This window comes from Streptomyces sp. ITFR-16, assembly GCF_031844705.1.
GTDB lineage: Bacteria > Actinomycetota > Actinomycetes > Streptomycetales > Streptomycetaceae > Streptomyces.
The window spans coordinates 1,251,098-1,308,768 of the sequence record NZ_CP134609.1 but is presented as its reverse complement, the minus strand read 5'-3'; the positions used below and the strand labels follow the sequence as shown (position 1 = coordinate 1,308,768).

The window sequence follows — 57,671 nt, the reverse complement described above, 5'->3', positions numbered from 1 at the left end:
GTGAAGACCTACGCCACCAAGTCCGCCTGTGTGGACGGCGGACAGCAGTACCAGCGCGAGGGCTTCAACGAGTACAAGTGCGAGTACGTCTCCACCGCCAAGACGAAGTACTGGCTCTACATCCGCTAGAGCACGTCCGGTCCGTGTGCCCAGGCGGCCCCGGCCGCCTGCCGCTCCCTGGACCGGCCCCGACCCGCCGGAGGGGGAGAACCGCTCTCTCCCTCCGGCGCGCCCCGCCTCAGACGGGCTGCGGAGCCACCCTGCGGTTGCCCCACCGACGGGCGCGGTGGGTGTCGGCGACGCGGCAGACCACGTAGATGCCGAACGAGAGGGTGGTGACGTAGGGGCTGATGGGGACGGAACTGCCCAGCGCCAGCAGAATGCCCCCCTCGATCGAGGCCACGGCGAAGACCACGCTCAGCAGCGGAAGCAGCAGGGGCGAGGCGGTGACCCGGGACGCGGCGGCGGCCGGGGTGACGATCAGCGTCAGGACCAGCAGGGCGCCCACGACCTGCACGGAGAGGGCCACGGCGAGCCCGAGAACGAGCATGAAGGCGAACGAGAGACCGCGCACCGGCACCCCTCGCGCCGCGGCCACGTCGGGGTCGGCACTGGCGAAGGCCAGCGGACGCCACATCGTCGCGAGGGCGACGAGCACCACCGCGGAGGTTCCGAGCAGCCAGGCCGTCTGCGGGGCGTCCACGGCCACGATCTGGCCGGTCAGCAGACCGAACTTGTTCGCCGCCCGCCCCTTGTAGAGGGCGAGGAACAGGACGCCCAGGCCCAGGCCGAACGGCATCAGGATGCCGATGGCCGAGTTGCGGTCGCGTGCCCGCGTGCCCAGCACCGCGATCACCGCCGCCGCGAGCAGGGACCCCACGATGGAGCCGATGACGATGTTCGTCCCCAGCAGCAGCGCGGCCGATGCCCCGGCGAAGGAGAGTTCGCTGATGCCGTGGACCGCGAAGGGCAGGTCGTGCATGATGACGAAGACCCCGGCCAGGCCGCCGATCAGGCCCAGCGCCGCACCGGCGACGAGGGAGTTGCGGACCAGGACGAGGAGTTCGCCGTAGTTGTCGAAGCTGAAGATCTGCTGCCAGATCCCGTCGGCGAGTGTCATGGACGCACTCCTTTCCTCGCGTCGGCGTGATGGGGCGGGGCGGCCGGACCGTCGGGTGTGCCGACGACCACGACGCGCCCGCGTATCCGGACGACGTCGACCTGGGTCCGGTACAGCCGTGACAGGGACGCGGAGGTCAGCACCTCGTCGGGTGTGCCGACGCGGTGGCCGCCCGGGGCGAGATAGAGGACGCGGTCGACGAGGTCGAGCACGGGGTTGATCTCGTGGGTGACGAGGACGACCGCCGTGTCGTGGGAGCGGCGGCGGGCGTCGATCAGTTCGGTGATCGCCCGCTGGTGGTGCAGGTCGAGCGAGGCCAGCGGTTCGTCGCAGAGCAGAATGCCGGGGTCGGTGGCCAACGCCTGCCCTATGCGTACGCGTTGCCGCTCGCCACCGGACAGCATGCCGAGGGGGACATCGGCGTAGGCCGAGGCGCCCACCGCCTCCAGCATCTCGTCCACCCGGCGGCGGACGGCGGCCCGGCGCAGCCCGGGCCCGAACCGGTGCCCGTCGATGCCGAAGCGGATCAGGTCACGGGCGCGCAGGAGCGCCTGGGCGGACAGTTCGGCCTGCTGGGGGATGTAGCCGATGCGCCGGGCGGCCTCGCGCGGGGGCCGGCCGAGAAGCGTCAGCGTTCCGGCGGACAGGGGCTGCCGGTTCAGCAGGGCCCGTACGAGGCTGCTCTTGCCGGAGCCGTTCGGCCCGAGTACGGCCAGGAACTCGCCCGGCCGTACGTCGAGGTCGAGGTCCTGCCACACGGTGCGCTCACCGTAGGAGAGGGCGCCACCCCGCAGGCTGATCACCGGGGCGCCGCCGGCCGCCGGATGACCGGTGCCGCCCCGGCGGGCCCGGGGGAGTGAGGCGGACGCCCTGTCGTGCGGTGTCATTTGCCCAGCGCGGCCGCGAGCGCGTCCACATTGGCCGTCATCCAGCCGAGGTAGTCCTTGCCCTTGGGCAGGGTCTCGGTGACAGGGACGACGGGGACGTCCGCCGCCGCGGCTGCGGCCTTGACCTTCTCGGTCTGCGCCCCGGAGGTCTGGGCGTTGTAGACGAGCGCCTTGACCCGCTTGTCGCTGTACAGCTTCAGGGTTTCCCGCAGGATCTTGGGGGAGACGTCGTCGCCCTCCTCGATGGCCTCGCTGAACGCGTCGGGCATCTTGTTGACCAGTCCGCTCGCCTCGGTCAGGTACAGCGGTACGGGCTCGGTGATGCCGATCCCCTCGCCGCTGTGCGCCTTCCTGATGTCCGCTTCCTTCGCCTCCAGGCCGGCGAGCCCGTCCTTGAAGGTCTCGGCGTTCTTGGTGAAGGTGGCGGCGTCCGCGGGGGCGGCCTTGCCGAGAGCGGCGGCGATCCGGTCGGCGACCTTGGAAACGGTGGGGAAGTCGTACCAGACGTGCTCGTTGAGCTCACCGCCCTTCGGGGCGGCCTTGCCGGACACCTCCACCGCGTTGATCAGCTCTGCGGAGGAGTTGCCGCTGCTCTTCAGCATGCGGTCGATGAAGTCGTCGTAACCGCCGCCGTTCTCGATGACGAGCTTCGCCTTGGAAAGGGCCAACTGATTCTGGCTGCTGGCCTCGAAGGAGTGCGGGTCCTGGTCGGGGTCGCTGATGATCGACGTGACATCGACTCTGTCGCCGCCTATCCGCTCGGCGATGTCGCCGTAGACGTTGGTGGAGGCCACCACGTCGACCTTCGGCGTGGGAGTGGCCCCCTGCGATGCGCCGTTGCCGGAGTCGGACGACGAGGTACCGCAGCCCGCCAGGAGAGCCAGAGAAGCGCCGGTGATCAGCGCGAGGCGCCGGGACGGGGATATGGGCATGGGAGTCCTCCAGGACGGAAAGGGGCGTGGGGTATCTGCCCCACACGCTAATTGAAAATGAATGTCACCACCATGGCGTCTTGGTGGTCATGGAAATCGTTGCCAAGTCTTGACGTCCGTCCACGCCGGGACGTCGGTGGGGTGAGGGCGGCGCGAGCGCGTGGGGCCGCAACGGGCAGGCCGTGGCGCGTCGCGCGGCATGCCGGGTCAGTCCTTCGGCCGGAGCAGGCCGCGCTCGTACGCCTTCCTCAGGTGCTGAGGCACCAGGTAGGTCTGTCCGTCGACGGTGAAGGGGACGAGCGTCGGGGTGCTCGCCCTCCAATGGGCGCGGCGGTGGCGGGTGTTGCTCCGGGACATCTTGCGTTTGGGGACGGCCATGGCGGAGTTTCCCTTTCGTGGGAGGGGCGGAGAGGGTGGGAGCGCCGGTCTCAGCGGCTGGAACAGGGGAGCAGGGCCATCTCGCGGGCGTTCTTGATGGCTGTGGCGATACGGCGCTGCTGCTGCGGGCTGATCCGGGTGACGCGAGGGCTGCGGATCTTGCCGCGGTCGGAGAGGAACTTCCGCAGCAGATCGGTGTCCTTGTAGTCGATGTACGTGATGCCGGCCGCGTCGAGCGGGTTCGGCCGGTCCTTGCGCGCGGACTTGGCGGGGCGGGGCATGGAAGCTTCCTCGGTGGGGTGAAGGGGAGGTTCAGGCGACGGGGTCGAGCAGTTCGTCGAATCCGGTGGGCCGCGACCAGGCGCCGGGTCCGCAGGCCCACTCGTCGTCGGTGAGCAGGCATGAGTCGAGCAGCGCGAGCAGCCCGGCCCGGTCGAGGCCGGGGGAGGTGAAGACGAGGTGCTGGCAGCGGTCGCCGTGCTCGGGGTGCCAGTCGACAGTGGCTGCGGTGCGTCGCTCGGGCGGCATCATCTCCCAGGCCGCGTCCGGCAGTGCGGCCATCCAGGGGCCGGCGCTCTCCACGCACAGCGCACCGCCGGCGGCGTCCCAGGCGAGCAGATGGTCCGGCCGGTCCGCCAGCCAGAACCTGCCCCGGCTGCGGGCCGCCGCGCAGCACAGGTCCTCGAGCGCGTCGTAGAGGCGGCCGGCGTGGAAGGGGCGGCGGCGCCGCCAGACGAGCGTGCTGATGCCGTGTTCGTCGCAGTCGTGGGGCAGGCGTGCGCAGGCCGGGTGCTGTGCGGCCGCCGCGGCGTCCACGTCGAAGCCGGCGACCGCGGCGGCCCCCAACCGGCCGGAAGCGATCTCCACGTGTTGTGCGGTGGGGTGCAACTGCCGCAGGAGGGCCAGGTCGTCGGGTCCGGCGGTGGCGCTGTCGGCGACGGCGAGCACGGGCGCGTACTCCAACTGCCGTGCGAAGGCGTCGCCCACGGTGCGCCGGTCCGTGGCGGCCGCGGCGAGTCCCGCCTCTGCGAGGTCGTCGCCGTTGGAGAGGCACGCCAGGGCGAGGGCGGGGTCGACGGCGGTCAGTACGTTGGTCAGCCGGAAGGTCCCGCCGCCGTGGGCGGCTGTCACCTCGGCCATGCCGCGGGGTTCCACCGAGTCCCACAGCTCCACCACGGCCAGCCGGGTGAGGCCGCTGTCCGCCAGCCGTTCCAGTTCGGGAACGAGGTCCACGCGCAGGGCGCAGCACGCGCAGTCGTTGACCAGCGGTATCTCGCCCCGGCCCGACTCGCCCGTGGAGTCGCGGACACTCCGGCGCACGGCACCCGCCGGGCTGGCGGACAGATCGTGGTGCAGTGCGACGCTGCCGGGCACCTCGCGCAGCAACTGCTCGACCGCGGCACGGCGGGCTTCGGCGTGGAGTCCCGCGACGATCACCACGGGCATCGGCTCGTCGAGCGTCATCGGCGGCCTTCCTCCCGTCCGTAGCGGCGCTCGAAGCGCTCGACGCGGCCGGCGGTGTCCAGTACGCGGGCGGTGCCGGTGTAGAAGGGGTGGCTGGCCGACGAGATCTCGACGTCGACGACGGGGTAGGTCCGGCCGTCCTCCCATTCGACGGTCTTGTCGCTGGTCATCGTGGACCGGGTGAGGATGGCGAAGTCACCGGCCTTGTCGCGGAAGACGACCGGGCGGTAGGCGGGGTGGATTCCGGGCTTCATGGCTGTTCTCTCGATCGGGTGCCGACGGGCGGGCAGAAGTGGGTGGAGCCGGAGCGGGTCAGCGTTCCTCGCGGAACTCGACGTGGCGCCGGGCGACGGGGTCGAACTTGCGCAGGACCAGCCGGTCCGGGTCGTTCCGGCGGTTCTTGCGGGTCACGTACGTGTAGCCGGTACCGGCGGTGGAGCGGAGCTTGATGATCGGGCGTACCTCGTTGCGGGCCATGACGGGTAGCATACGACAATGATTGTCATTACCGATAACTCGGTGAAGAGAGAGGCAGGAACCTTCATGTCCGCCCGCTGCCAGCTGACCGGCGCCCAGCCGGTCTTCGGCAAGAAGATCTCCCACTCGCACCGGCGAACCTCGCGCCGGTTCGACCCCAACATCCAGAGCAAGCGCTACTGGCTGCCCGGCGAGGGCCGGAACATCCGGCTGAGGCTGAGCGCGCGTGCCATCAAGACCGTGGACGCCATCGGCATCGAAGCCGCCGTCGCCCGGATCCGGGCCCGAGGGGAGCGCGTCTGATGGCAAAGAGGAGCAAGATCGCGAAGAACGACAAGAGGAAGCGGATCGTGGCTCGCTACGCGCAACGGCGCGCCGAACTCAAGGCCGTTCTGTCGTCCCCGCACTTCACGGCGGACGAGAAGGCCGCCGCCCAGGCGGAACTCCGGCGCCAGCCCCGGGATGCGAGTGCGACCCGGGTGCGCAACCGCGACAGCGTCGACGGCCGTCCGCGCGGCCACCTGCGCAAGTTCGGGCTCTCCCGCGTCAATCTGCGTACCCAGGCCCACGCCGGACATCTGCCAGGGGTGACGAAGTCCTCCTGGTAGTCCTCCGCTATCTGAAACACCCCTGACCGGGGAGGCTTTGGCTGCCTTCGTGCCCAGCCAGACGGAGGCCCTCGCGGGGCGGTCAGGTGTACGTCGAGGTGCGTACATCTGACCGCATCCGCTCGGCGGGCGGCCGTCCCGGCCGGCCCCGCGGCTGGGTCAGGCAGGCTTGACCGCCCGCGTCGCGAAGTAGTGCGACATGTACTGAGCGGACGCGTTGGACTGGTGCGGCCCCTCCGTGAACGCGGTGAGGACGAACCCTGCGGCGAGTTGCCCGCCGATCTGGGCGGAGAGGGTGTGGCTGTACTCAAGAGGGGCGTCCGCGCCGAACTTCGTGGCGCGTTCCTCGGCGGAGTACTGCGCGACATCGCTGTAGGGCAGCTTGTGCACGACGATCATCTCGCCGCGCTCGTCGAGCGCCTCGTGGTCGAACAAGTACGCGTCAGGGTTGAGGAATCCCGCGAGCAGGGCGCCGCCCGGTCGCAGCACGCGGAAGCACTCGCGCCACACCGGCGCCAGGTCCGGTACGAAGAGGTTGGAGACCGGATGGAACACGACGTCGAACGCCGCGTCGCCGAAGGCGCCGAGGTCGCGCATGTCGCCAAGCACGGTGCGCAGGCCGAGTCCGTCGCGCGACGCCACCATCTGGTCCTGGCCGAGCTGGCGGGGTGAGTTGTCGAAGACGGTGACCCGCGCCCCGGCGGCGGCGAGGATCGGACCCTGCTGGCCCCCGCCGGAGGCCAGACACAGCACGTCCTTGCCGGTCAGGTCCGCCGGCAGCCAGGAACGGTCGACCGGCTCATGCCCGATGAGGACGATCGACCAGTCGCCGCTGCGGGCGCGCCCGACATCCTCGGGGGTCACCGGCCTCGACCACTCGTTGCCCTCCTGGACATATTTGTCCCAGGCCGCCCGATTGTGGGCGGCGGGGTCGACAATCATGTCCTTCACGTCCAGCTCCCTGCTGCGGCCACGCGGACACCTGCGGCACTGACAGGTCCGTGCCGCCAGCCAACACGATGGCGGGGTGCGGACTCAATGAGATTAACGGGCACCGAGGTGTCCGGGGCGCACGACGCCGAGGGCCCCGGCGGCCGGCTACGCGCCGGCGTTCTCGTCCCGCAGGGAGTGGATCATGCTCTGCAGGACCCGGAACGCGGCCGACTGCTCGGTCCCGGTCAGACCGGCCAGCATCCTGACCTCGACGGACCGGACCGCTGCGGACGCCTTCTCGAGCCTCTGGCGCCCGCGTGGTGTGAGGCGCGCGGGAAGAACCTTCCCGACGGCCGCCTCCGCCGGCCTGGTCACGTAGCCCTCTTGTTCCATGCTCTTGAGCAGCACGTTCATCGACTGCCGTGTCACGAACGCGCCGCGTGCGAGCTCGGAGTTCGACAGGCCCGGCCGTTGGGCCAGCAGTTCGAGGCAGGAGTAGTGCGTGATGCTCATCCCGAGGGGTCGCAGCACCTCCTCCATGGCTGTGCGCAGGGCGCTCGAAGCCTCTTTCAGCAGGTAGCCCAGTGATTTGTCCAGGTCCACCCCGGCGCCGTTTTGGCTCATGTCAGCATTCTGACATAAGATGGTTCGTGTCAGTAATCTGACACGATGGGAACGCGAAAAGAAGGAGCATCACCATGCCCGCCACCGGCCCCGACTTCATCTCGCTCCAGGTGCGCGACCTCGACACGTCGCAGGCGTTCTACGAGCAGTACCTCGGCCTCGTCCGCTCGCAGGCCGGACCTCCGCACGCCGTCGTCTTCGAGACGAAGCCGATCGCGTTCGCCCTGCGCGACATCGTTCCCGGCACGGATCTCGCATCCGTCGCCCAGCCCGGCATCGGTACCGCGATCTGGCTCCACGCCACCGACGTCCAGGCCATCCACGACGCACTCGTCGCCGACGGCCGCACCATCGTCTCCGCACCGATCGACGGCCCCTTCGGCCGGACATTCACCTTCGCCGACCCCGACGGCTACCGGATCACGCTCCACGACCGCGCCTGATCCGAGCGCGGTGCGCTGCCGGGGGGCATCGCCGGAAGGGCGGACACTGCCGACGGCCGGCTTCTCGCCCCGCCGGAGCCGCGAGGGCGATGATGCTGTCCGGCCGGTGGCCGCCTCTCGGCTCCCCGCCGCAGGTGATCGGGTGCGGCTCGGGCCTCTCGGTGTCGCCCTGTACCTCGTCGGTCGGAAACTCGCTCTCGCCCGGGGTGGCGCCCCTGGTGTGCCGGCCGATCCGGTCCGCCCGCACGGCGGACGGGACCTCCGGCTGCGGCGTGGTGGTGAGGCCGTGCCTGCCGGCACCCTTTACTTACATTGCCAAGTTGCGTATATATAACGCCGATGCCGCTCCCAACCGGCTCCGGGCCGCGCGCCGAGCCCTGTGGCGAATCGTCACAACGCTCCAACTGCCTTGGTGAAAAGCGTGTTTGGGCAGTCTGGTGGACCGAGGCGGGGGAGTGGCGCACAGCTTCACGGTTCCGCATCACGCCCGACAGCCGGGCCTGAGCGATGGCGCGGCGGGGGTCGAAGGCACCCTTCGCCGCACGCCCGACCACCCGCACCCGGCTCCTAGTCCGCGGAGGTATCTGTGAGAGTTCGTCGCCGGTCGGCGGTGCTGCTGTTCCTGGCAGCGCTGCTGACCATCAGCCCACTGTCGGCGGCTGCCGCCCCGTCCGGCCCGCCACCGCGACCACCCGCGTCGGACCCGGTGGACTCCAGCCTCACCAAGCACGCCTACACCTACTCCGACGCGCCCCTGGGGCAGCCGATGAAGGGGATCGCGCCCTACCTCTTCCCCGGCGACAACTACGCCGACAAGTACCCCGGCGGTCTGCTGTGGAGCTACTTCGCCCTCAACGAGGTGATGAAGGACCCCTCCGACTGCGACAGCTTCGACTGGACCATCTTCGAGATGGCGCTGGACGAGGCTGCGGTCTGGGGCCGGCAACTGGCCTTCCGCTTCTACGTCGAGTATCCCGGCGGCACCGGCACGCACCCGGGCAACGGCATACCGCCCTGCCTGAACGGCAAGGTCGCCATGCGCAGCAATCCCGCGTGGGGGACGGTCAGTCCGGACTACGACGACCCGGACACCGTCGAGGCGTTCACCAACTTCTTCGACGCCTTCGCCGCCCGGTACGACCACAGCGGCCCCGGCGGTACTGCCGACCCGCGCATCGGATTCATGACGGCCGGGCTGGTCGGTCTCTGGGGAGAGTGGCACACCTGGCCCTACGACGCGGACCAGGCCGACGGCTACCCCAACCTGATGCCGAGCGACGCGACGGTCTCGACCCTGGTCCACCACATGTCCGACGCCTTCGACAACATCCAGCCGGAGATCCGCTACGGCGACCTGGCCGGCGTCGAAGCCGCTTCGAACGTCGGCCTGCACGACGACTCCTGGGCGTACAAGGAGGACCGTGCCGGCACGCTGAAGGGCATGACGCTGCCGAAGTCCCTCGGCGGCGCGGACGACGCCTTCCTTCAGCGCGCGCTCGACGGCGGCGTCGAGAACCGCTGGACGACCGCCTCGATCGGCGGTGAGTCCCGCCCCGAGATCCAGGGGCAGCTGTACGCGAACTGGCCCGGCGGCACCGGGCAGGTGGACGACGTCCTGGCGTCCACCGAGCTCTCCCACGTCAGCTGGATGATCAACCAGACCGGCGCCACCGGCTACAGCACCACCGACCCCAAGGTCTCGGCGGGCATGCGGAAGATGGGCTACAACCTGCATGTCCCACAGGCCAACTTCAACGCCTCGGCCAACGGGTCCTTCAAGGTGGGCGTCACCCTGCAGAACGACGGCGTGGCCCCCTTCTACCAGCCCTGGACCGTTCAGCTGGGTCTGCGCAACGCGGCCGGCGACCTGGTCAAGACCTGGGACACGCCCTGGGACATACGCAAGGTGAAGCCGCTGAAGGTCCGGGCCTTCCCGGACTGGAACGTGGGCGCCGACCCGGCCTACCTCGATTACGGCCGACCGGAGAACTTCTCCGCCACCGTCGACGCCTCGGGGGTGGCCTCGGGCGACTACAAGCTCGTCATGCGGGTGCACAACCCGCTGGACGCCGTCACTCCCGAGGTGCTCAAGGCGCGCCCGGCCGCCACGCGACTGAGCGACGACGTCATCGGCCACTACCGCGCTCCCTACCCGCTGTCGTTCGCCAACAGCACTCAGGGCGCCGACGGCTGGCTGGACCTGGGCGGCCTCGCCGTCGCCGGCGGTGGCGTCGGGGGTGACACGACGGCGCCGACCGCTCCGACGGTCACCTCCACCGGCCGCACCGACTCGAGTGTGGCCCTGTCGTGGTCCGGGGCGACGGACGATGTCGGCGTCACGGGATACGACGTCTACCGGGATGCCACGAAGATCGCTTCGGTGACGGGGACGACGTACGACGACACCGGGCTGACAGCGGGCACCGCCTACACGTACACGGTGCGCGCCAAGGACGCGGCCGGGAACACCTCACCGGCCGGCGCCCCGCTCACGGTCACCACCAGCGGGGGCGGCGGTGGAACCGGGCTGCTGGTGGACGACTTCGACAACAACCCCGCCTGGCCCGGCGCCGCCTCCAACGACCTGGGCAGGTGGACCGGCGCCAACGGGTTCACCAACGGGGGTGGTTCGGGTGCGGTCTCCGGCGGAGCGCTGACGCTGGCGTACGACAACAACGGCTGGTTCGGCACCGATGTGTACACGAGCGTGTCCACGCTGAACCATCTCGTCGTCCGCGCCAAGGGGCTCCGGGGCGGTGAGGAGAACGACTTCGAGCTCTCCGCCGGCGGGGTCACCAAGAGGTTCAAGGACCTTGTCCTCGACGGCGGTGCCCATCCGGTCCTCACCACCGGCTACCAGGACTTCAGGATCCCGCTGACCGCCAACGGGATCAGCCGCACCGAGCCGGCCCAGCTCAGTCTGAGCTTCTGGCACGGCGGTTCCAGCAGCCTGAGCATCGACAGCATCTCCTTCGAGTAACCGGCCACCGCGCGGCGCCTCACCTCTGCGCGAGGGAGGTGAGGCGTCAGCGCGCCATGATCGCCGCGCCGGCTTCGGGGAAGGCTTCGCCCTGCTCGACGGTGCGCTGCAACTGGGCGTCGATGTGGCGCCAGGTGATCTGGATGCCGCCGAGCGCCACCGCGTCGCCGCCGAGCGTCGAGACCGCCACACGGGGCACCAGCGGGCACAGCCGCGTCAGGTTCTCACGTACGAGATCCACGTAGAGGTCGGCGGAGTGCGAGCTGCCGCCGCCGAGCACGACCAGTTCCGGATCGACGGCCAGGGTCATCGCCGCGATGCCCAGGGACAGGGCTTCGGCGAAGGCGGCCACCGAGGACAGCGCGGCCGGGTCGCCGTTCCGGGCCGCGTTGAACATTTCCAGTCTCGCGAGGTGCCCGGTCGCTGCCGCCCGGCCGGGGTAGTCCGTCTCCAGCTCACGCCAGCGCAGCTGGGGCAGTTCGCCGATCAGGCCGGTGCCGCCGCGGTGGCCGCGGAAGAGCTCGCCGCCCGCGATGATGCCCGCTCCGGTCCGGTTGCCGCACAGGATGTAGACCATGTCCTGCACGCCCTGAGCCGCTCCGAGACGGTGCTCGGCGATCGTGCCCAGCGCGCAGTCACCCTCGACGAGAACCGAGCAGGCGAAGTCGTCCGCGAACGCGGCCGCCAGGTCGAGCCCGATCCAGCCCGGCATGCCGCTGCCGCCGAAGTGCCGCACGATGCCCTCCGACACGACGCCGGGCGAGCCGACCGCGACCGCCCACAGGTCCTCGGCGGCCACCCCGGCGGCCCCCAGCACCGCAGCCATCACCTTCCGTGCCAGGCGCAGCCGCTCGACGGCCGGAGCGTTCTCGTCGACGGACAGATCCTGGCTGGCCAGCGGCGTTCCCAGGAGGTCGGCGACGATGGCGTGGATGTGGTGCGCCCCGATGTCCACCGACAGCATGCGGCCCGCGCCGCCGTCGAACCGGTAGCTGCTGGCCGGGCGTCCCATGACAGGGCGGTCGCCGCGGTCGTCCGGGGCCAGCGTGGCCACCCATCCGAGCTGCTGGAGGTCGCTGAGGACCGCCTCGGTCGCCGTGCGCGAGAGCCCGGTGGTGTTGACCAGACGGGTGATCGTGGCAGGGCCCCGGCGCAGTTCGCGGAGCAGGGCGAGTGAGTTGATCCGCCTCAGCAGCGAGCGGCTCCCCGCGACACCCGACGCGACTGACATTGTCTGCTCCCTTGACACCGGATGTGGCCTGCCTTTCACTTACATCGCCAAGTTGAGAATGTATCTGGGAAGCCTATTGCATGCCGGCTCAACCGGGCGCACCCCATCCCAGTTCACCACGGGCCGGACGCGCGGCGCCCGAGGTTCGGGATCTGCTCCGCCACGCGATCGAGGAAGGCACGCCGCATGACAACGCTTCGCGCAGCCACGGAGGACAGGAGCGTCGCGCCGGCCGTTCGCCGCCACGCGTGGCGGCCCGTCCCGCCCCGCAGGCGCTCCAGCATGACCCGCCAGGGGCGCACCGCCGCACTGTTCCTCGCACCGGCCCTGCTCGGCTTCGCGCTCTTCTACGTCTATCCCGCCGTCCGCGGCGCCTACCTCTCCCTGACCGACTACAACCCGATCTCTCCCCGCCCGGCCGATTTCGTGGGTCTGGACAACTACCGGCACCTGTGGAACGACGCGCTCTTCTGGAAGTCCCTGCGGGTCACGGGCGAGTACGTGTTCCTCAACATCGTGTCGCAGACGATTCTGGCCCTGCTGCTCGCGGCGATGATGGCCCGGCTCACCCGGTCGGTCGTCCTGCGCGCCACTCTCCTGATCCCGTGGCTGATCCCCAATGTCACGGTCGGCCTCACCTGGTTCTGGCTGCTCGACGCCAATCTCGGCTTCGCCAACCACCTGCTGGGCTTCGTCGGCATCTCCCCCCAGGGCTTCCTCTCCGACCCCGATCAGGCGATGCCGGCCATCGCCGGGATCAACACATGGGCGTACACGGGGTACACGGCGCTCCTGCTCTACGCCGGGATGCTGCAGATCTCCAGGCAGGTGTACGAAGCCGCCGCCATCGACGGGCTCGGTGAGATCCGGCTGTTCTTCCACATCACCTTGCCGTTGCTGCGTCCGGTCCTGGCGCTGGTCCTCGTGGTCTCGCTGATCGGATCGTTCCAGATCTTCGACACCATCGCCGTCACCACCAAGGGCGGACCGGTCAACGCCACGCAGGCCATCTACTACTACATCTACCAACAGGCTTTCAGCTACCTGCACATGGGCTACGCCAGTGCCATGGCCATGACGCTCGTGCTGATCCTGGGCGCCCTGACCTTCCTCCAGCTGCGCCTGCTGCGGGCCTCCAGCTCCGACCTGGCCTGAGACGAGGCGAACGTACATGCACAAGACCTGGCGCAATCCCGGCAGAATGGCAGCCTGGGCCTTCCTGGGGGCCGTCGTCGCGGCCACCCTGTTCCCCTTCTACTGGATGATCCGCACGGCCCTCACCCCGGCCAAGGAACTCTTCGGTGACAGCACCTCGCTGATCCCCGGCTCGCTGACCACCGTGAACTTCGAGCGGATCCTCGGGCTCACCACTGACGCGGAGACGATCACCGCCGGCGGCACGGCCGCGCATCTCGACTTCCTTCTCTACCTCCGCAACTCGCTGATCTACAGCGTCACCATCGCGGTGGCCCAGACACTCTTCTGCGCGGCGGCGGGCTACGCCCTGTCCCGGCTCAGGTTCCGGGGCCGGCAGACCGTCTTCGCCCTGGTCATCTCCGCCCTCATGGTGCCGCCCATCTTCACCCTGCTCCCCAACTTCGTCCTGGTGAAGTCCCTGGACTGGCTCAACACCTGGCAGGGGATCCTCGCCCCGATGCTCCTGATGACGCCCTTCGCCGTCTTCTTCCTGCGCCAGTTCTTCCTCTCCATACCCCGTGAGATCGAGGAAGCGGCCTACCTGGACGGCGCCGGCGTATGGCGCCAGTTCACCCGGATCATCCTGCCCATGAACAAGGGGCCTCTGCTGACCATCGGGCTGATCACCGCGGTCAACGCCTGGAAGGACTACCTCTGGCCGGTGCTGGTCGGCAAGGAGGAGAACATCCGGCTGATGACAGCCGCGATCGGCATCCTCCAGCAGTCGGGCCCCAACACCTCGCCCGACTGGACCGGCCTGATGGCCGCCTCGGTCCTCACCGTCATCCCGGTCCTGCTCCTTCTTCTCCTCTTCGGCCGGCGCCTCGTCGAGTCGATCAGCTTCACCGGCGTGAAGTAATCCGTCCTTCCTCTCCACGTAGCCGTATCTCTCGCAGAGAAGAGCCTCCCCATGCACCTTCGCATCCGTACCATGCTGGCCTGCGCGGTCCTGGCAGGCGGCCTCACCGCCTGCGCGGACAGTTCCGCCGGTGACGACAGCGGCCCGGTCACCCTCAACTACGCGCTGTGGGACGACCGTCAGCTGCCCGCCTACAAGGAGTGCGCCGACGCCTTCACCAAGGCCAACCCGGACATCAGGATCAAAATCTCGCAGACGGCCTGGGCCGAGTACTGGACCAACCTCACCACCGGCCTCGCCTCCGGGACCGCACCGGACGTGTTCACCGACCACGTCGGCTACTACCCGAAGTTCGTCAAGAGCGAGCAGCTCCTGGACCTGCAACCGTACGTGGACAAGGACGGGATCGACCTCGGCCAGTACCAGAAGGGCCTGCCGGAGCTGTGGGTCAAGGACGGCAAGAGATTCGGCCTGCCCAAGGACTACGACACCATCGCCCTGGTCTACAACGCCGACATGCTCAAGAAGGCCGGGGTCGACCCGGCCTCGCTCGACAAGCTGGACTGGAACCCCCAGGACGGCGGCTCCTTCGAGAAGCTCATCGCCAGGCTCTCCGTCGACAGGAACGGCCGCAACGGCCTCGACCCCGACTTCGACAGGAACAACGTCGAGGTCTACGGCTACCAGCCGGACTACGACTCGGGCGGCGCCCCCGGACAGAGCAGCTTCGGCAACTTCGCCGCGTCCACAGGATTCACCTTCACCGACAGGAACCCCTTCGGAACGAAGTTCCACTACGACGACCCGAGGTTCGCCGCCACCATCGATTGGATGGCCTCGCTCGCCGGCAAGGGCTACGCCCCCGAGCTGAACAAGTCCTCGACCATCGGCACCGACGCCGTGCTGAACGGCGGCAAGGCGGCTCTCGGCATCACCGGCTCGTGGAACATCAACACCTACCTCGGCCCCACCGCCAAGCAGAAGTTCGCCTTCGCCCAGCTGCCGACCGGACCCGCAGGCCGCAAGAGCATGATCAACGGCCTGTCCGACGCGATCTACACCGGCACCGACCACCCCGACCAGGCGTGGCAGTGGGTGAAGTACCTAGGCTCCACCGACTGCCAGGACCTGGTCGCGAAGAAGGCCGTGGTCTTCCCCGCCATCTCGAGCTCCGCCAAGAAGGCCCTGGCCGCCCACCAGGAGGCGGGACGGGACGTCACGGCCTTCACCCAGCAGGCCGCCGACTCCCGCAGCCTCTTCAACTGGCCCGTCACCGACCACGGTGACGAGATAGCCACCGCCGTGAAGGACGCCGTCTACAGCGTCTACCTCGGAAAGAACTCGGCCTCCGCGGCCATGTCCGGTCTCCAGAAGCAGGTGGACGGCCTCCTCGCCCAGGACTGACACCCACTCCGGCGCCTCGCCATGCGACGCACCGGGTGATCCCCGTGCTCCGCGCGTACCCCGACCACCCCTGAACCAAGGAGCTCCATGCCGGACATCATCGAACTGGGCCCCCACCGCCTGGCCGTCCACCACGCCCAGGGGACACCGGAGGCAGTCAACGGCGGAGTCGTTCTGCCCCCGGGCCGGGTAGCCCTGCTGCACGGACTGGGCGCATGCGACTTCTACCGGCACGGCTGGAATTCATGGTCGCCGACCGGCTGGCGCAACCTGGCCGAACCACCCCTGCGCATCACCGACCCGATCCGCCGGCTCACCGCGGACGACACGGCCTGGCACGAGGAGCACCGCCACCACTCCTCCGCGGTCGCGGCTCTCGACGCGGGCGGGGGCGAGGTCCTGCTCCTCGGTTCGCTGGGCCTGGGCAACCCGCGCCTGGCCGCCGACCGCGACACCCTGTCCGGCTGGTACGAGCACGGCGCGGCACCCTGGTTCGCCGCCATCGGCCCCGAGGCCGAAGTCTTCCGCCGCTACAGCGAACTGCTCGCCAAACGGCTCGGCGGCCGGCGGACCCCGCCCCGCCGCCACAACATCTGGTCCAGCTGGTACTCGTACTACGAGGACATCGACGAGCGCACCCTGCTCGCCGAACTGCCGGCCATCGCGGAGCTGCCTTTCGAGGTCGTCCAGTTCGACGACGGCTGGGAGGAGATGGTCGGCGACTGGCAGCCCAACAGCAAGTTCCCGTCGGGCATGCGCCACCTCGCCGAGGCGGTCGAGGACGCCGGCATGACACCGGGCCTGTGGATCTCCCCCTTCATCGCGCTGCCGCAGTCGAAGATCGTCCAGGACCGGCCCGAGCTGTTCCTGCGTGACGCCGACGGAGGTCTCGCCGTCACCGGCTACAACTGGAACACCGGCTACCACGCACTCGACCTCACTCTGCCCGCCGCGCGGGACCACCTGCGCGAGACCATCACCACGGTCACCCAGGACTGGGGCTACCGGTATCTCAAGCTCGACTTCGTCTACGCCGCCGCGGCTCCCGCCGAACGTGCCGAGGGCATCGGACGGGAGGAGGTCTACCGCAACGGCCTCGCCGTCGTCCGCGAAGCCGCCGGGGACGATGCCTACCTGCTGGGCAGCGGAGCGCTCCCGCTGCCCTCGCTCGGGCTGCTCGACGCCATTCGCGTGGGCCCCGATGTCGGCCCGGCCTGGACCTACCACGGTCTCAGCGACCCCTCCGACGCCGCCGCGCGCAACGCGGTCGCCGTGTCCGCCAGCCGCTTCTGGCTCGACGAGCTCTACGACATCGATCCCGACGTCGCCTTCTTCCGTACCCGGCAATGTCTCCTGACGGACGAGCAGCGGAGCGTCATCGCGGACCTCGCCGCCACCTGCCGGTTCCGTGCCGTCTCCGATCCGCCGTCCTGGCTCAGCGACAGCGAACGCACCGCACTCGACACCTTTCTGCACAGCGCGCCCGACGTGCAGTGGCTGTCCCGCAACCGGGCCCGCATCGGCGACCGCACGGTCGAATTCCCGACGGAGCTCCCGGCGCTGCGCTGAGCCGGCCCCGGCGGTGTGACATCCGGTGACAGATGAGAGGGTCGGGCGGGTGAGTGAGACGACGACCGAAACCCTGCAGTACCGCTTCGACGGCCCCGAAGACGCCCCCGTCCTGGTGATCGGCCCCTCCCTCGGGACCACCTGGCACAGGTTGTAGAAAGCGTCCAGGGGCGGCTTCGCCAGTCGAGGGCAGGCGCGAAATAGCAGGTCAGAGGGTTTTTGGTCTGCGGGGGTCTGACCCGTTGGTGAATGCTGCGTGATATGCGAGTGATACGACCGGGCGCCATCGAGGTCTGCCCTGGCGAATACCCTGGACGGATCTGTGGGACGGCGAAGCCGCACGGGAGTACTCCGGTGCGGCTTAGCTGTGAGGTCGAACTTGTGGGCGCGGAGGATGCGCCCCCCCTCACGCAGTCTGTTCCTGCGTCGCTCGTAGGAACGAGAGATTTGCGAGGGCAGTCGCTTGGCGCTCGTGCTGGGGTGAGTGCGAGGAGGAGGCCCCGCTGAGGGAAGCTGAGGCGCCGGCTACAGACGGTGGCAGGGAACGCCATCGCGTACAGCGGAGCGGGCATCCCCGGGGGGCTTCCTGTATCTCCGGCCCCAGAGGGAGGTGCAACGGGGGGCAGGTATGGGACTCATGGAGAAATGAATCCAACGGGGCGAAGAGTGGTCCGAACGCTGTTCCTGAACCACTCCTCCGGGCGCGGCAGCACCGACGTGACACGTGCCGGCCACGCCACCAGGAAGGGGCGGATTCCAGGTGTCTCTGCCCCCGCCCCGGGTGTGCGGCCGCAACACCGGTCAGCGCTGCGGGTCCTCGCTGCGGGGTGGGCTTTCGTGGATGAGGTCACTGGTGGTGATGTAGCGGCCGCTCAGGCTGTCGTGTCGGCCTGTGGCTATGGCAGCGGCGCCGCGGGTCGCGTCGGTGAGGGGGACGGTGCGGCCCTGGCTCACCTGCTGGGCGAACCAGGCGGCGTGGAGGCGGCGCCAGCGGTCCGGGGAGTTCCTTTCCTGGAGGGCGGCCGCGGTGAGGCCCGTGGTGATGATGCCGGGGTGGAAGGCGAAGACTCTGATGGGGTCGAGGGCAAGTTCGCGGTCGAGCGTTCCGCAGAGGTTGATCCCGGCGGCTTTCGCCGCGGCGTAGGCGCCGGCGTAGGGCCAGCCGTGGACGCCGGCGGCGCTGCTGATGTGGAGGAGGCGTCCGCCGCCTGATGTCCGGAGGATCGGCAGGGCGGCAGCCAGGGTGGTCAGTGTGGTGCGTGTATTCGTGCTGAAGCCTTCCCACCACTCCTCGACGGAGGTCGCCGACAGGGGGCCGGTGGGGCCGGCGACGCCGGCGTTGTCGACGACGCAGTCCAGTCCGTTCCATGCGTCGGCGGCGGTGTGCAGCGCGGTGCCGAGTGCGGCTTCGTCGGTGGCGTCGCCGGGCAGTTCGAGGACTTCTCCACCGATACGCCGCAGGTGCTTCGCGGCTTCCGACAAGCGCTGAGGGTTACGGCCGTTGAGCGCGACTTTGATGCCGGAGCGGACGAACTCCTCGGCCAGGGCGCGCCCGAAGCCGCCGGCGGCGCCGGTGATCAGCACTCGGGACGTCGGAGGAGGTGTCCGGGATTCAGTGTCCATGGCGGCTCCGGTGGGTGTGCAGGTAGTGGGTGTGCAGGTAGTCCTGTACGAAGCTGGGTGAGGCGGCGGGCACGTCCAGCAGGGGGTGGGGGATGCCGAACGCATCGACCAGTATCGGGAGGTGGGTGTGCAGCTGATCGCGGCAGCGGTCGGTCCGGTGGTCGAGGAGGACCAGGTGTTCTGGGGCGATGAGACCGTCCCGGAGGGTGGCGGCGGCGTCGCGGCGCAGGTCGCGCAGGGCGTGGACCTCGCCGAGGCAGGCGATCAGCTTCCGTGCCTCGGCATCGTCGGTCTGCTGTTGGGCGGCGAGGAGTTCGTCCAGCGCGATTCGGTGAGCGTGCCGGTCTGCCAGCCGGAGGAAGCGAGCGGAGCAGGTGTTCCAGACGTCCAGTATCTGGGTGTGCGTGCGGCGTGCCGCGGCCAGACCGCGGTGACAGGCGCGCAGCGCCTGCTCTTCCCGTGCCGCTGCCAGCGCGGCCCATGCGGGGAGGTCTCCCTCGGGCGGGAGCGGGTGAGCGGTCGGGGACCGTAATGCGGCTTCGTCGTGCCGGTGGACCATTTCGCGTGCCGCTGCCAGGGCGATGACGGTGTTGTCGCCTTCCGCGGTCATGCAGCCGCGGTTGACGGCGAGGTAGAGGGGGATGCGGTTGACGGCGAACATTCCGTGGGCGCCGCAGAGCCCTTGCACGGCGGTCAGTACCTGGTGGCAGAGGCTGGTGACCAGGTACTTGGTCATGGTGTAGCGGTGCGCCTCGGCCGGTGTGGGGACCACGTGCCGGCGCGCCGCCGCACGTACGGCTGTTGCCATACCGGCCGAGGCGACGTAGGAGGCGGTGTAGACGTCGGCCGTTGCGTCGATGAGGGCGGAGTAGTGGACGCGGTGCTCGATGAGGGGGACCCGTGCCGCTCCGGCGCCCGCGGAGTGGCGGTGCTCGGCGAAGCGGGTCGCGATGGTCACGGCGGCGCGGGCCATGGCCGCGCTGACCGCGCTGAGCCCGACCTTGCCGATGCCGACCCTTGCTACGGAGCGGGCGAACGCGGCGGGCCGGTCGATCGGCAGGATCTCGCCCGCCCTCAGGGCATCGCGTATATGGCCGTCGCCGTCCAAGAGCGCTCCGAGCGGGACCCTGGCGTCACGGAACCGGGTGAGCGCGTTGTCCGTCGGCATCCCGGGCTTGTCGGGAAGAGGTGTGACCCGCACTCCTGGGGCCGGCTCGTCCACGGTGCCCAGGTGGCAGACGAAGGCGTGGACTCCATGATCCTGAGGGCCGGACCGGAGGCGGGCGAGGACCACCGCGATCTTCGGCAGCTCACGGAGGGCGTTGTTCGACATGAACTTGACCGCTCCGTCGTCGGGGGTGTTGAGCACGAACTCTCGCCGTTGCGAGTCGTAGTGGGCCTCGGTGCGCAGCCGCGCGAGGTCGCTTCCCCAGACTGCCTCGGTGGCGAGGAACGCACCGGTGGCGCGGCCCGCTTCCAGGTCCCCCAGTGCCTGGTCCGCCTCCCGTGACGAGCCGAGTTGGAGGAGGCTGCCCAGACACAGGTTGAGATGCGCGGCCAGGAGCGCGGCGAGGGAGGGATCGACCACGGCCGCCCACTCCTCCAGAGCGAAGTACCGGCGCGGGTCGGTCACACAGGACCGGTCCACGCCGACAGTGGACCGCAGCATTTCCAGCAGCCTGTAGCTCCGCTCGGCCGATCCCTCGCCGTCGCGGTCGAGCGGGTCGATGGGGCGTGGAACGGGGATTTCCTGGGGGCGGGGGCCGTCTGGGGCTATGGGTTCTGGACGGTAGGGCCCCCTGAACAGCCCTGCGCGGTTGCCTGTGAGGGTGCGGTGCAGGTTTTCGGATGTGCGTGAGGTGGAGTTCACTGTTTCTCCTGCCGGCCGGAAGAGGGGTACGGCCGGAAACGGGGCCGTACTGGTGGTCGTCTACAGTCTGCGGAAAGCGAGGACCACGTTGTGCCCGCCGAAGCCGAATGAGTTGCTCAGGGCGAGGCGGACCGGGTGGCGGCGGGGGCGGCTCATCACCACGTCGATGTCGATGCCTTCGGACACCTGGCGAAGGTTGGCGCAGGGTGGGACGAGCGCCTCTTCGAGGGTCCGGACGGTGAGAACCGCCTCGACCGCTCCCGCCGCCCCCAGGAGATGTCCGGTGACGCCTTTGGTGGAGGTGACCACGGGCCTTGGCCCGAGTACATGGGAGATCACCGCGCTCTCCATCGCGTCGTTCAGCGGGGTGCTGGTGCCGTGCGCGTTGACGTGATCGACCTCGTCGGCCCCGGCGCCGGCGTCCTCCAGGGCTGCCTGGATCGCGCGGACGGCGCCCGCCCCCTGAGGGTCCGGGGCCACCGGGTGATGGGCGTCGGAGGTGGCACCGTACCCCGCCAGCAGTGCCCGTCCCCGGTGTCCTCGCGCGGTGGCGTCCTCGGCCCGCTCCAGAACGACCATGCCGGCGCCCTCGCCCATGACGAAGCCGTCCCGCTCACGGTCGAAGGGCCGGGACGCCTCCCGTGGCGCTTCGGTACGCTGCGAGAGAGCCCCCAGGCGGGCGAAGGCACTGGTGATCAGGGGGGTGACGCATGCCTCGGTGGCGCCCGCGAGGGCGATGTCGCAGCGTCCCGCGCGCAGGAGGTCCGCCGCGATCGTGATCGCGGTGGCACCGGAGGCGCATGCCGTACTCGTTTGCAGGCACGGCCCTCGGGCGCCGAAGACGATCGAGAGCTGGCCGGCGACCAGGTTCGGCATGTAGCGCGGCAGGAGAGACGCGGAGAGCTGTTGGACACCACCGCCGAGGAATCGTTTGTGCTGGTCCTCCAGCGTGCGGGCACCGCCCAGGGACGTACCGATGATCACGGCGACGCGCTCCGCCGGCCAGGCGCTTGGGTCGAGCCTGGAGTCGGCGATGGCCTCCCCGGCCGCGGCGGTGGCGAAGACCGTGAACGGGTCGAGCCGTTCCGGTGCCGGCAGCCGTAGGCCCGGCAGCGCCGCGCGCAGGTCGAAGGGCGGTACCCGGCAGGAGAAGTCCACCGGGAGCCCGGCCAGTTCGGGGTCGGTGCGAGCCGTCGACCGCCCTGCGCAGACCCTTTCCCAGATGGCCTGGACCCCCAGACCGGCCGGGGAGACCACACCGGTCCCAGTGATCCACACCGGTGTTCGATCCCCAGGCGTCGGCCGCGCGGTCACGCCGTCCTCTCTTCGGCGAGCGAGGCCAGTGCCGCCAACGTCGTCGAGGGGGTCACCTCGTCGTCCGTCAGCTCCGTCCCGAGGGACTCCCGGAGTGTCTCGGCGAACTCCAGCCGGGCCAGGGAATCCAGATCAAGGTCCCCCAGCACCGCTTCAGGGGTGATGCGATCGGGCGGGACGCTGAATTTCTCGACGAGGACACCGACGATCAGCTCATAGCTCATGGACATGCTGAAGTTCCTTATGTGTGGGGGGACGGCGGCCGGAAGGGCGTCACGGCTCCCGGGGCACGACAGCGAGCCGAACGGATCGCCGCGTCTCCCGGCTTCTCACGGGAACGGCGAGGGCGAGAAGCGCACTCGAAGAGGCGGTAATTAGTTGAAGCCGCTACGACTCATCTCTTCCCGTCCTTCTTTCCGTAAAAACGGCAAGGCGGGAGCACAAGGGCGCGCCAGGGAGCGAACGAGTCCTTCACCGACAGGTTGTGCCGGACGCAAGAGACACGTGAGCCCTCTGTCCTAGCGTGTGGCTCCGACCGGCACTCTTTCCGAGGCCCCCACAGCGTCTGATGGAGAGCTGCCCACGAACAAGGCCCTCGCGCTTGTCGTGCTCGGTGCGATGTGGAGCCTTCACCGAAGCCCGCAAGGGCGGGCCGGCCTCCGCGACCTTCAGGAGGAGTGTGCCGGAGCGGGACGGCGGCCTCGGCACCGGGCCCGGAGCGGAAGGTTTCGTGGCCTTTCCGTGGATGCCCTCGTCTTCTGCCCGTTTCCGAGCGACGTGACAGGTTCTTCCTGGCCCTGTGCTCCGGGCTCGCCCTTCTCGCCTTGGGGTCCGGTGGCGCCGGTGTCGCCCTTCGGGCCCGCCGGCCCCTGAGCGCCCTTGTCGCCCTTCGGCCCGGGCGGGCCCGGCTTCGGCTTCGGGGCGTCGCACGGCTCCACGGTGCCGCTGGTGGAGAGGTAGCGGCCGCTCATCCAGCCGTTGCTGACCTTGAACCATTGGTCGTTCCCCTGTACGACCTGCCCGCGGGTGCTGCACCGCACCGACACACGAGCGCCAGAGGCGTAAAGACGCAGCGATTTGGATGCCGCTGTGGGCCGCTCCCGGAGATGCTGACCGGTCCGGGAGACCACCTGCCCGGTGGCGGCGGCTGCGGCTCCGACCGCCTGCACCGCGCGGGCCGAGACCGGCGCGGCGGAGGCCACCGATGGGCAGAGCGACACCGCGACCCCCATCGACAACGCGCTGAAGGCATACCGAGGGAGAGCGGAACTCTTTCCAGGTGCTGAGAAATCACCTTTCCTGGACGGGATCGAGTAATCGTCGCAGAAGGGATATTCGTTTAATCTGCTTTTCGATCGAAGATCGACGTGTGTCCCCCGCATGGCCGCCGCCTCTTCGTGTGAGTGAGCTCGAAACTCGCGGCTCCTCGTCCGTCGCCGGATCGGGTCCTGCTCGTCCGGGGCATCTGTTGTGTGCCCCGGACGGCCGGTCGCGGCGGCCTCAGGTGGGGATCTCGGTGTAGTGGTGTTCCTCGTAGTTCAACTTCAGGTAGCCGTTGACGGTGTCGTTGAAGTGGATCCAGTGCGGGGTCCGGCCGTGCGCGTCCAGCTGTTCCTGCGACTCCCAGTGCTCGATGAGGGTGTAGTCGTAGGGGTCGTGGGCGTTGCGCCATAGCTGGTACAGATGACAGCCGTCCTCTCTGTTGGACTCCACCACCATGTGGTTCAGCAATTTCAGGAACTCCGCTTCGTGCTCCTGGGACACGTCGAAGAACACGTTCAGAATGATCATCAGGCTGACTCTCCTTCGGTCGTCCGGTGTCCGGCCGGTCAGCCGGCCGTGTTCGCGGCTTCTTCGATGAGGTCGCTCACCGGGCCCGGCCGGGAGGCGAGGGAAGCGTGGCCGGTGTCGAGCTCGATGGTCCGGCGAGGGTTCATGCGCTCAGCCATGCGCCGCTGGTTGTCCGGGTGGATCATGCGGTCGTCCGTGGAGACCTGGTACCAGGACGGCTTCGTACGCCACGCCGGAGCGGTGATGCTGTCGCCGAACGCTGCCGCCAAGGGGGCCTTCTGGGTGATGCTCATGACCAGTGCCTCGTCGGCGGGCAAATCCTGGGCGAAGCTCTCGTGGAATTTGTCCTGCTTGATCCACAGGTAACCGTCGGAGTCCGGGGCAAGGTTCTCGAACGCTGCTGGAGGGTTGTTCTGACTGATCTGTCCGGGGTTCTCGCCGGAGTCCGGGGCGAACGCGGCGATGTAGACGAGAGCGGTGACATGAGGCAGATCGCCCGCCTCGGTGATGACCGCTCCTCCGTACGAGTGCCCCACCAGGACGACCGGACCGTCGATCTGCCGGAGCATCTTGCGGGTTCGGTCCACGTCGTCCGCGAGCGAGGTCAGCGGGTTGTCCACCGCGTGCAAGGAACCGAACCCACGCCGGTGGAGTTCGGTGATGACCTTGCCCCAGTGGGCCGCACCACCCCAAAACCCATGGACCAGCACGACAGCGGGCATCTCAGCCATGGAAGACTCCCCTTCCGGAACAACCCCCTTTCTCAACCACAACGCACTTCCGTCGATCTCGCACCCTTGAGGATCTCCCCTGGAGCTGTGGGGTCTGTCAAAAGATCGACTCGCAGTCCCGCTCATGGAGACCGTCCACGAACGTCGTCGCTGTTGTGGACGCGCAGATGGAGCAGCGCGGTTGTGCGGATGCCCCGGTCGGAAACGACGATGGTGGGGCGTGTCACGACCGAGGAGGTTGCGGATGTCAGCGAACACCCTGGTCCGGGAATCTGAGCAGGCGCGACGGCCCGTTGGCCCGGTTCTTTCGGTCTTGGTGGCCGCGGTGTGCCTGGGGGCTGGCCAGGCCATCGGCTGGTTCGTACTGAAAGGCACTGGCTACGACGCAGGCTCGAACGCCGGCTTGATCACAAGCTGCCTGGCTGCCTTCGTGCCGACGCTGATCCTGATCGGCCTGTGGGTCACAGCAGTCGAGCGCAGGCAGTTGTGGACACTGGGCTTCAGGGCGAGAAGGCCGGTCTGGAAGATACTTCTGGGCGCGGGGACGGCGCTGGCCTTCCTCATCCTGCTCAACATCGTGGGCAGCATCGTGGGGCGGGGTGGCGGGGGTGACGACGGTACGGAACTTCCTGCCCTGGGGGTGGGGCTGGTGCTCCTGGCCGCCTTCGCGGTTCAGGCATCCACGGAGGAGGTCGTCTTCCGGGGGTTCCTCCTGCCCAGGTTCACGGCCCGGTGGGGGATGACCGTGGGGGTGCTGGGCAGCTCGGCCCTCTTCGCAGCCGCGCATATGATCAACCTACGCGCCCCGTTGACTTACATCGCGATGACGTTCCTGCTGGGAGTCGCGTTCGGTCTGTGGGCCCTCGCGGACGGGGCGTTGTGGCGGACGTGCGCGTTCCATACGGTGTGGAACTGGCTGCCCAGCCTGCTCGACGGCTCCGGTGACGGTACAGCGGCAGACTTCACCACGGGCACCACTGTCGCGACCTTCGCTGTTCTCGCGCTCGTCGTACTGGGTGCGCTGTGGAGCTTCCGCCGCAGTCGGCCGGAGGGGACCGGCCTCCAGGACCTCCAGAGGGAGCGTGCCTGAGCGGAGAAACGCCTTCGCTCAGGGTGTTCCCGGCCATTCGCCGGGAGGTGCCTTGTTCTTCGCGGTTCTTCGCGCACACGTGGCGTGATGGGCGGGCCATCAGCTGGGTCACCGACAATCCGGGCGACCGCAACGGTCCGCCAGAGAATCCGGCGCACCGTCACGAAAGATCGAGGTTGCGGACCCGCAGAGAATCGACATGCTGAAGTGGCTCCGGTGAGGGTGCTGCCGTTGACTTTGAAGGGCTGGGCGAGCAGTTCTGGGGCACCGAGCTTGCGCAGGTAGAGCACGGTGGCCAGCACCCTGTCGGCGCAGGCCGGCCTGTCCTTGGCCCCTGCGCCGCGCGCACGGGTGCGATCGCCTCCTCGCCGCTGGAACCGGCTCTGCTCGCGTAACGCGTCCAAGTTCTACGAGTTGGTCGATGAGTTCGTCCAGTGCCGGTTCGGGCATATCGGTCGGCTCCGGGTTTCGCAGACATCCCTTGGAGGGGCGTGGTGACGGGCAGTCGGCTGACCGCGGCTTCTTGGCTTCGCTGGTCGTGTCGCGGGGTTGGGCGAGGAGGGTGCAGTTCCCAGTCGCCGTGGAAGCGATGGCGGTGCATGAGCAGGGCGTCGATGTCGCTGCCGGTGACCTTGATGCCGGTGTCGTAGGTGCCGGGGTCCAGTTCGGCGTGGACTGCGAGTACGGTGCGGGTGATGGTTGCCGCGATGCTGTTCACAATGACGTCGTGGCTGGTCAGCGGTCGACCGTGCCGGTTCCTGGAGATGTGGGAGAACAGCCGGTGCTCGATCTTGTTCCATTTGAGGTGCCCGGAAGCGTGTGGCAGACCGTGATATCCAGGCCCGTCTCTGCGGCGGGGGCTGCGAGTTCGGTCTTCCAGGCGCGGGTGCGGTAGGCGTGGGAGCCGCCCGCATCCGCAGTGATCAGCAAACGCGGGTGGCGGCCGGATGATCGTGCAGGGCTCGGGCCTGCCGCCGGCGGCGGATGGAGGTGACAGCGAACTTCTTCGTGTCCACACTGATCACCGGCCGGCCGGGGCCCATGTGCTGTCTGGCCTGCTCCTTGATGTAGCGGAACTGGGCGCCACGGTCCGGGTGCTGCTTGCCTTCGATCGTCCTGGAACCGGCCTGCAGACTGAAGCCTTCCTCATGCAGCAGGTCGGCGACCGTGTCCGCGCCTGCCCGGTGCCCCTGACAGGCCAGCTCGGCCGCCAGACTTCCGGTCGGCTTCACTGTCCACCGCAGCGGCGATATCGGATCGCCTCGCTCGCCGGGTTCCACCAGCGCCCGCAGCGCGGACCGCAGTCCCGGATCAAGCTCCACGGCCTTCTACCAGCCGCCGCCAGGTCTGCGCACCCGGCCCAACGGCTCTTCGCCGGCCTCCAACTCGTCCGCCCTTGCGGACCGTCGTCTCGCTGACCTGGGCCGCCCGCGCGATCGCCCGAATATCAGGATGTCCCAGGACCCGGGCCTCGGCCCCCATCAACAGCCACCGCTGCCGCTCGTCCAGGTGCGGGAACAACACCCCGAACTGCACAGTGAGTTGACCACGTACCTCATTCGAGAAATCCCTACCAGACCAATGAGTCGACCAGGGCGAGGGTCTGAGTGACGTCGTTGACGTTGGCCGCGGTCGTGATGACCTTGAGCGGGGTACCGCGTCCGTCGCGGATCAGGTGGTGCTCGCTGCCCGTCTTCCGCCGGTCGACCGGCGACGGACCGGTGTCGGCGCCCCCTTTTTCGCGCGGATGTGGGAACCGTCCACACACGCACGCGACCAGTCGAGTTCGCCGGCCGCGTTCAGCTCGGAGAGCGGGACCCGACGCAACTGGTCGAAGACTCCCGCTTCCTGCCACCGCTCCAGCCGGCGCCAGCACGTCTGCCCCGAGCCGAAACCCAGCTCCAGCGGCAGCAGTTGCCAGGCTATGTCGTTGTACAGGACGAACAGGATGCCCTGGAGGCAGAGCCGGTCCGACACCGGCCTCGGCCCCGGAGACCGCTCCGGCCACGGCGGCAGCAACGGCTCGACCAGAGCCCACAACTCATCGTCCACGATCCACGGTCGGGTACCCACACCCTCACGAACGGCCGAATCATCACACCGGTAACGGCCTACCAGGACGATTCAGCAAGATCGTGTTACGAGCTCCAAGGGCTGTCCCGCAATTCCTGGCGGGCGCACGACGACAGCTACGGCACCTCGCCGCGTTGTCGAAACGCCAGAATGCGTCCAGTATGTACTCCGTGCGCGAAGATGCGCTGATTCGCTTTACGGGCCGCTGAGGTCAGGTTCGAACGGAGGACGAGCACGCCGAGAGCAACGAGCAGCCAGGTCCCGACGCCGACCCGGACGAGCCAGAAGACCCATGATGTGCCGCAGGCGCACTCGCCGAACGGCATCCCGATCCAGTCATGCCCCTTGGGGCTCGGGATCACGCCCCAGGTCAGATGTCCGAACCCTGGGGGAGAGAGGGGAGCGCACCCACAATGCCGTCGCGTAGTGGAGATCGATCTTGCCGAAACCGTCTGAGTCCTCCCGCTCCGTGAATTCCTCGACGGGCTTCGGTTGCGGTGCCTCCCGCCGCCGCACGAGATCCATGACCGGGTGCGTTCGGCGGCGTGCTCCAACACCGCAGCCTGACCAACCGCGAACTTACACAGCCACAGCGCATCATCGGTCCGCTCGCGGCCAAGCGCGGACGACCGAAGCGCTGTGAAGATGATCTCGGCTGGGCAGACCCGGAGCCCCGAACGGAGCCGGTTGAGGAGAAGGACGGCGCCAGAGGAGAATGACTCAGGAGGCGGACGGATCGATCTCCCCCGCGAAGACGATGACCTGGTCGATGAGGCTCCGCCGCAGATGGACGACGTCCGTTCCCGCCAGGCGGGGGCCTCCATCCGGCGTCGTGAAGACCCACTGGTACCGGGCCCACTCGTCCGGCATGTCCACCGCCGAACAGCGCACCATCGTGCCGGTCCCTGCGGGGTGGCGCCGGATGTCCAGCACGAACCGCTCGACCGCCTCGATCCCCTCACTGCGGCCCAACGGTCCCCAGAAGACCACGTCCGAGGTTAGGGCCTGGGAGAGCAGCGCAGTCACACAGCTGTCGTCCGAGGCGTTGAACGCGGAGATGAACGTGTCGATCGCTGACCGCGCGGTTTCTTCCTGCATGCACCAGTAATACCAGTCGCCTCGCGGACCGCGCTCGTCCCGTGAGCCGTCTCCCGACCACGGTGAACCATCCCGGTCACAGCACTAGCTGGTGCTCACTGCTGCCTCGCGAGTGTTCGGCGCGCCGGAATCCTTGTGCTGTGGGGCCGGGTGCAGGGCGGCCACGGTGACGCCGATGCCTTGGGCCTCCTTGTACGATGCGTCATCGCAGCACTGCACGGACACTTTGGGATGCCCCCGCTCCGATCTAGATCCATGGGCGGGCTCACGGCCGTCGGGCGACTCAGCGCGTGCTCCACTTCTGGTTGTCCTGACCGTTGCAGTCCCAGAGCTGGAGGCGGGCGCCGCCCCCAGTCCTCGCGTCTTTGACGTCCACGCACTTGTCGGCCTGGGGGTTGACCAGGTCGTTGCTGGCATTGAGCACGAACTGCTGGGCCGGGTTGCCGCTGCACCATGCGATCTGAATGACTGCGCCGTTGTCGTGCGAGCCCCATGCCACGTCCATGCAGAGGCCCATCGAGCGGATTGTGCCGTCCGGGCGGAAGTCCCATTTCTGCCAATTGGTTCCCGTGCAGTCGGCGATCTGGAGCGGGGAGCCGTCCGCCCCCTTGTGGCCCACCATCTCGATGCAGCGGTTGGAGGCGTGGCCGTAAACCATGGCTCCCGGCGCCGTCGTCACCGTCGTGGGGGTCGTGGGCGTCTTCCTCTTCGACGGCTTCGGCTTCGTCGGGGGCTCCTCCGTACTCTTCGCCACCGGCGCACCTGTCACCGCGGCCCTCGCCTTCGGGTTGCCCTTCCCACCGTCTTCCTTGCCCTCGCTCGCGGACGGTGACGGAGACGACGGCTCCGGGGCTGCCGAAGTGTAGGCGCCGGGGCCCACGCCACTGCCCGAGCTGTTCAGCACCGTACCCGCGTCGGCCACTGTGCCCGATGCTCCGTCGTTCCCCGAATCCTGTCTGTTCAGCATCCCCGACACCAGGAACGGCACCCCGATCAGCAACGTCCCCGCGATCGCCGCGCCGGCCAACAGGCCGCGGGACGGTCGGCTGAAGGGGCGCGAGGCCGTGGACTTGGCAGTGCCGGCCGCAGAGGCATCGGTCTCGGCTGCCTCCGCTTCTGCTTCCGCCTGAGTCTGTGCTTCAGTCTCAGTCTCCGCCGTGGCCGTGGCCGTGGCCGTCGGCTGGGTGTCCGGCGCCGACGTGTCAGATGTCCCCGGCTCGGGCGTGCCCACCGTGGCGGCTGCTGCCTCTGCAACCGGCGTCTCCGGCTTCGGGGCGATCGGCGTCGTCGCCGACTCGGCTGCCGCGGCCTGGTGCTGTGGGTCGTTCGTGCCGGACATGGTCTTCCTTCCAGAGCGGTGCTGTGGGGCCGGGCGGAGCCGACGGTCAGTCGCCGGGCGGGGTTGTCGAGAAGCGGCGGGCGTCGAAGTACAGGATCAGCGGGGCGCCCTCCTCCGGTCCGACCTCAAGGACGTTGTCGCCGGGGCCGAGCACTCGCACTTGGCGCCCGGCCTCCCGGGCAACCAGCGCCGCCAGGGTCGCCACATAGGCCGGGGAGTCGGGGCGGGCCAGAACCAGATCGAGGCGTGCGGAGTCGTCCAGTCCGGCCTCTCCGACGCTCACCTGGCCGTTCTGGAGGATCGACTGGGCGCGCAGCGCCTCGGTGAGGGCATCGATCCCGGTCAGATCGTCAATGCTCACCAGCGTGTCGTCTTCGGGAAGGCCGGCGTTCTCCGGGGCCCGGCGTTGCGCCACGTCCGTACGCGCCCACTCACGCAAAGCGCTGTGCGGGTCGCGCGACCGGGTCCACGCGGGGGCGTCGCCCGAGGCGGTGAGCAGCCGGGACAACGCGGCCACGAACGAGTCCGGACGCTCACCCCGGGGTATGGGCGGTACGCCGCCCATGTCCTCGGCGTTCTCGTCGTCGTTGTCCTCCTCCGAGTCCGATGAGTCGGACTCCTCCGTCACCCGTGGCGGCGCCGGCCGGCTCGTGAGGATCGGCCAGCCCGCCGGTATGCGGGCGAACGAGCCCGTCGGGAGCTGCACTGTGCCGTCGCCCGCCGCCGCGCGCTCCGCCTCCAGGAGGGTGACCAGGTCGGTCAGGTCGTTCTGGGCGTTGCGTTGCAGGCCGGCCTGGCGGGCCTGTTCGGTGAGGGCATCACCTACCCGGAGTTCGAGACCGTCGACCGCCTGCTGGGCTGTGTCGAGTGCGGCGATCGCGGCGTTACGGCGTTCGGCTGCCGTGGTCAGGGTGTCTTGGGCGGTGCGGTCGGCCCGTGACGCCGCCGCGGCCGCGTCGCGGGCGCGGGCCAGGACGTCGGCTGCGGTGTCAGCCGCGCCGCGGGCCATGAGACGGCGGCGGGCGGCGTCCTCGGCGGCGTGCCGGGCGGCGTCGGCGGTCCGCTCGGCCGCCCCGGCCGCCGTCCTGGCCGTCTCCAGCGCTGCACGGGCGATGTCCCGGCGGGTCGTACGGCGGGCGACCGACTCGATGGAGCCGCCTTCCCTGCTCGATCTGCCGGACCTGGACCCGCCACGCTCGGCCGCTTCTGCTGCTACTTCCCGCAGGCTGCGTTCCGTCGCATCCAGACGCTCCCGCGCGGCGCGGACTGCCTCGCGGGCCTCCTCCGCGTCCCGTGTCGCCGCCGTCGCGCGTGACCGGCGTTCTTGGGTTTCGGCCGTCAGCTCCCTGACGCGAGTGCGCCGCTCCTGGTCGGTGCGCTCGGCGGCGCTGACCGCGCGTTCGGCGGCCGTGAGGGCGTTCCGGGCGTCCTGTGCGACGGCGCGGGCGTTGCTCAGGTCACGCTCCGCACGGGCCACCGGCGGGCGCGCCTCGTCCAGCGCCCGGCGCACGCCGGGAAGTTCGGCCTGGAGGGCCGCCTCCTCGGCGCGGGCCGTCTCCTCCGCGTGCGCCGCCGCGTCGAGCGTGCCGACCTGCTCCCGGACGGCCGCCCAGCCGGCGCCGTGCTCCTCCGGGCCGGCCGGCTCCGGTTCGCCGTCGGCGTCGAAGCGGCGGAAGCGCACGCCCTCGTCGTCGCGCAGCGCCAGCTCGACCGGCCGGTGCAGCAGTGCTGCCGCGCCGGCGGCGGCGTACAGCGCGCGGGCCGTCTGCCCGGGACCGCCGTCCACGGCCAGCCATATCTGCACGCCCTCCACGGCCGCCCCGTCGTCCGCCCGGACGCCGTCCGCCAGCAGCGGCGGCAGGTCGCGCAGCGGCACCGTACGCCAGTCGCGCAGTACGGCGTCGGCGACGGCACCGGCCGGGGCGCCCGCCGCGTGGGCGCGGGCGTCGGCGGCCACCCGCACCAGGGCGGCACCGTCGAACGTCCCGGCGTCGGTGCGGGCGCCGGTCACACCGAGGCCCAGCAGATCGCGCTCCAGGGGGCGCATCCGCACCGTGCCCGTCACATACCGCACGCCGCCCGGGCCGTGCACCGTGATCAGCGCGTCGGCGAGGATCTCGTGGCTGCGGGTGCCGCGCGAGCCCTCCGGGGCGCTGGTGTTGCCGTGCTTGAGCCAGTCCCGGCGGGTGCCGCTCACGGCGGCGCCGGGGCCGGGGGCCTGCGGCTGGCGGGCCAGCACCGGGACGGTGAAGTTGACGATCTGCCGGTTGTCGTCGGTGGCGGCGAGCCCGCCCTGTGCCGCGAGTCCGGCGGTGACACCCGCCTGCGAGGAGGACGCCGCGCCGTACGTGCTCAGCCGCAGCCGGTCCACCGTCACGTCCCCCGTGTCGGTGACCGGGCGCGGCCTGTACAGCTCCACCGTGAGGCGGGGCGGGGTGCCAGGCGCGCCCTGGAAGGGGTAGGCGCCCGGCATCGTCGTGACCGGGCCCGCCGGACCGCGCGGGTGGTCCAGCGAGAGCGTGCCGGACTGGATCAGCTCGCCCACGCGCACGGCCGTGGCGTCCGCCGATCCGGAGGTGGTCAGGGAACGCCAGGAGCGGGTCAGCCCCGGGTCCACCTCGCCCAGCGCCGCGGCCAGTTCCGCGCCGCCGTCGAAGGCGTACACGGGGGCCGGGCCGTGCGGCACGAAGCGGTCCCCGGCGACCGCGGGCCGCGCGGTGTGCAGGGCCACCGGCAACGGCGCGGGCGCGGGGGCCTGTTCGCCGGTCTCGCTGCCGGTGAACCGGAGCGCGGCGGCGGTGTGCACGGTGGTGGTCCGCGTCGGCCGGCCGCCGAAGAGGTGCGCGATGCGGTCGGCGAGCGTGGCGTCCGCCCCGGTGAGGCTCAGCACGCCGTGCTGGAACAGGCTGCCCGGCAGGTCGAGCAGCCACTGCGCGGCCGGGGTGGACCGCACCTCGGCGACCACCCGGTACGGCACGCCCTCGAAGTCGGCGGCGTTGTCGGTGCGCTGCCAGAAGCGGTCCTCGGCGGAGCGGGTGACGCGCGCCGCGTTGCCACGGGTCGTGTCGGCGCTGAGCAGCGCGCCCGCCCGGTCGGTGCGCGGGCCGCCGGTGGGCCGCGGGAAGCGCGACTGGAGCTGGACGAACCCGGCGTGCCGCACACTGCGCGCCGTCCGGTCGGTCACCGAGGAGGGCACATGGCCGAGGAACTGTTCGATGCCCGAGCCCGCCGCCGCTGGGTGCCCGCGCAGCGCACGCAGCGCGTGGTCGTCGGCGTCCGGCTCGGTGCGCAGCGTCACCTCGACCAACTGGGCGCCGCCGTAGCCGAGATAGCGGAACCGGAAGCGCTGCACATGGCCGGGGCCGCGACCGGCGAGGGTGCGCAGGCCGGCCGTCGAGGACAGGTCCGCGACACGGGTCGCCACGCCCGGCAGGTGGGAGGAGTGGCCGGGCCGGGTGATGCCGGGCGCCTCCTCCTCGATCAGCGCGAGGAGCCGTTGCCGCAGCACGTCGGGGCGCTGCACGGTGCGCGTCGCGTCGGTGAACTCGTCCACCGCGAGCACGCTGCCCAGACCCACCTCACGGGAGGCCGTGAAGCGGCGCGGCAGCGGCACCGAGCCCACCGCCGGGCCCGGCACGGCAAGACCGGGCACGCCCGCGAACCACGCGGCGTGCCGCCGGATCTGCGCCGGAGTGGCCAGGAAGCGCACCCCGTCCGTCAGGTCCAGCGCCACCGTCACCGCGCGGCCCTCGCCCTGCCCGAACGCGTTGCCGACGACGTTGCGGCGGCCCCGGCGGAACGTCACCAGCAGCGTCGCGTCGGCGGTGATCCGGTGCTGGGTGCCGCTCTCGGTGGCGGTGCGGTAGGAGGTCGTCGTGGAGCCCAGCGCCCGCGACCGCTCGCTCCGGGCGGTACGGGTGTAACGGCCCGACGGGTTCAGCGTGCCCGGCCGGGACGCCGGCGGCGCGCTCTCCTCTTCACCGGTGCGGTCGGCACGGGTCAGCAGGACATCGTCGAAGTCGTTGCCCGCCGCCTGGTCGGCAGTCGGAGTCTGGCTCGACGACGTGTTGCGGACCGCGCGGAAGCCGCCGGCCCACTGCGAGGTGCCTGCCGCGCCCCGCTGCTGCGCCGCTCCGTCGGTGGCGCTCAGACCGGTCTCGAAGTACTGCGCGAAACCGTCCGTCGCCCTCGGCCGCCGCAGCACGCCGCGGATCTCGACCGAAAGCACCTCGTCCGAGGCGAGCCCCGGCAGCGTCAGCCCCTCGACCACGTAGGCGCCCTTGAACACCTGGTGCCCCCGGGCCAGGAGCGCGGCGGGGCTGCGCGCGGCAGCCAGCATCTCCGCCGCCACCGTCGTCGGATCGGTGGCCGCCGCGCCCGCCAGCGACTCGCCCAGCGCCCGGCCCGCCCGCGCCACCGGACGGGGGGTGCGCCCGGCGACCGCGTCGCGCACGTCGTCCAGCAGGCCGCGCGCCGGATGCCCCGGATAGGTGTTGCCGAGCACCGCGCGGAACGCCGAGTCCAGGGCGGCGGACGCCAGGAACACCTCCATGATCGCGTCGTCCGGCAGCAGCACCGTGTCCGGCAGCGCGGCACCGTCCTCGTCGGTGAGGTCGAGCAGGGCCCGGTCGGCGTCGGTGGCAGCCCGCAGTACGGGTGCCGGGGGAGCCGCCGGCACCGGTGCCTCGGCGGGAAGCGTGCGGTGCGTCGGCACCGAAAGACGCAGCGCGCCCGGCACCCGGTCCGGCGGCGGGCCCGGCGGCCCGGCGGGCGGGGCACCGTGCGGAACGAACGGCACCGCCACCGTCTCGTGCGCGAAACGCACCGATGGCTGCCCACCAGGGCCCTCGTACAGGTCCAGCGCGAGGTCGGCCGGCACGTCGAAGACCTCGCTGCGCTGCCCGGCTCCGCTGCCGATGAACAACTGGTCGTGTCCGACGCCCAGGTGCACGCTGTTGTCGTGCCGCACCTGGTTGCCGCGTACATAGTCGCCGCTGCCGCCCAGCGTCCACGAGCCCTTCGGCAGCCCGAACGAGCCGCCACCGCCGTACGAGAGCCCGTACGACGAACCGCGGTGGTCGGCGCCCGCGGCCGACAGCGACGCCACGCCCATGCCCTGCACGTCCGGCAGCACCCGGCTGTGCACGCTGTCACCGTCGCCGCGCACCGCGCTGAGCACCAGTCGCACCCGCCGCGTCCCGGTCGCGGTCGGGATCTCCAGGAACAGCGAGTGGCCACCGTCCAGCATGGCGTCCGCGGCGGCCCGCTGCCCGACCTCCGAACGGCCCTGTTCGAACCGGCGCAGATTGTTCAACTGCGCCTGCACCAGGGCTTCGTCGGGCAGCACCCGGTTGCGCATTGGTATATCGCCGGGCAGGAAGCCCTCCCGCCGCAGCCAGTTCTCGGCGTGTACGAAGAGCGGCGCGGCGCCGTCCATTGCCAGCGGCGTCGCCGTCGTACCGACCGAACGCAGGTGCTCCAGCTCCGCCGGCAGCCGTCGCAGCTCGTCCGCCGCCGGCGCGTGCCCGTTGGCGTCCTCGGCGGTCAGCAGCCGCAGATGCATGCCGCGCGGCCAGGCGTCCGGTGTGAACTCGCGCCGGCCGCCGCCCGGCAGATGCAGCACCAGCGTGTGCCGCACCTCGGCCGGGGCCAGCAGATGGCTGCGGTTGGTGCGCACCGCGTGCATCAGCGCCGTACTGCCGCTCTGCACCAGTTCCTCGTGCGTGCCCGCCTGCACGGACGCCCGTCCCAGCACACCGCCACCGGGCCGGTGCGAGGCGTTCGGATGCCCCTGCGACCGGTCCGCGGTGAGCGCCGGTCCGACGCTCCCGGACAGGGAGAGCCCGCTGCTGAACCGGGACTGGGAGTCCAGTTTGACCACCTGGGTCAGATGGCTCTCCAGGTTGATCTTCCCGGCTACGCTGCGCCGCAGCGGTTCACCCACAACGACCTCGGTGCGCAACTGGAACATGCCCAGGGCGCGCCCCGAGGAGTCGAGCAGCACCGGCGAGAACACACCCCGGTCCCGCTGCATCGGCAGGGTGCCCCGCAGTAGCGGCTCCGACAGGAACGTCTCCAGCTCCGCCGCCGAGTCCTCGTCCAGCGCGCTCAGCTCGGTGCCGAAGAAGCCCAGCGCCTCCGCGAGCAGCCGCTGCGGCTCGGCGACCGTGTCCACGCCCCACACCGGCAGGTCGTCCAGACCGGCCGCCTCCGGCAGCTCCTCCGCCTCGTCCCGCGCCAGGTGCTGCGGGAACCAGAACGTCACCGGCCCGTGCGCCTGCGGCGGTCCCCAGGTGACCGGCGGCGCCAGCCTCGGCGCGTCCACCCGCACCTCCCACGAGGCCGTGAAGTCGTACGGCTCCGAGGGCTCGTTGCTGCGCTGCGCCGACGTCGTCTGCACCACCGTCGTCACCGACGACGTCGAGGACAGCTGGTTCAGCGTCATCGCCAGCGTCAGCGCCACATCGACCCCTCGCACCGGGATCGCCCGCGTCACCGGGAACAGGCCCGTCCACGGCAGCAGCAGGGTGCGGATCGTGCCCGACGCCTCTGCGGACACCGACTCCTGGGTGCCGATGCCGCGCCGCTCCACGCGCACGTCCCGCTCGGCGCCCTCCGTCCGCCCGTACCGGGCCGACGCCACCGGGTCCGACAGCCGCATCCGTACGTCCACGGTCCGGTCGCGGCCGTCCACCCGGACGGTGAACCGGAAGCCCAGACTGCCGCGCACATACGGCAGGTTGAGGATCAGCTGCTCACCGCTCGCCACCGCCCGGAGCTGTTCCCGCACCGGGTGCGTGTCCGGGGCGTGCGCGAGCCCCAGGGCGCCCATCACCTGCCGTTGCAGCCCCTCCACCACCGCCGGTGGCAGCGGCTCCAGATACACCAGGCCCACATTGCCGTCGAGTTGGGCGCCGTAGGCGAGCACATAGGTGGAGGAGGGTGCGGGCACCGGTGCCCGGGAGGTCGGCCAGGAGGGGGCTTCGGTGGCCGGGATGGGGGCGGTGTCGGGGTCGGTGGGGGTGTCGGTGTCCGTCTGCGTGTGGTTGTGGAGCCGGGGCCCGGAGTCGGTGACGTTCTCGATGGTGGCGAGGTAGCGGTGGGGGAGCGGCGCGGGGGTTTCGACGGTGGCCATGAGGCCGTCGGTGTGGACGGCCGTGGCGTCGGGGTGGTTGCGGAAGAGGAAGTCGTTGTCGCGCTGTTCGTCGGGCAGGCCGAGGTAGTGCAGGAGCTCGTGCAGGAGCTGGCTGTCGGTGTGGTTGAGGTCGAAGTGCGTCTGGTCGGGCCGTTCGGGGGCGTCCGTGTGCGTGAGAGCGATGGCTTCCGGGTGGTCCGGGCTGTCGACGAGGTTGACGTTGACGTGGAGCTGGTCGCCCGAAGTGGGTAGCGCGTAGCCGGTGTTGAGGTGGCGGTCCACGAGTCGGCCGAGGCGCTCCGCGAGCCGGGCGGTGTGCTGGGCGTTGGCGGCGTTGACGGGGAGGCTGAGGGTGTAGTCGCGTACCCACTGGCCCTCCGGGGCCTGGATACGGCGGACCTGGGCGCGGATGAGGGTGGTGGCACCGGAGAGGAGCCCGGGCCGGGGGGCGTCGGCGGTGGGGTCGGCGTGCGGGTCGAAGCGCTCGGTGCGGAGGGTGGCGGGGCGTGCGTGCGGGCGGAGATGGTGCCAGCTGCCGGGGTGCGCGGGCCGGGCGACCCGGGGTGCGGGCCGGTCGTCGCGGGGATCGCGGCGGGGCGCGGGGCGGCGGCGTCCGGCGGACCGGATGCTGGGCGCGTCCTGCGGGCCGCGCGGCGCACTGGACGTCGGGAGCGCGGTGAGCGGGGCCGCGTCGCTGGCCGTGTAGTGGTTGAGCCCCCAGTAGTGGACCTCCAGGATCCGGCCCGCGGTGGGTGAGCCGACGCGGGTCACCGTGCCGAGGCCGCTCGTGGGGTCGGGCCGCAGCACCTCCACCGTGACACCGAGGGTGTCGGCGAGCAGCGGCAGGAACATCTCGCCCTGGTCGCTCTGCCAGGCGCCGGACCAGTTCCGCACCGCGGCGAGGGCGTGGTTCAGCTCCTCCTCCGTGAAGGGGACGGCGCTCTCGGTGTAGGCGGAGTCGATGACCTGACGGAGCTGGGCGTCGTCCAGTTCGGCGAGGGAGGGCAGCCGGCCGGTGTCGCGCAGGTGGTTGAACATCTGGATGACACCGGGATCGGCCGGGCGGTCGGTCACCCCGTCCTCGGTCAGCGCGGCGTCGAAGCGGGCGTTGAGGTCGTTCAGCTCCTCAGGCCGGCGCACTCCCTCGATGCCGTAGCGCCGGGCGGTGGCGAGGAGCTGGGAGCGGTTCATGGCGGCCGTGTCCCGGGTGAAGCGCGGTGCCAGCGTCTGCCGGACCTGGCCCACCACGTCCTGCGGCAACGGCCGTCCGCCCCGGTCCGCGTCGAGCAGCCGCTGTTCGGCCGCCGAACGGAGGTGGTCGGCGGCGATCAGCAGATGGTTGCGCGCCTGCTGGGCCGCAGGGGAGGTGTCGCCGCGGGCGGCCAGGCTCAGACCGGCGCGCACGTCGCCGGTGCGGCCCAGCCAGGCGTATGTCTCCGGGGCCTGGGTGCTCAGTGCGGGCACCCGCTCGCGCACGCGATGCGGGTCGGTGCCGATGAAGGTGTAGAGGATGCAGCGGCCGTCGCCGATCGTGGGCACGGTGTTGCCGCGAGGCGCACGCACCTGGAACGGCTCGGAGGGGGGTGGCGGGGGGGCCGTGCTCTCCGGGTCGGGGTCCGGGTCCGGGTCCGGGTCGGCGTCGGGTTCGGAGCGGGTGTCGCTGTCCTCGCCGTGCTCGGAGGTGCCCTCGCTCTTGGGCGGGGCCGGAGGCGCCGGGTCCGGCACGGTGAGCGCGGTCTCCACCTCGGACGGGTCGTCACGGTCGTCGGAGCGGTGGTCCGAGGCGACCGAGGCGGTGGAGTCCGGCGCGGCGTCGGAATCGGTGTCGTCCCCGGTGGCAGGGGTGTTGCCGGTGGACGGGGCGGCCGTCCTCGGCAGCCCGGAGCCCGGCGGGTGCGGGGCCATGGCGGACAAGGACGACCGCGAGGACGCCACCGCCGCAGGCCCGTTCGCCAGGACCGGCCCCGCCGCCGTGGGCAGGGCACTCTCCGCATCGGCGCGCCGGGTGGCGGCGTCGTCGCGGCGGCCGAGGATGTCGTCCAGCGCACGGTCGATCTCGCGGAGGCTCAGCTCGGCCCGGTCGTGCGACTCCTGCGCGTCCTGGCGGGCCAGGCCGGTGTCGTCGGCGTGGCCGCGCGCCGTGTCGGCGTCGGAGCGCAGGTCGCGTGCGGTGTCGCGGAGGTTTGGGAGCTGGGCTTCGAGCTCCTTGAGGGCCGCCTCGTCCCGGGCGAGGGAGGCCTCGGACTGCCGGAGGTTCGTCCGGTCGAGCGCCACCTTCTCGCGGACGCCGTCCAGTTCGCCGTCGATCCGGTCGACCTCGGCGGTCGCGGTGTCGATCCGCTCGGTGAGCCGCGGGTCGACGGCCGGGGGCGTCGCGGGGGCGGTCGTGGGCGTCACCGAGGGGCCGGTCCCGGTGGCTGGGTCCGGCGCGGGTGGCGCGGCGGCGGCCTCGTTCAGGGCGTCGAGCCGGGCCTGCGCCGCCTCCAGATCGGCTTCGAGACGCGTCTCCCGGCGCCCGTCCTCGGTGAGGGATTCGGTGAGCGTGTCGATCGTGCCGCGCGTGTCGGCGATGTCCGTGGTCAGCTTGTCGATCCGGCTTTCGAGGTCGCGGACGTCCTGCTCGGCCCCGTCGGCCCCGGTCTCCGCCGAGGTGGCCGCCCGGTCGGCGTCGTCGGCAGCCTTACGCGCGTCGTTCAGCGCCGTGACCGCGTCGCGCAGGTCGTCCACCGCGTCCGTCCGCAGGTTCCGCATCCCGGTCTCGTCGGCGAGGGCCTGCGCGTGGTCGCCGTGGGCGCGGTGCAGATCGTCCGCGACGGTCTCGAATCCGGACCAGGCGCGGTCCAGCGCCGGATCGCCGAGGGGCGGCGTGCTCTCCGTGCCCGGCGCCTTTGAAGGGGCGGTCCTCAGGGCACCGTCCGGGCCGAATGACCAGAACCGCAGTCCCTCCGGCCCACGCGTCACCAGCTCCACCGGACGCCCGGTCAGCCGGGCCGTACGGGACGAGCCGTACAGCGCGAGGGCGAGCCGGGAGCCGTCCGGGTCCGTGCCGGTCGCCAGCCAGAACTGGTAGCCGTCGTCGTCCGGATCGACCCCGGCGATCAGGGCGTCCGGCAGGTCGCGCGGTGGTGTGGACGCCCACTGCCTCGGCGCGGTGCCGGTCTGCGAGGCCAGCAGCGCGGGCAGGTCGTAGACACGCGGGAGGGGCCGGGGCGGGGTGATGCCGTGGCCCAGCGCGTCGCGCTCCTCGACGCGGAGGGTGGCCGTACCGGTGACGTGCCGCACCCCCTCGGGGCCGCTGACCTGGATGTGCACGTCCGCCTGGACCTCGTACCCACGCGTTCCGCGCCCGTCGGCCGGGGCACTGGTGCTGCCGGTCTTCAGCCACTCGCGGCGCCCGCCCGAGACGTTGCCGCCGAAGTCGCCGGGGTCGATGGGCCGTTGCAGTACGGGCGGAGTGGCGCCGACCAGATTGCGGTCGGGGTCGTCGGCGCTCAGCACGAACGGCAGGGACAGACCGAGGCCCGTGTCGTTGCCGGACACCGTGCCCGAGGTGTCGGTGACGATACGCAGCCGGTCCACGGCGACGTCGCTGCTTTCGGTCACCACGCGGGGCCGGTACAGGGACACCGTCAGGGTGGGCCCCTCCGGGGAGTCCAGGAGCGGGAAGGCACCCGGCATGGTCGGCAGCATCCCGCCGACCTGACGTGGGTTGTCCAGGGTGATCGAACCGGCCTGCAGCAGCTCCCCGAGGCGCACCGAGGCGTTCTCGTCGGAGGTGGACGCGGGCTGCGCGCGCCAGCCGCTGCCGGTGGCCGGCGCCACCTGGTCGAGGGCCGTGTAGAGCTGGTCCCAGGCGTTGAATCCGTACACCGGGACGTTGCCGTTCGGGTGGAACAGCCCGTCGTCGCGCAGCGCGGGCTGCCCGTGCGGAGCCGGACGCGGGTCGACCCGGGACACCGAGACGGGGACCGGCAGCGGGTTGCCGCCGCGCGGTGCGGCCGTCTCGCCGCCCGCGAACCGCAGGCTGACGTGGGCCGGGACCCGGGTCCGGCCGCCGATCTCGCCGGCCAGGGTGCGGCTGATCCAGTTCCGGGTCGGCGCGTCGGCGTCGTTCCAGGCGATGAAGCCGCGCTGCACCAGCGCGCCCACCACGTTCGGCGGCCAGTCCGTCACCCACGTGGAGCGGACGGTGGCGACCAGTTCGTAATCCAGGCCGTCGAAGTCGGCGGCGTTGTCGGTGCGCAGCCAGAACCGGTCCTCGGCGGTGCGGCCCCGCTTGCCGGTCTTGACACTGGCCGACGTCCACTGGGCGGAGGGGCCGAGCCGGTCGGTGCGGTCGTCCGCGTCGGGCCGGGTGAAGCGGGCCGTCGGATTGACGGTGACCCGGTGCTGGCGGCTCACCGTGGCCGTCGTGGACCGGCCTGCCGGGGTCTGCGACGTCCAGCTCTCCAGCCCCGACTTGTCGCCGGGGACGGCGATGCCGCGGCGCGCGCCCCGGTTCGCGGCGGTGGTCGTGGGCCGGGCCGAGAACGTCACCTCGACCAGCGCCGCGCCGCCGAACCGGTGGTGCCGGAAGCCGAACCGGGCCTGTCCGCCGCCGCGTCCGATCAGCGCGCGCTTGCCCGCGGTGCTCGTCTGGTCGGCGATCAGGGCCGCGACGCCGGGCAGGTAGGAGGCGTGGCCGGGGGTGGTCACGCCGGGTGCGTAGCGGTCGAGGAGGCCGCGCACCTCGTTCTGGAACCGCTGGCGCTGCGCGGTGCCCGGCCGGCCGCTCGGGCTCAGCTCGGTGACCGAGGTGACCGCGGCCAGGCCCAGCGTGCCGTCCCGCACATAGCGGCTGGGCAGCGGCGGGCTCGCCAGACCGGTGGGCGGCACGTCGGCGGGCAGCCCCTCGACACCGCCCATCCATGGCCGGTCGCGGCGCAACTGGCTGTCGGTCATCAGGAATTGCAGACCCTGCGGCACATCCACGGCGAGCTGGACGGTCTGTCCGTGGGTGTAGCCGACGAAGTTAGCGAACGCGTTGCGGTGCCCGGAGCGGACGGTGATGACATAGGTGAGGTCGGCCGTCACACGGTGCTGGAGGCCCGACTGGGTCGGCACCCGGTTGGTCGTCGTCGTGCTGATCGAGGTATCGGACTTGTCCGTCTTGCGGTCGTACTGGTAGCGCCCGGACGGGTTGAAGCGGGACGGCTGCCGGGTCTCGGACGTGCTGGGCTGCGGTGCGGAGGTGGCGCCGTCCTGCTGCGGGTCCGGCACCGGGGCGGTGGCGGGTGCGGGCGCCTTCGGGTTGTTCTGCGTCGCTGTGCCCGCCAGCCCGAACTGGTGCGTCTTGCCGAGGCCCTTGAGCTGCTGCGCCGAGTCGGCGGCGGAGACGTCCGACTCCAGGTACTGGCTCGTGCCGGACGTCAGCCGCGGGTGGTGCGCGACGGCCTGGACCTCCACGGAGAGCTGCCCGTCGGCGCCGAGACCCGGCAGGGTCAGACCCTCCACCACATAGCTGCCGTCGAGTATCTGCTGGGCGCGGGCGACCAGCGAACCGGGCGACAGCGCCGCGGTCCGGGACTCGGCGGCCACCGTGGTGGGGTCGGCGAACGGGTTGCCGGTGAGCGAGCTGCCGAGGAACCCGGTGAAGCGGCCCAGCAGCGAGGGCGCCGGGGTGAGGGAGACCGGAGCGGGGGCCGGAGCGGGGGTGCCGGTGGTGGGCGCCGTGCCGGTGGCGATGTGCTGGAAGGCGTCCTGGAGGGCCGCCGAACCCCGCATCACGTCCACCAGGGCGTCGTCCGGGACCCGCACCACGTCCGGCCGCGGCCTCCCGGTGCCGTCCGTCAGCGCCAGCCGGTCCCGGTCGAGCCGCGAGACCGGGCGTACGGTGAACGGCTCGCCGGCCGGCGCCGGGGGCGGGGCGTCCAGGGTGCGGCCGTGCGGCACGCCCAGCCGGACCGTGCCCGGCACTCCCGCCGGTACGGTGCCCGGCGCGGACTCCAGGTCACCGGGCGGGTGCGGCCGGGGCTCCGGGGTGCCGAAGCGGACCCGCGGACCGGGGCCCGTGCCCTCGTACAGATCGAGCGTGAGACGGGCGGGAACGTCGAACTCGTGGGCGTCCTGGCCCGAGCTGATGAAGAACTGGTCCTGTCCGACCGTCGTCGAGGTGGTGTTGCCGAGCGAGGCGTTGCCGACGTACTGATAGTCGCCGGTGCCGCTCAGCGTCCAGGCGCCGTTCGGCGTGGGGACACCGGGGCCGCCGCCGAAGCCGAGGCCGCCGCTGTAGCTGTTGCCGAGCCTGCCGTTGCCGCCTGCCGTCGACGACGACACGCTGATGACGGCGACGCCGGGGAGCACCCTCCTGTGTACCGGCGGCCGGTCCCGGTCCGCGATCGCGCCGAGCACGAGCCGCACCCGGCGCCGCCCCGTCGACGAGGGCGTCTCCAGGAACAGCGAGTGGCCACCGTCCGTCATGGAGTCCGTCGCGCCCCGCAGCCCCAGCCCGGAACGCAGCTCCTGGAGCCGTCGCAGGTTGTTCAACTGCGCCTGCACCAACGTTTCGTCGGGCAGCCGGCCCCGGCGCGGGGCGCTCGCGGGAGGTGGCAGGAAGCCCTGGTCGCGCAGCCAGGCCTCGGCCTCCGCGAAGAGCGGCGCCGTGCCCTCCACGCCGAGCGGCACCGTCGACTGCCCGATCGAGTCGAGCGACGCCAGCTCGGCGGGGAGCTGCCTGGCCTCGGACTCGGTCGGCGCGTGGCCCCGGGCGTCGTCCGCGCTGAGCATGCGCAGGTCGAGGCCGTGCCGCCAGGTTCCCGGCGTGTACGAGGCGGTGCTGCCGTCCGGCCGGATCAGGGTGACGGTGTACGAGACGTCGGCCTCGGTCAGCAGATGGCTGCGGTTGGTGCGCAGCGCGTGCACGGAGGCCGCCGAGGAACTCGTACCGAAGGCGTTCTGCGCGCCGAGCTGGACGGTGCCCTTGCCGCTGAAAGTCCCGCCGATGGAGCCGGCGGCGTCCGGGTGGTCCTGCCGCGTATCACCGGTGAACGACGGGCCGATGCTGCCGGCGAAGGCGACACCGCTGTTGAACGTGGTGTTCTGGTCGTTCTTGACCGTGTTGACGAGGTGGCTCTCCAGGTTGATCTTCGCGTCGATGCTCTTGGCGACCGGCGCGGTCGGCGTGACCCGCGCGTCCAGCCGCACCATGCCGACGGCCCGGCCGTTGCCGTCCGTCAGCACCGGCGAGTACAGCCCGCCGTCGCGCTGCATCGGCAGCGTGCCCCGCAGCACCGGCTCGGAGAGGAAGTCGGCTAGCTGCGAGGAGGAGGTGGCTTCGAGGTCGGCGCGGAAGTGCGCCGCCGCGCCCTCGTACAGCCGCCGGGGGTTCAGCACCGAGTCGACGCCCCACAGCGGCAGGTCATCCAGGGCGGCCGGGGCGGGCAGCTCCTGGGTGGGGTCGGCGTCCGCGTCCACCAGGTGCTGCGGGAACCAGGCGGTGACCGGCCCGTGCTGCTGCACCCGCGACCAGCCGTTCGTGGGATCGCCGTCGGTGGAGTCGCTGTCGGGGGTCGGGGCGGTCGGCGCGGGAGCGTCCACGCGGACCTGCCAGTTGCCGGTGAAGTCGTAGGCCCGGGACGGCTCGGCGCTGCGCTGGGCGGTGGTGGTCTGCGTGACCTGGGTGACGGTGAGGGAGCCGTCCGCCTGGTTGTGCGTGAGGGTCGCGGACAGCGCCATGTCCAGCGAACGGACCGGACCCGGCGCGGTGATCGGCAGCGAACCCGTCCAGGGCACCGGGATGGTCGAGAACGTGCCGGACGGCTGCGCCGAGACATTCTCCCGGGTGCCCTGGCCGCGCCGCTCCACGTGCTTGTCGGGGTCGCTGGTGTCCAGATCGCCCTGGCGCGCGGACGGCCGCCCCCCGTCCAGGGCCAGCCGCACGTCCACGCTCCGGTCGGTGCCGTCGACGCGCAGCGTGACGCGGTGGCCGCCGAGGCTGCGCAGATACGGCAGGTGCTGGGTCATCTGCGACGCCGACAGCACGTCCCGCAACTGAGCGAGGACCGGGTCGTCGGGGTGCGGGGCGGGGCGGCTGAGGGCGGTCATCACCTGCCGGTGCACGGCGTCCACCACGTCCGGCGAGAACGGCTCCATGAGGACGAGCCCGACCTGCCCGTCGTGCCGCCGCCCGTAGCCGCCGAGGTACGAGGGGCGGGGTCCACGTCCACCGGTCTTCTCCGGGTCCGGGTCCGGGTCCGGATCGGGCAGGGGCGTGGTGTGACCCTCCGTCGTGGTCAGCGTCAGCTCCGGCACCACCGGTGGGGGCGTCGCCTCCTCGGAGGTGACGACGGGCGGGGGTGTGGTCGTGTCACCCGGGACCGGCGCGGACGTGGTGCTGATCGGGACCATCGGAATGGCTTCGGAGTCCGAGACCGGGTCGACGACGGGCGTGGCGGTGGGCGTTGCGGCGGGCGGGACGACCGGTGCCGGCGGGTCCGCGCCGAGGTTGCCGGTGACCGGCACGGGCGGCGTCGCGGCGCCGCGACGCCCACCGTCGGGGTGCGGCCGGGGGGCGTCGGCGGGGTCGCCCACCAGCGTGCCGATGAGCTGGAGGTGCCGGGGCCGCAGCCCGCCCGGCTGGTAGCCGGCCGGGTCCGACGGGTGGGCGAGGACGCCGGTGACCGGGGGCGCGTCGCCCATCAGGCTCTCGTTGCCGCCGCGGTGCGGTGCGGCCGGGTCGAGTCCGCTCTCGTCGCGCAGGCCGAGCTGGTGGCCGATTTCGTGGGCCAGCGCCGAGTCGGAGATGTCCGCCGGCCACGCGTGGTGCGTGGTGGGCACGCCGTCCGCCGGGTTGGTCAGGGTGACGTCCAGGTGCGGTGTCTGCCCTTCGACGGCCGGAACGACGGTGACGTGCAGTCGGCTGCCGTCGGGCAGACGGTGGTCCGGGGCGTTGAACACCCGCTGCACGCCCTCTTCGAGCCGCTGCCGCACCCCGTCGGCCTGCGGGCCGAGCTGCGGGTCGCCCGTGACGCGGTAGGTGACGGTGAGATCGGTGACGGGCTCGCCGCCATGCGTGAACTGCCGTACGTCGAAGGAGGAACGCACCACGTACTGCGTCGGCCTGCCGTCCGGGCCCGTGGGCCGCGACACCGGGTCCACCCAGGTGTGACTCCGCGGCGTCGGCGTCGCGCCGTCCCGCGTCTCCCCGAAACTGCCCGGCGCGTGGTGGGTCGCCGGGGCGACGGGCGGCGTCGGGGTCAGGACCACGGGCTCCGGCACGGCGTTGGCCACGGGGTCCGGTATGTCGTTCTGCACGGGGCGCGGTGCCTCGTTCCGGACCGGGTCCGGCGGCGAGTCCGAGGACGAGGTGTGCACGGGCGCCGGGCGCGAGGTGGAACCGGCGGCCGGTGCGTTGCCGGGTGTGCCGTCCGGGGCGGTTGCCTGGGGGAGACCGGTCGGCGGTGGTGTGGTGCTGCCGGTGACGATCGGCTTGGGCGCTTCGGTGAAGGGGGTGTGGGCGGTGGTGTCTCCGGTGGAATCGGGGGCGGTGATGTCACTCTCGGCGACGCTGTCGGTGTCACTGAACACGGAGTCCGTGTCCGAGTCGGTGTCGGTGTCCAGGCCGGTTCGGGCGTCCGTGTCCGTGCCGGTCGTCGTCGTGCCGCCGGGCGGCAGCGAACTCCCCGGGCGTGGCGCGCCGTTGGTGGTCGGCGGCGGCTGCTGAACGGTCTGTACCGGCGTCGGATTGCCGGTCGCCGGTCGGGCGGCCGGGACGTTGCCGTCGAAGTGCGGGGTATCGCTGTGGACGTCCACCCCGTCGATCTTGACGGGGTCGATGTGCACACCGTCGAAGTGCACGTCGGGCGGGCCGTCGGTGGTGACCTTGCCGCCGGTCACCTCCACGTCCAGGTCGGGGGACTGGGTCGGAGGCCGGACGGTGACCGGTCCGTTCCGTCCGCCGCCCGTGGGGGACGGGCCCGGTGTCGTCACACCGTCGCCCGGCCCCGGGGTGGGCGCGCCGGGACCGGGGCCTTTGCCGTCGCCGTTGCCGGGGCGGGGTGCGCCGTCCGTCGAGGAGTCGTCCGGTGTGTCCGGGAGGTGCGCGGTGTTCACGGTGGGCGGCTTGGTGAAGTTGAACTTGTTGCCCAGGGCGGACGCGCCCTGCCCCAGGTGCCGCTCGCTGACCGCGCTCAGCCCGCCGCCGAGGAAGGTCATCGGGCCCTCGACGGGGAGGTGGAAGACCGCCGCCGTGGCCAGCTCGCCCAGCGCCTCCGCGCCGCCCTCGGTGAGGAAGTGGCCGATGTCCTCACCGAACTCGTGCTTGATCCTGTCTCCGAGGCCGGGCGTGGGGGTGTGGGGCGGCTTGGGCAGCGGGACCGGATTGGGCTTCGGCGTGGGGGTCGGCTCGGGGCCGGGCTTCGGCGTCGGCCTGGGGTCCGGCTTGGGCGTCGGCTTCGGGTCCGGCCTGGGGGAGGGCCCGTCGTTGAGGTGATGGTTGTCGAACTTGTCGTTGTGAAATTTGTTGCCGTTGCCGTCGATGTTCTTGAACGGGTTGTTCCCGTGGCCCCAGAGGTCCTTGAAGTTCTTCTTCAGGTTCTTGAGGATGTCGTTGAGGAACCCGTGGAACAGTCCGGTGAACGCGCCGAAGACACCGTCCTGGACGATCTGCGACCAGTCGAAGCCGTGCGGCCGCCGCCCCTTGGGCGCGCCCAGCATCATCGCGAGGCGGACCGCGAACGTCGTGAACGCCTCTTCGATCATCTCGGAGAGGGTCGGCAGCAGATGGGTGCGCTTCATCAGCCAGTCGAGCAGCGTGAGGATCGCCACCCGGCTGCGTGCCTTGGCGACCGCCGCCTGGCTGGAGGCCGAACCGCCGGTGAAGATGGACAGCGCCATGATGATGGCCAGTTCGATCAACAGCCGGATCAGCTCGGCGATGATCTGCCACTTGGCCTCCATGATGTCCATGGAGGACTTGGTGCGCGCCTTCTCCAAGTCGTCGAGCTGGTCGGCGAAGTCCTTCAGGTAGTTCTTGCCGCCGTTGTCCAGGAACAGGTGCATGGCCTTGACGTACTGGTTGCCCACCTGCGGCGGCAGCGAGCGCCCGACGCCACCCGCGGTCTGCTCGATCAGATCCGACAGGTCCCGCACCCGCCGCCCCAGCCGCCCGTAGGGACGGCCGTTGGCGTAGGCCATGTCCTCGTCGGCCTGCAGCATTTTCTCACCGATCAGCACGAACAGGAGATTGTTCAGCTGCGGCGAAACCTGGATGCTCATCGGGCGTGGTCCGGTCCGTCAGTGCCTGCCGCCGCCGTGCGTGCCGCCGGAGACGTTGCTGTTGTCGATGTGGGACTCGTGGATCGCGTCGAGGTTGCCGCCCAGCGTGGTCAGGACGCTCCTCAGGTTGGCGAGCGTGCCGTCGCCCACGCCGACGATGGCTTCGGTCAGGGCCTCGCCGGTGCTCACCGCGCCCTCCCGCTGCTTCTTCTCCTGCGGGATCATCGTCTTGGCGTAACTGTCGTCCTTGCCGGGCCAGTCGCTGGTCTCCGACACGTCGTGGAAGAACTCGTTGAACATGTCGACGGCGTAGTCGCTGATCGCCTGGAGCTGCCGGGTGCCGCCGGCCAGGCCGGGAATGCTGGCGTAGTACGCGTTCTCCGTCATCGTCTCCTCAGTCCTCCGGGTCTTCGCTGATCTCGTCACGGAGCCGACCGGAGCCGCGGCGGCGATCGCCCTTCGGCCCCTCCAGCACGCCGGGCCCGAAAATCTTGTTCCAGTCCACGTCGAAGCCGGTGAGTTCGGGCGCTTCCGCGTGCGCCTGGGTGAACGGCTCGAAGGTGGACATCACCCGCCTGGCCATCCGGGCTCGCGCCTCCTGCGCCGCTTCCAGCACGCTGGCAGCGAGCTGACCTGCGGGCATCGTACGGTACTTGTCGTCCAGGAAGGTCAGTGCGGTCATGTCCCCCTGGGCGGAGACGGTCACCTCGACCGAGCGGTCCGCCGAGCGCACCGTCGCCTCGGCGTGGGCCAGTTCGCTCTCGGCGCGCGCCACGGCGGCCTCGGTCTCCTCCAGCTCCGCCATCGCCTTGGCCAGCCGCTGTTCGATCGACTCACTGTTCACCGCGCACTCCCTCTCCCGTCCTCTCCTGCCTCGCCCCTCGTGCGTCCTCAGCGTCCGATGACCGCCGGGGCGCCGCCGTCGTCGGTGCCCCACACGTCGTCGTCCTCGGTCAGCCACGCCTCGCGGGCGCGGTCGCCGCTCTCCGTGGTCGTGGAGCCCTGGCCGGCGCCGCCGGGCCCGCCCACCGGGTAGGGCGCACTGGAGGTGGTCGGCCGGGTGTACACGATCTCCTCGTCCTCGTCGGCTCCCGCCGCGGCCCGTCCGACGCGCCCGCCCCGGGCGCTGCCGACCGGGTCGGTGAGGACGGCCCGGGTGCGTTCGCTGGTGCCCTGGCCGCCGCCGCCCGCGCCGCCCATGCCGGGCATGCCGCCACCCCCCATGCCCATCGGGTTGAGCGGGGTGCCGTTCGCGGACTGCGCCGCTGAGTTGCCGGCGAGCGCGGCGGCGGGGGTGGTCGACCCCAGGGAGCCGCCGCCGTAAGGGGTGCTGTCGTAGTCGTCGTAGTAGTCGTCGAGGTTGGAGTCCAGGCCGCCGGGATTGTTCAGCGAGCCGCCCGGTCCGTGGGTGTCCAGACCGGTCGAGTGGGTGAGCGGCGAAGAGGTATGCGGGCCGTCGAGGCTCTGGGTGTTGAGTCCGTTGGTGTCCGGACCGTTGTGGTTGAGGCTGTTGAGGTCCGGGATACGGGTGTCGAGGGACGGGCCGTTGCCGTCCAGGTCGGTCGTGGTGGTGTGCCCGGCCGCGTCCGTGGTGGTCAGCCGGCCCGTATCCGGGTCGAGGACCTGCTTGGAACCGTCGGGAAACGTTGTGGTGAGTGTGCCGTCGTTGTTCAGGGTTGTGGTGGAGCCGTCCGGGTTGGTGAACGACTCACCTGGGTTGAGCTGGTGGGTGGTGACGTTGCCCGAGGGATCGGTGACGGTGATCTGACCGGTGTCCGGGTTCAGGATCTCCGTCGAACCGTCCGGGAAGTGGGTGCTGACGGTGCCGTCCGGGTTGATCTGCGAAGTGGACCCGTCCGGTGTGGTGAACGTGTTCGGGGCTGGATTCAGATCGGTGGTGGTGGAGTGTCCGGCGGCGTCGGTTGTGGTGAGCTGCCCGGTGTCCGGGTTGAGGGTCTGCGTCGAGCCGTCGGGGAACTTCGTGGTGAGTGTGCCGTCGTTGTTCAGGGTTGTGGTGGAGCCGTCCGGGTTGGTGAACGACTCACCTGGGTTGAGCTGGTGGGTGGTGACGTTGCCCGAGGAATCGGTGACGGTGACCTGGCCGGTGTCCGGGTTGAGGGTTTCCGTCGAGCCGTCGGGAAACTTCGTGGTGAGCGTGCCATCGCCGTTGAGCTGAGACGTGGAGCCGCCCGGGTTGGTGAAGGCGCCGTCGGTCGGGGTCAGTGTCGACTCGGACAGGCTGCCGTCCGGGTTGAGGGTCTCCACGTGGCCGGTCTTCGGATCGAGGGTCTGACTCGAACCGTCCGGGAAGGTGGTGGTGAGCGTGCCGTCGTCGTTGAGCGTGGTGGTCGATCCGTCCGGGTTCAACAGGCGGGTGCCCGGGTTGAGCTGCGAGGTCGACGTCACGCCCTTCGGCGAGGTGCTGGTGACCAGGCCCGTGCGTGGGTCGATGGTCTGCGTCGAGCCGTCGGGGAACTTCGTGGTCAGTGTGCCGTCGTCGTTGAGCTGGGTGTTGCCCCCGGTGGGGGAGTTCAGCAATGAGGACCCCCCGGTCCTGTCCAGGTCGTTCAGGCCGTCGTTGGTCAGGCCGTTGTTCAGCAGCGAGGTGAGCGGAGCCACCGGTACGTCCGGGTTCGGTCCTCCGAGCGGGGAGTTCGGGTCCCCGTTCAGGCCCAGGCCATCGCCCAGGCTGTTGTTCAGCCCGTCGTTGAGCGTGGTGAAGTTGTTGTTGAGACCGTCACCGAGGTTGTTGACGCCGTCGCCGAGACCGTTGAGACCTGCGCCGAGGCCGTTCAGACTCTCGTTGAGGCCGTCGTTGATCCCGTTGAGACTGTTATTGAGACCGTCATTCAGCCCGTTCAGGTTGTCGTTGAGCCCGTCGTTGAGGTCCTTGAACCCGTCGCCCAGCCCGTTGAGGCTGTCGTTGAGCCCGTCGTTGAGGTCCTTGAACCCGTCGCCCAGGTCGTTGAGGCTGTCGTTCAGTCCGTCGTTGAGGTCGTTGAGACCGTCACCGATCGTGTTGATGTTGTTGTTGAGCCCGTCGAGGTAGTCGTTCAGCTTGTCGTTGTTGGCGTTGGCCTCTTCCTCCGCGATGTCGGCCTCTTCCTCGGCGAGGACCTCGGCCAGTGTCTCGGAGTTCTTGTTGGTGACCTCTTGGCCGAAGGCGTCCGTCACGTCGGCCCAGGCTGACTTCACGTTGCTGAGGGCGTCGATGGCCGGCTGCTTCAGCATCAAGTCGGCGTGGTCCGACCAGCTCTTGACGGCCGCGTCGGCGATCTTCTTCCAGGTGGTGTGCTCGGTGAGGTCGCCGTACTCGGAGGTCTGCTTGAACTCCGCCGTGGTCGAGTAGGACTTGTACGAACCGCCACCACCGTACCCACCGTAGTACTGGGTCTTGACGTTCACGTGCTGGATGTTGTCCCTGAGGACGAAGGCGGACACGTCGTCCAGCACCTTCACCAAGTGCCTGTGCGGGTCGTGCTGCCCGTCCTTGGCCCAGTTGTTCCATGCCGCCTGAAGGCTGGTGACCGCGTCCTTGAGTGCGGTCTGCGCGGCAGCCAGTGCGTCGCTCAGCTTCGACCTGGGGACGTATCCGCCCACTGTGGTGTTCTTCGGGCTGTAGTCACGGCCGCCCAACTGCGAGACGTACCCTTCGTAGTTGGTCTTCAGCTCGTCCAGCAGGTGCCAGAAGAGGCTTGCCGCCTTGCCCTTCCAGGCGGCCTGGTCCTCGCCGAGCGACTTCATCCACCCGTTGACGACGTCCGAGTGATCCTTGAAAAACTGCATCGCCCGGTCGAAGGACTGCCCCGTCTCCTCGAAGGACTTGAAGTCGACCGCGTTGCCATCGAGGACCGACAGGTTGCTGAAGCTCCAGCCCTTGGTGGTGTGGTTGTTCAGCAGCTCGTCCAGAGCCAGTTTGCTGCCGGAGATGTACTGGGCCATCGGGCCGGAGTCCCACTGGACGTGTGAGTACGAGCCCTCGAACTCGCCGCCGCCGGAGACCGTTCCGTCCCCCCATAGGTCGGCACGGCCGTCTTCGCCGACGCCGACGCCGATCATCACGATCCGCGCCTTCTTCAGGCTCACGCTGGTGTGCGCGCCGTCGCCGCCCGCGTCGTAGAAGGCCAGGTCGTAGTCCTCACCCTTGCTCTTCTGGAAGCCGCTGAGCGCCGTGTAGTCCTCAGTGGATACCGCGCGCATGGACTGCCCGGAGATCTCCATCCGGAACAGCTTGAGGTCGGAGAAGTCGTCGCCGCTGTCGCTGCTGAGGGAGTTGAACAGGCTGGAGCGGGCCGGGATGGTGTAGCCGGTGAAGTTGGTGATCGCCTGGGCGTAGTAGTCGTCCGGGTCGTAGGTGGGCGTTCCGGAAGTACTGCTGCCGTCGTCGGCCATGGACGGACTCCGCTGCTGGGGCTGAGGGAGGGGAGGTGGGAGGAGGGGGACGCCGGGCCGGGCGACGGACGGAAGCCGGCCCGGCGCCCGCGTCAGTTGTCGGAGCCAGTACCGCTCATGTCGTCGTCGACCGTGTCGAAGATGTCCATCAACTTCTCGCCCTCGATCGAGGCCAGGCTGTCGCCCTGGGTCTTCAGCAGCGTGGTGATGGTTTCCTCAAGAGCGGAGTCGATGTCGTCGAAAAGGATCTTCTGGCTCTTGAAGATGCCGTCCAGCGCGTCGCCCTGCGTCTTCATTGCCTCGATCAGTGCCGAGCCGCCGGTCGGGTCCTGGCTGTCGCCGCCGCCCATCAGGCCGATGCGCAGCATCTTGGCGTCGCCCGACGCCGAGCCCGAACCGGTCTCCGCGACCAGGTTCTTGAGCGAGCGGACACCCGCGTTGTCCTTACGGATGTTGAGCAGATCGGTGATGAAGTCCGCGACATCGTTGTTCTTGAAGTTCTTGAGCGCCGTCGAATCCAGATGGGTCAGGTCTGCCATGGGTGCCTCCGGTGGCGGAACGCGCCGTACCGGCATGCGGCGCGGCGACAATGCGGAGAGATGCCGGTACCGCGCCGGCCGAGGGGGGATCGGCCGGCGCGGCGAGGCGGCCGGCTCAGCGGCCGATGGTTACCTCGGACCACATCTGGCTGAGTGAGTTCTCGCTGTACTTGTAGTTACCGGATATGTCGCTCAGAAGCTGCGCGTGCGAGGTGAGCAGCACCTCCATGTTCTGCACCGCGCCGTCCCAGGCGGCCTGCTTCTGGCGATAGGTGTCGGCGTCGTTGCCGTACCAGGTCTTGGACAGCTCGCTGAGCTCTGCCTCGAGGTTGGACAGGGTCTGCCCGATCGCCTTGGTCTGCATCACCATGTCGTCCGCCGCGTTCGACATGTGGTTGTAGCTGACGTAGATGACACCGTCGCTCAGGTTGTCTGCCACGGTCTGCCTCTTTCACACGGTGTTGAGGGTGGGGGTGGCCCATCCGGCAGGTATCCGAAGGGCCTTGATGCCGGCGAGGCGTCCAGGTTCAGCCGACCAGCTGATCGAAGGCTGACTGGGAGGTGTTGTACGCCTGGTTGATCGCGTCATTCGATGAACCCTGGGTCTTGTTGTGCTCGACGAGGCTCTGGTTCAGCCGGTCGATGACGTCCTCAAGGTTCTTAAGGATGACGTTGCACTGGCCGTCCCACTGGGCGAGGAGCTGGCCGTACTGGCCGCCGTCACTGCCCTGGTAGCCCGAGCCCAGGGTGGACTTCGTGCTGTCGACGTCCTGGCGGATCTTCATGATCCCGCTGAAGGCCGATTCGAGTGCCTGGATACCGTTCCGGGTTGATGATTCGCTTGACTGCTGGCCGTCTCCCGCCATCGTCCCACCTTTCGTAAGTCGGATCTTGAAACGAGCAACGCGAGCCTAGAGTCCGGCCAGTTGAAAAGACAACAAGCTGAGGTAGATCTGAGGTTGAAGATCAATATTTTCCAAAGTCATTAACCGTTGGGAAACATCTCCGGAGACCGAAGAGGTCACGCGCCGCGCGCAACAGCCCCTTTTGAGCCTGTTCATGGGTGTGCCGATCGTCTCAGCCGGCAGGGCGGTGGGACGCGAAGGCGCCCGAATCAGGTTCTCCAGTGCTCGAAGCACCCGCCCTGACGCCCGATCCGGCGCCGCTGGCCGTGGTGACTCCGGCGACCGCCGAACCGGCGCTGCGGGAGGTTGCCCGCGCCCCGCCGCCTTCCGCGCCGGTGGCTGCGCACTGTGTCGCAGGGCTCGCCGCTTTTCCTGCGCCCGTGTCCGACGCCGACCGGGCCGCAGCCTTCGTGTTGAGGTCCGGGCCGGTGGGCAGCAAGGACAGCAGCGTGGACGGCACCTTCACTGCGTCCCCGTCCGAGTAGCCGAGGGCGGCCAGTGCCTCCGCGTCAGCGACGCGGTACTTCACCCCGTCGTCGCCTACCAGGAACGTGGTGTTGCCGACCGTCGCTCCTGCCGCGCCCAGCACCCGTACCAGTGTGCCGCGCCCTGGACGCGTCACCACGTGGTCCACTGTCACACAGGCCGGGATCAGCGCCGTGGAGTCGGCCGCGGCGTAAGGCGACAGCACCGTCTCCGCGATCCGCACCGATGTCACCCGCACTGCGCCACCGTCCGGATCGATCCGTGTGCACGCCGCTTGCCCGGTGGGCAGGCGCAGAGCCGACGGCGGGCTGTCCGGCAGCCCGGTCACCGACGGGTCGCTGCCCGCCGTGCCCGGAGCCTGATGGGCGCGCAGGTCGGAGACCCCGATCGCCACGGCTGCCGGGGACGCGTCGGCGTACGCCTTCCTGCGGGTGTCGGGGTCGCCCAGCAGCAGCGCCGACTGAGTGGCCGTCACCGCGTGCAGACCGTCCTTCTGGACTACGTAGTCCTGGCTGCCGGAGCCGGCAGTCACCCGGACCACCTGCCCGACCCGGGTCTTCCTGCCTGCCAGCACCGGCCCCTTCGCACCCCGGCCCGTGACCTTAGGGGTGGCCAGTTTCGGGCCGCTGACCAAGGTGTCGAGGAACGCCGCTGATACTGGACGGGGCGCCACCGCGCCGTAACCGAGCGACTCCGCGGCGCCCGACTTCTCGTCCAGCTCCAGACGACTGCCCTGCCACATCAGGTAGGTACGGTTGTCCGGTCCCTGCACCACCAGTGCCGAACCCGCGCCGATCGGCAGGTTCTCCACCGGCGCACCCGGCACCAGCGTGGTCTCCTCGCCGCCGCCGGTGGAGCACACCTCCCACGCCGACCTCTCCAGGTCACCGGGGTCCGGTACGCCGTCAGGGGCGCCGGCGATGCCGACGGGTGCGCCCACGGGGGTGCCCTTCAGCGAGTTCGTGCCCACGGTGGTGGTCTTCAGGCCAGCGCCGCCGATCAGCAGCGCCGACGCGTAGTTGCGCACCGGACGCAGCCGGCCGTCCGAGTACAGGTAGCGCGCGCCCGTGTCCTTGTTGACGATCAGGCTGTCGCCGCCGCGCCAGGAATCGTTGCCGCCCGGCCGGAGCAGCCCGTAGACAAAGGCGCCGGCGGCGATCAGGATGCCGACGATGATGCCGATCAGCGCACCACGAGTGGTGCGGCCCAGCGGGCTCTCCGGGGCGTCCGGGTCGGCCAGCAGCATGCCCGACGTGAGCCGCCCCATCATGAATGTGTGTGCCTGCACCTGGTCGCGCTTGGACCGCACGGTTGCCTCCTGCTCTCAGTGGTTCGTCGTCGTCGCGGTGCCCGGCCGGGCCATCAGCCGTTCCAGCCGCGCAGGGCGCCGAAGACGCCCAGCAGCCAGAGAGTGAGCGGCAGCAGGGAGATCGCAAGCAGGGAGTGCAGCAGCTCCGCAGCCCGACCCCAGTAGGGCACCAGACGGCGGCCCGGCACTGTCCACACCGCGATCGTCAGCACTACCGCGACCACCAGCAGACCCACCACCAGGAGTGCCCGGTCAAGACCGGTCAGCTCCAGGCCCCAGCCGAACGCCAGCAGCAGCAGACCCCAAGCGCCGGGCAGCACCAGCACCAGCCGCTGCGTGGTGTTCACCAGGCCCCGGCCGTGCAGGACCAGCAGGAGCGACAGCACCAGCGCGCACAGCAATGCGGGCAGCGCAGGCCGGTGCGCGAGCGCCACCAGGCAGGCCGACGCCAGCACGCCCGTCGCCCCGTACAGCGCTGTCATCCATTCGCCGGCCAGTCCGGTGCGGACCGCTACATCGTTGCCCCGGTAGGGATCGATGCCTTCTTGAAGCTGCTGGGCGTTGGTCGGCAGGGCCGGCATCCGCATCCCAGCGAGCCGGAACGACAGCGCCGGCACCAGACCGCCGAGCAGCACCGTGAGCATCGCCACCACGCCCGCCGCGGTGGCCGCCCGTAGATCGAAGAGAGCCATCACCGCGCCGCCGACCGCCGCGGCGAACGCGACCAGCGCGGAGGCCAGAAACAGCGGCGTGCGTACCGCCGTGGCCGCCAGTGCGAGCACCGCGCAGCCCGCCCAGGCCGCCGCCGCGCCCAACAGCCTCGCGCCCAGCACCTGGTGGCCCTGGGGGCCGCTCAGTTCACCGCCCGGCACCAGCCAGCCCGCCAGCGCCAGCGCGGGGGACGCCAGCAGGCCGAGGACCGCGCCGGTCGTGCCGTCGTCCAACGCCCGGCTTGCCGAGGCTGCGCCTGCCAGCAGCAGTGCGCCGGTGGCGATGGCCCCGCCCGCGCGCAGCGCCACCGATGTGCCGGGCCACGCCAGCAGCGCCAGACCGGCCAGCACGGCCACGGCAATCAGGACGCGCAGCAGGTTCCGTGCAGCCCCCTCGCCCCAGTCGTGCAGCCGGTCCCGGGTGACCGAAGCTATCCCGTCGACCAGGTCGTCCAGGCGTACCTCGGGCAGCGCATCGGTGTGCGGCCGCAGATACAGGAGATCGCCGTCGGTCAGCCCGAGGGATGCCAGTGTCGCCTCCTCGTCCAGCGGTGGTCCACCGAGGCGCTGGAGTATCCAGCCGTCGTGTTCGAGGCCGGACTCCTCGATGTCCTCGCCTGCGTACCGCAGCACGGTCGGCAGCAGGTCGGCCACCGGTACGTCGGAGGGAACAGCGAGGTCGATGGTGCGGCTCGGGGCACGCACGGTCAGGTGGCACAGGTCGGCCACGGAAGTGTCGGTCATACCGGGGCTCACGTCTCCTGAGCGTCGGAACGGAGGGTGTGGTGTGCGGTGTTGCAGGCTGCTGAAGGGGAGGTGGCGCGAATGAGACGGGTGACTGGTGAACTGGTGGTGAGGGCGCGGAGGGAGGGGGTGACGTGGACTTACGGAGTTGACGGGGTGCACA

Annotated in this window: 39 protein-coding genes and 1 pseudogene (1 of these 40 cut by a window edge); 10 read left to right on the top strand and 30 right to left on the bottom strand. The window is 70.5% G+C overall.

All coding sequences use genetic code 11. The annotated features are described in order from the left end of the window. A protein-coding gene (locus RLT58_RS05855) for a hypothetical protein (RefSeq protein WP_311309315.1) crosses the window boundary here: on the top strand, positions 1-129 show its 3' portion. It extends 102 nt beyond the left edge of the window; the window shows 129 of its 231 coding nt (coding positions 103-231); its start codon lies beyond the left edge, outside the window; the stop codon is at positions 127-129. A 109-nt stretch (positions 130-238) separates the two neighbouring features. Here the strand turns inward: RLT58_RS05855 and RLT58_RS05850 are convergent, their stop codons facing one another. From RLT58_RS05850 to rpmG, 8 genes are all read right to left on the bottom strand, one after another. After that, on the bottom strand, positions 239-1,120 hold the full coding sequence (locus tag RLT58_RS05850) for a metal ABC transporter permease (RefSeq protein WP_311309314.1): 882 nt from the start codon (positions 1,118-1,120) through the stop codon (positions 239-241). Then, positions 1,117-2,007, bottom strand: a complete 891-nt coding sequence (locus tag RLT58_RS05845) for a metal ABC transporter ATP-binding protein (RefSeq protein WP_311309313.1) — start codon at positions 2,005-2,007, stop codon at positions 1,117-1,119. Before RLT58_RS05845 ends, RLT58_RS05850 begins: the two co-directional genes overlap by 4 nt. Continuing rightward, positions 2,004-2,939 (bottom strand): metal ABC transporter solute-binding protein, Zn/Mn family, encoded by a 936-nt coding sequence (locus tag RLT58_RS05840; RefSeq protein ID WP_311309312.1) that lies wholly within the window; start codon positions 2,937-2,939, stop codon positions 2,004-2,006. The genes RLT58_RS05845 and RLT58_RS05840 overlap by 4 nt, the downstream gene beginning before the upstream one ends. Before the next feature lie 207 nt (positions 2,940-3,146). Beyond that, positions 3,147-3,317, bottom strand: coding sequence for a 50S ribosomal protein L32 (rpmF, locus tag RLT58_RS05835; protein WP_311309311.1), 171 nt, complete (start codon positions 3,315-3,317; stop codon positions 3,147-3,149). Positions 3,318-3,367: 50 nt separating this feature from the next. Next, the gene (rpsR, locus tag RLT58_RS05830) at positions 3,368-3,598 is read right to left on the bottom strand and encodes a 30S ribosomal protein S18 (RefSeq protein ID WP_311309310.1); all 231 of its coding nucleotides are present in this window, start codon (positions 3,596-3,598) and stop codon (positions 3,368-3,370) included. A gap of 31 nt (positions 3,599-3,629) precedes the next feature. Then, on the bottom strand, positions 3,630-4,781 hold the full coding sequence (locus RLT58_RS05825) for a GTP-binding protein (protein WP_311309309.1): 1,152 nt from the start codon (positions 4,779-4,781) through the stop codon (positions 3,630-3,632). Further along, positions 4,778-5,035 (bottom strand): type B 50S ribosomal protein L31, encoded by a 258-nt coding sequence (locus RLT58_RS05820; protein WP_311309308.1) that lies wholly within the window; start codon positions 5,033-5,035, stop codon positions 4,778-4,780. Before RLT58_RS05820 ends, RLT58_RS05825 begins: the two co-directional genes overlap by 4 nt. 58 nt (positions 5,036-5,093) lie before the next feature. Beyond that, complete coding sequence (gene rpmG, locus RLT58_RS05815) at positions 5,094-5,258, bottom strand: 50S ribosomal protein L33 (RefSeq protein ID WP_225011871.1); 165 nt, start codon at positions 5,256-5,258, stop codon at positions 5,094-5,096. Between the two features lie 66 nt (positions 5,259-5,324). Between rpmG and rpmB the strand changes: the two genes are divergently transcribed. Beyond that, positions 5,325-5,561 carry a 50S ribosomal protein L28 gene (rpmB, locus tag RLT58_RS05810; RefSeq protein WP_311309307.1) on the top strand — a complete coding sequence of 79 codons (237 nt, stop codon included), beginning with the start codon at positions 5,325-5,327 and terminating at the stop codon, positions 5,559-5,561. Next, entirely contained in the window at positions 5,561-5,866 is a 306-nt protein-coding gene (rpsN, locus tag RLT58_RS05805) for a 30S ribosomal protein S14 (RefSeq protein ID WP_311309306.1), read from the top strand. Before rpmB ends, rpsN begins: the two co-directional genes overlap by 1 nt. A gap of 159 nt (positions 5,867-6,025) precedes the next feature. On the opposite strand, the gene RLT58_RS05800 is transcribed toward rpsN, so the two are convergent. Then, positions 6,026-6,817: a class I SAM-dependent methyltransferase gene (locus RLT58_RS05800; protein WP_311309305.1), complete on the bottom strand. Its 792-nt coding sequence runs from the start codon at positions 6,815-6,817 to the stop codon at positions 6,026-6,028. A gap of 147 nt (positions 6,818-6,964) precedes the next feature. Then, positions 6,965-7,423 (bottom strand): MarR family winged helix-turn-helix transcriptional regulator, encoded by a 459-nt coding sequence (locus RLT58_RS05795; protein ID WP_311309304.1) that lies wholly within the window; start codon positions 7,421-7,423, stop codon positions 6,965-6,967. Positions 7,424-7,497: 74 nt separating this feature from the next. On the opposite strand from RLT58_RS05795, the gene RLT58_RS05790 reads away from it, so the two are divergent. Both RLT58_RS05790 and RLT58_RS05785 read left to right on the top strand, forming a co-directional pair. After that, the gene (locus RLT58_RS05790; protein WP_311309303.1) at positions 7,498-7,866 is read left to right on the top strand and encodes a VOC family protein; all 369 of its coding nucleotides are present in this window, start codon (positions 7,498-7,500) and stop codon (positions 7,864-7,866) included. Between the two features lie 586 nt (positions 7,867-8,452). Continuing rightward, a complete protein-coding gene (locus RLT58_RS05785) occupies positions 8,453-10,846 on the top strand; it encodes a DUF4832 domain-containing protein (RefSeq protein WP_311309302.1) in 2,394 nt (797 codons plus the stop codon). A gap of 46 nt (positions 10,847-10,892) precedes the next feature. Here the strand turns inward: RLT58_RS05785 and RLT58_RS05780 are convergent, their stop codons facing one another. Next, positions 10,893-12,077, bottom strand: a complete 1,185-nt coding sequence (locus RLT58_RS05780) for an ROK family protein (RefSeq protein ID WP_311309301.1) — start codon at positions 12,075-12,077, stop codon at positions 10,893-10,895. A gap of 282 nt (positions 12,078-12,359) precedes the next feature. Between RLT58_RS05780 and RLT58_RS05775 the strand changes: the two genes are divergently transcribed. The 4 genes from RLT58_RS05775 (at position 12,360) to RLT58_RS05760 (ending at position 17,106) form a co-directional block, all read left to right on the top strand. Continuing rightward, entirely contained in the window at positions 12,360-13,232 is an 873-nt protein-coding gene (locus RLT58_RS05775; protein ID WP_311309300.1) for a carbohydrate ABC transporter permease, read from the top strand. 16 nt (positions 13,233-13,248) lie between these two features. After that, positions 13,249-14,133 (top strand): carbohydrate ABC transporter permease, encoded by an 885-nt coding sequence (locus RLT58_RS05770; RefSeq protein WP_311309299.1) that lies wholly within the window; start codon positions 13,249-13,251, stop codon positions 14,131-14,133. Positions 14,134-14,184: 51 nt separating this feature from the next. Beyond that, the gene (locus RLT58_RS05765; RefSeq protein ID WP_311309298.1) at positions 14,185-15,537 is read left to right on the top strand and encodes an ABC transporter substrate-binding protein; all 1,353 of its coding nucleotides are present in this window, start codon (positions 14,185-14,187) and stop codon (positions 15,535-15,537) included. An 87-nt stretch (positions 15,538-15,624) separates the two neighbouring features. Further along, entirely contained in the window at positions 15,625-17,106 is a 1,482-nt protein-coding gene (locus tag RLT58_RS05760; protein ID WP_311309297.1) for a glycoside hydrolase family 36 protein, read from the top strand. Positions 17,107-17,907: 801 nt separating this feature from the next. Here RLT58_RS05760 and RLT58_RS05755 read toward each other — a convergent pair. From RLT58_RS05755 to RLT58_RS05730, 6 genes are all read right to left on the bottom strand, one after another. Then, positions 17,908-18,729, bottom strand: coding sequence for an SDR family NAD(P)-dependent oxidoreductase (locus RLT58_RS05755; protein WP_311309296.1), 822 nt, complete (start codon positions 18,727-18,729; stop codon positions 17,908-17,910). Continuing rightward, complete coding sequence (locus RLT58_RS05750; RefSeq protein ID WP_311309295.1) at positions 18,719-20,398, bottom strand: acyl-CoA dehydrogenase family protein; 1,680 nt, start codon at positions 20,396-20,398, stop codon at positions 18,719-18,721. Before RLT58_RS05750 ends, RLT58_RS05755 begins: the two co-directional genes overlap by 11 nt. 261 nt (positions 20,399-20,659) lie before the next feature. Further along, positions 20,660-21,871, bottom strand: coding sequence for a beta-ketoacyl-[acyl-carrier-protein] synthase family protein (locus RLT58_RS05745; protein WP_399131832.1), 1,212 nt, complete (start codon positions 21,869-21,871; stop codon positions 20,660-20,662). Between the two features lie 38 nt (positions 21,872-21,909). After that, positions 21,910-22,143: an acyl carrier protein gene (locus RLT58_RS05740; protein ID WP_311309293.1), complete on the bottom strand. Its 234-nt coding sequence runs from the start codon at positions 22,141-22,143 to the stop codon at positions 21,910-21,912. A 1,270-nt stretch (positions 22,144-23,413) separates the two neighbouring features. After that, a complete protein-coding gene (locus RLT58_RS05735; RefSeq protein ID WP_311309292.1) occupies positions 23,414-23,704 on the bottom strand; it encodes a putative quinol monooxygenase in 291 nt (96 codons plus the stop codon). Positions 23,705-23,742: 38 nt separating this feature from the next. Beyond that, on the bottom strand, positions 23,743-24,435 hold the full coding sequence (locus RLT58_RS05730; protein ID WP_311309291.1) for an alpha/beta hydrolase: 693 nt from the start codon (positions 24,433-24,435) through the stop codon (positions 23,743-23,745). Positions 24,436-24,679: 244 nt separating this feature from the next. Between RLT58_RS05730 and RLT58_RS05725 the strand changes: the two genes are divergently transcribed. After that, complete coding sequence (locus RLT58_RS05725) at positions 24,680-25,525, top strand: CPBP family intramembrane glutamic endopeptidase (RefSeq protein ID WP_311309290.1); 846 nt, start codon at positions 24,680-24,682, stop codon at positions 25,523-25,525. A 209-nt stretch (positions 25,526-25,734) separates the two neighbouring features. Here RLT58_RS05725 and RLT58_RS05720 read toward each other — a convergent pair. The 13 genes and pseudogenes from RLT58_RS05720 to eccD all read right to left on the bottom strand — a co-directional run. Then, positions 25,735-27,007 (bottom strand): annotated as a pseudogene (locus RLT58_RS05720) (ISAzo13 family transposase); the annotation flags it as partial. Between the two features lie 189 nt (positions 27,008-27,196). Beyond that, positions 27,197-27,577 (bottom strand): transposase, encoded by a 381-nt coding sequence (locus RLT58_RS05715; protein ID WP_311309289.1) that lies wholly within the window; start codon positions 27,575-27,577, stop codon positions 27,197-27,199. 741 nt (positions 27,578-28,318) lie between these two features. Beyond that, entirely contained in the window at positions 28,319-28,696 is a 378-nt protein-coding gene (locus RLT58_RS05710) for a nuclear transport factor 2 family protein (RefSeq protein ID WP_311309288.1), read from the bottom strand. A gap of 283 nt (positions 28,697-28,979) precedes the next feature. Next, positions 28,980-30,035 (bottom strand): ricin-type beta-trefoil lectin domain protein, encoded by a 1,056-nt coding sequence (locus RLT58_RS05705; protein WP_311309287.1) that lies wholly within the window; start codon positions 30,033-30,035, stop codon positions 28,980-28,982. A gap of 46 nt (positions 30,036-30,081) precedes the next feature. Further along, positions 30,082-48,423 (bottom strand): hypothetical protein, encoded by an 18,342-nt coding sequence (locus RLT58_RS05700; RefSeq protein WP_311309286.1) that lies wholly within the window; start codon positions 48,421-48,423, stop codon positions 30,082-30,084. Positions 48,424-48,441: 18 nt separating this feature from the next. Continuing rightward, complete coding sequence (locus tag RLT58_RS05695; RefSeq protein ID WP_311309285.1) at positions 48,442-48,810, bottom strand: hypothetical protein; 369 nt, start codon at positions 48,808-48,810, stop codon at positions 48,442-48,444. 7 nt (positions 48,811-48,817) lie between these two features. Beyond that, positions 48,818-49,267, bottom strand: a complete 450-nt coding sequence (locus RLT58_RS05690) for a YbaB/EbfC family nucleoid-associated protein (protein WP_018105147.1) — start codon at positions 49,265-49,267, stop codon at positions 48,818-48,820. A 47-nt stretch (positions 49,268-49,314) separates the two neighbouring features. After that, on the bottom strand, positions 49,315-52,815 hold the full coding sequence (locus RLT58_RS05685) for an AAWKG family protein (protein WP_311309284.1): 3,501 nt from the start codon (positions 52,813-52,815) through the stop codon (positions 49,315-49,317). Between the two features lie 92 nt (positions 52,816-52,907). Next, positions 52,908-53,354, bottom strand: a complete 447-nt coding sequence (locus RLT58_RS05680; RefSeq protein ID WP_311309283.1) for a type VII secretion system-associated protein — start codon at positions 53,352-53,354, stop codon at positions 52,908-52,910. 115 nt (positions 53,355-53,469) lie between these two features. Next, positions 53,470-53,793, bottom strand: a complete 324-nt coding sequence (locus RLT58_RS05675; protein ID WP_311309282.1) for a WXG100 family type VII secretion target — start codon at positions 53,791-53,793, stop codon at positions 53,470-53,472. An 88-nt stretch (positions 53,794-53,881) separates the two neighbouring features. Then, on the bottom strand, positions 53,882-54,220 hold the full coding sequence (locus RLT58_RS05670) for a hypothetical protein (protein ID WP_311309281.1): 339 nt from the start codon (positions 54,218-54,220) through the stop codon (positions 53,882-53,884). 211 nt (positions 54,221-54,431) lie between these two features. Further along, positions 54,432-56,054 (bottom strand): type VII secretion protein EccB, encoded by a 1,623-nt coding sequence (eccB, locus tag RLT58_RS05665; protein WP_311309280.1) that lies wholly within the window; start codon positions 56,052-56,054, stop codon positions 54,432-54,434. Between the two features lie 53 nt (positions 56,055-56,107). Continuing rightward, positions 56,108-57,508 carry a type VII secretion integral membrane protein EccD gene (eccD, locus tag RLT58_RS05660; RefSeq protein WP_311309279.1) on the bottom strand — a complete coding sequence of 467 codons (1,401 nt, stop codon included), beginning with the start codon at positions 57,506-57,508 and terminating at the stop codon, positions 56,108-56,110. Positions 57,509-57,671: the final 163 nt, after the last annotated feature.

What these genes read in the sequence shown, in the direction of transcription:
- RLT58_RS05850 (WP_311309314.1), bottom strand. Translation starts at nt 1,120, where the DNA reads ATGACACTCGCCGACGGGATCTGGCAGCAGATCTTCAGCTTCGACAAC.
- RLT58_RS05845 (WP_311309313.1), bottom strand. Translation starts at nt 2,007, where the DNA reads ATGACACCGCACGACAGGGCGTCCGCCTCACTCCCCCGGGCCCGCCGG.
- RLT58_RS05840 (WP_311309312.1), bottom strand. Translation starts at nt 2,939, where the DNA reads ATGCCCATATCCCCGTCCCGGCGCCTCGCGCTGATCACCGGCGCTTCT.
- rpmF (WP_311309311.1), bottom strand. Translation starts at nt 3,317, where the DNA reads ATGGCCGTCCCCAAACGCAAGATGTCCCGGAGCAACACCCGCCACCGC.
- rpsR (WP_311309310.1), bottom strand. Translation starts at nt 3,598, where the DNA reads ATGCCCCGCCCCGCCAAGTCCGCGCGCAAGGACCGGCCGAACCCGCTC.
- RLT58_RS05825 (WP_311309309.1), bottom strand. Translation starts at nt 4,781, where the DNA reads ATGACGCTCGACGAGCCGATGCCCGTGGTGATCGTCGCGGGACTCCAC.
- RLT58_RS05820 (WP_311309308.1), bottom strand. Translation starts at nt 5,035, where the DNA reads ATGAAGCCCGGAATCCACCCCGCCTACCGCCCGGTCGTCTTCCGCGAC.
- rpmG (WP_225011871.1), bottom strand. Translation starts at nt 5,258, where the DNA reads ATGGCCCGCAACGAGGTACGCCCGATCATCAAGCTCCGCTCCACCGCC.
- rpmB (WP_311309307.1), top strand. Translation starts at nt 5,325, where the DNA reads ATGTCCGCCCGCTGCCAGCTGACCGGCGCCCAGCCGGTCTTCGGCAAG.
- rpsN (WP_311309306.1), top strand. Translation starts at nt 5,561, where the DNA reads ATGGCAAAGAGGAGCAAGATCGCGAAGAACGACAAGAGGAAGCGGATC.
- RLT58_RS05795 (WP_311309304.1), bottom strand. Translation starts at nt 7,423, where the DNA reads ATGAGCCAAAACGGCGCCGGGGTGGACCTGGACAAATCACTGGGCTAC.
- RLT58_RS05790 (WP_311309303.1), top strand. Translation starts at nt 7,498, where the DNA reads ATGCCCGCCACCGGCCCCGACTTCATCTCGCTCCAGGTGCGCGACCTC.
- RLT58_RS05780 (WP_311309301.1), bottom strand. Translation starts at nt 12,077, where the DNA reads ATGTCAGTCGCGTCGGGTGTCGCGGGGAGCCGCTCGCTGCTGAGGCGG.
- RLT58_RS05775 (WP_311309300.1), top strand. Translation starts at nt 12,360, where the DNA reads ATGACCCGCCAGGGGCGCACCGCCGCACTGTTCCTCGCACCGGCCCTG.
- RLT58_RS05770 (WP_311309299.1), top strand. Translation starts at nt 13,249, where the DNA reads ATGCACAAGACCTGGCGCAATCCCGGCAGAATGGCAGCCTGGGCCTTC.
- RLT58_RS05765 (WP_311309298.1), top strand. Translation starts at nt 14,185, where the DNA reads ATGCACCTTCGCATCCGTACCATGCTGGCCTGCGCGGTCCTGGCAGGC.
- RLT58_RS05760 (WP_311309297.1), top strand. Translation starts at nt 15,625, where the DNA reads ATGCCGGACATCATCGAACTGGGCCCCCACCGCCTGGCCGTCCACCAC.
- RLT58_RS05755 (WP_311309296.1), bottom strand. Translation starts at nt 18,729, where the DNA reads ATGGACACTGAATCCCGGACACCTCCTCCGACGTCCCGAGTGCTGATC.
- RLT58_RS05750 (WP_311309295.1), bottom strand. Translation starts at nt 20,398, where the DNA reads ATGCTGCGGTCCACTGTCGGCGTGGACCGGTCCTGTGTGACCGACCCG.
- RLT58_RS05740 (WP_311309293.1), bottom strand. Translation starts at nt 22,143, where the DNA reads ATGTCCATGAGCTATGAGCTGATCGTCGGTGTCCTCGTCGAGAAATTC.
- RLT58_RS05735 (WP_311309292.1), bottom strand. Translation starts at nt 23,704, where the DNA reads ATGATCATTCTGAACGTGTTCTTCGACGTGTCCCAGGAGCACGAAGCG.
- RLT58_RS05730 (WP_311309291.1), bottom strand. Translation starts at nt 24,435, where the DNA reads ATGGCTGAGATGCCCGCTGTCGTGCTGGTCCATGGGTTTTGGGGTGGT.
- RLT58_RS05725 (WP_311309290.1), top strand. Translation starts at nt 24,680, where the DNA reads ATGTCAGCGAACACCCTGGTCCGGGAATCTGAGCAGGCGCGACGGCCC.
- RLT58_RS05710 (WP_311309288.1), bottom strand. Translation starts at nt 28,696, where the DNA reads ATGCAGGAAGAAACCGCGCGGTCAGCGATCGACACGTTCATCTCCGCG.
- RLT58_RS05705 (WP_311309287.1), bottom strand. Translation starts at nt 30,035, where the DNA reads ATGTCCGGCACGAACGACCCACAGCACCAGGCCGCGGCAGCCGAGTCG.
- RLT58_RS05700 (WP_311309286.1), bottom strand. Translation starts at nt 48,423, where the DNA reads ATGAGCATCCAGGTTTCGCCGCAGCTGAACAATCTCCTGTTCGTGCTG.
- RLT58_RS05695 (WP_311309285.1), bottom strand. Translation starts at nt 48,810, where the DNA reads ATGACGGAGAACGCGTACTACGCCAGCATTCCCGGCCTGGCCGGCGGC.
- RLT58_RS05685 (WP_311309284.1), bottom strand. Translation starts at nt 52,815, where the DNA reads ATGGCCGACGACGGCAGCAGTACTTCCGGAACGCCCACCTACGACCCG.
- RLT58_RS05680 (WP_311309283.1), bottom strand. Translation starts at nt 53,354, where the DNA reads ATGGCAGACCTGACCCATCTGGATTCGACGGCGCTCAAGAACTTCAAG.
- RLT58_RS05670 (WP_311309281.1), bottom strand. Translation starts at nt 54,220, where the DNA reads ATGGCGGGAGACGGCCAGCAGTCAAGCGAATCATCAACCCGGAACGGT.
- eccD (WP_311309279.1), bottom strand. Translation starts at nt 57,508, where the DNA reads ATGACCGACACTTCCGTGGCCGACCTGTGCCACCTGACCGTGCGTGCC.